This window comes from Catellatospora vulcania, assembly GCF_009720385.1.
Taxonomy (GTDB): Bacteria; Actinomycetota; Actinomycetes; order Mycobacteriales; family Micromonosporaceae; genus Catellatospora; species Catellatospora vulcania.
Genome location: NZ_ML769301.1, coordinates 511,864 through 569,534, shown reverse-complemented (window position 1 = coordinate 569,534; position 57,671 = coordinate 511,864). Strand labels below are relative to the sequence as shown.

The window sequence follows — 57,671 nt, the reverse complement described above, 5'->3', positions numbered from 1 at the left end:
CGTGTCCGTACACCTGATCAGCTGTCTCATCAGCCTCGGCCACCCGGCCGCGTTCGCCGCCACCGCCGCCGGGCTGCTCGGGGTCATGTCCGTCACCGGCCGGATCGTCACCACCGGGCTGGCCCGCCGCCACTCCACGGCCGCCGTCACCGCCGCCGTGTTCGCCATCCAGGCGGCGGCCGCCGCGGCGCTGCCCGTGCTCGGCCACACCCGCCTCGGCGCGATCTGCTGTGTCGTGCTGTTCGGCACCGGCTTCGGCGTCGGCACCATCGCCCGGCCTGCACTGCTGGCCGGGCGGTACGGCACCACCGGCTACGCCACCATCGCCTCCGCCGTGACCCTGCCGATGACGCTCGCGAAGGCCTGCACACCCCTGGCGGCTGCCGCGCTGTACCTCGCCGCCGGCACGTACACCCCGGTCCTGGCCGTGGTCAGCGCCGCCTGCGCCGTCGCCGGGGTATGCCTCGCGCTGGCCGCCGCCCCGCCGGCCGGCCCCCTCCCGTGACTCCCGCGCGCTAGCGCTTCGTCACGGCGTCGAGCTCGCCGAACAGCTCTTGGGGAACCGCGCTGGCGAATCGTTGCGCCAGGGCGACCCAGTGGTCACGGCCGCAGGCCCACGCAGCGGCGATGGCACCGTCGACAGCCTCCGGCCCGGCCCCGGTAACGGCGCAGGCGGAGCTGCTCGGCCACCTCACCGGCTGACCTTGGTCGCACCGTCACGATCCTGGCTGCCTGATTTCAGGTCGCGCATGCCGCTTCAGGCCGCTTCGACGGCGTCCGCGTCGGTGACGAGCTGCCCGCGCGCCCTGGCCACGGCCGTTCCGCGCTCCGATTCTGGGAAGCGGTCGAGGCGGGCCCGGACCTCGGCGGCGTCGACGTCGGCGCCGAAGAGTTCGGTGCCCGGTTCGAAACGTACGCCCTCGGCCAGTGGCCCGGCGAAGACCGGGTCGAAGCCGAGGGCGTCGACCAGCGCGGCGACCGCGGCCACGTCGGCGGGGTCGTCGCCGGCGATCGCGACGGCCGTGCGCCCGACCACCCCTGCGGGACGGGCCTGCTCCTCGATGTCGTGGTAGCCGACGTGGTTGAACGCCTTCACGACCCGGGCTCCGGACAGGTACGCCTGGACGGTCTCGCTGGAGGACGTACGCGGGTCGGTGAGGTCGTCGCGGACGCCGTCGATCTCCCACCAGTAGTTCATGGCGTCGACGACGAGCTTGCCGCGCAGCGTGTCCGGCGCGAGGCTGCGGTACTTGCCCAGCGGCAGCGCCAGCACGACGATGTCGGCGCGGGCCGCGGCGTCGCGGGCCGTGGTGGCTGCCGCGCCGGGGACGAGCACCTCGACGGTGAGCGCGATCTTCGCCGGGTCGCCGGAGCCGGCGATCAGCACCCGGTATCCGGCGGCCAGGGCAAGCCGGCCGAGGACGGTGCCGAGCTTGCCCGCGCCGAGGATGCCGATGGTCTGCCGGGCGGTGTCGGTCATGGCGGTTCCGTTCTGTGTAGGCGGGATCAGGCGAGCAGGTCGCGGACCATGGGGATCACCTTTGCGCCGTACAGCTCGACCGCGCGCAGGCGGGCGCTCACCGGTTGGGCTCCCGCGGTGTAGATGAGGTCGAACCGGCCGACGCCGAGCGCGCCGACCGTACGGGCGATCTTGCGGGCGACGGTCTCCGGGGAGCCGATGTAGAGGGACCCGTGCTCGACCTCGGCGTCGAACTCGGCGCGGCGGATCGGCGGCCAGCCCCGCAGGGCGCCGATCCGGTCGCGGATGACCCGGTAGTGCGGCCAGAAGACCTCCTTGGCCTGCTCGTCGGTGTCGGCGACGAAACCGGGCGAGTGCATGCCGACCGGGTGCGCGGTGGTGCCGAGCTGCTCGGCTGCCCGCCGGTAGAGGTCGAGGTAGGGCGCGAAGCGGGCCGGCTGCCCGCCGATGATCGCGAGCATGAGCGGCAGCCCGTGGCGCGCGGTGCGCACGACCGACTGCGGCGATCCGCCGACGCCGACCCAGGTGGAAAGGCGTCCCGACGCGGTCTTCGGGAACACGTCGGCGTTGCGCAGCGGGGCGCGCACGGTGCCGCTCCAGGTCACCGGCTGCTCGTCGAGCAGCTTCACGAAGAGGTCGAGCTTCTCCTCGAACAGCACGTCGTAGTCGGCCAGGTCGTAGCCGAACAGCGGGAACGACTCGGTGAACGAGCCGCGCCCGAGGATCACCTCGGCGCGGCCGTGCGACAGCGCGTCGACGGTGGCGAAGCGCTGGAACACCCGAACCGGGTCGTCGGAGCTGAGCACGGTCACCCCGGAGGCGAGCCGGATGCGCGAGGTGCGGGTCGCGATCCCGGCCAGCACGGTCTCGGGGGTCGACACCGAGTACTCCGGCCGGTGGTGCTCGCCGACGGCGAGGGCGTCGACGCCGAGGTCGTCGGCGAGCACGGCCTCGTCGACGACCTGCCGGATCGCGGCGGCGTACGAGATCGGGCGGCCCTGGTCGTCGTCGGGCACGTCGCCGAAGGTGTCGAGGCCGAACACGAGATCAGACATGGGTGGGCTCCTTCGTGAGCAGTTCCCGCACCCGCGGGGCGACCTCGCGGCCGAACAGCTCGATGCTGCGGGCGCGGGCCTGCCGGGGCAGGAACATGACGTCGTACTTGAGGTCGAACCGGCTGAGCCGCAGGTCGCGTGCCATCGTCGCGATCTTCTGCGCGACGGTCTCGGGTGAGCCGACGAACAGCGCGCCGCCGTCGATCTCGGCCTCGTAGCGTTCGCGGGTCGGCTTGTAGAAGCCGCGTTCCCGGGCCAGCTGCGCGACCACCGGCTGCCAGTACCGCCACCAGGTCTGCTGGGCCTCGGTGTCGGTGTCGGCGATCAGGCCGAGCGAGTGCTGCCCGATCGGCAGCGGGGCGTGTCCGAATTGGTCGAGCGCACGCTGGTAGAGCTGCACGTTGCCGGCGAACCGCTGGGGCCGGCCGCCGATGATCGCCATCATGAGCGGCAGCCCGTGGCGGGCGGCGCGCAGCACGGAGTTCGGGCTGCCGCCCACGCCGATCCAGGTCGGGATGCCGCCCTCGGGCATGCGCGGGTGCAGGCGCTGTCCGGTCAGCGGGGTGCGGACGGCGCCGGACCAGGTGACCGTGTCCTGGCGCTGGAGCCGCAGGAACAGGTCGAGCTTCTCCTCGAACAGGCGCTCGTAGTCGGCCAGGTCGTAGCCGAACAGCGGGAACGACTCGGTCGCCGAGGCCCGGCCGAGCACGAGCTGGGCGCGGCCGCCGGACACCGCGTCCAGCGTCGAGAACTCGTGGTAGAGCCGCACCGGGTCGTTGGTGCTCAGCACGGTGACCGAGGTGCCCAGGCGGATCCGCTCGGTGGCCCGCGCGATCGCCGCGAGCAGCACGGCTCCCGCGGAGTCGGTGAAGCCGTCGCGGTAGTGCTCGCCCACGCTGAACACGTCGAGCCCGACCGAGTCGGCGAGCTGGGCCTCCTCGACGATCAGCCGCAGCGTCTCGGCGTCGCTCAGCACCCGGTCGCCGTCGGTGGCCAGCTCCCCGAACGTGTTGAGGCCGAGTTCGAAGCTTTCGGTCGTCATGCTCTCCCCCTCCTCCGGCCCCTGCCGCGCGGCTGATTGACATGTCAATTAGTAGCTCGGGTATGATTGACATGTCAATCGGAGGCGGAATGACGCACGACACACCACGGCCGCGCCGGGCACGCAAGCTGCCCACGACCGAGGAACTGCGGATATGGCGCGACTTCATCGAGACCTCTGAAGGTCTGCGGTCCCAGCTGACCGCCCGGCTGCAGAGCGAGTCGTCGCTGTCGTCAGGCGACTACGCGGTGCTGCTCGCGCTCAGCGAGGCCGAGGGACACCGGATGCGCTCGTCCGACCTGGCGGCCCACATCGACTGGGAACGCAGCCGGCTCTCCCATCACCTGGGCCGGATGGAGCGGCGCGACCTGATCCGCCGCGAGGAGTGCGCCGCCGACAGCAGGGGCGCCGACATCGTGCTGACAGCCACCGGCCTGCAGTCGTTCCGGCAGGCGACGGTGCCGCATCTGAGTGCCGTGCGGGAGCTGTTCGTGGCCGCGCTCACCCCTGAGCAGCTCACCGCGGCGGGCGACATCGCGGCCGCGCTCCGGGCCCACCTCGGCAGCGCGGGCAGGCAGCGCGGGGCGGGCGCGCGGGCGAAAGGGATCTGATCGACCGCGTGGCCGGGCCCGGATGCCGGGCCCGGCCATTCACGTCGCTACCGGTGGGACCGGGCGGCGACGGCGCGGCGGATGCCGAACGCCACCGCCGCGGCCTTGCCCAGCGGCGACGCCGACGCCTCGGTCACCGAGTTCGCGACCTTGGCGATGTTCGCCGCGGCGGCCGACAGCGGTCCGGTAACCGCGTCGACCCGGACCAGCTGGAGGTTGACGCCGTCCAGCGTGGTCTGCACCTGCCCGACGGTGGTGTTCACCTCGTCGATGGTGTGGTTGACGTTGTCCAGCAGCGGGCCCGTCTTGGCGGTCACCTCACGGATCATGTCGGTGGTCGCGTCGACGGTGCGCCGCAGGCGCAGGATCGGCACCGCGAGCACGAGCACCAGCATCGCGAAGGCTCCCGAGGCGACCAGCGCCGCGATCTCCGTACCCGACATCGGCGGTTACTTCTTCGACCCGGCCGAGTTGCGGCCGAGCAGCCAGCCGACGAGGAACACCGCGGCGCCGGTGGCCCACGGCGTCGGGTTGCGGCGGATGCTGGCCAGCAGGTCCCGGCCCGCGGTCTCCCACTCGTCGGCGGTGTGCGGGATGCGCTCGTTGACCGCCGACAGGGCCTCGGCGGCCGCGTCCTTGGCCACCACGGCGGTGTGGGTGACGTTGGCCTTGAGCTCGCCGGCGCCGGCCGCCAGGGCGTGTCCGGTGTCGATCGCGGCCTGCTTGGCTTCCGCGGCCTTCTCGGCGACGGCGGCGGAGGCCGTGTTCAGCGCATCCTGTGCGCCGGTGAGGGCGTCGTCCTTGCTTGGCATTGTCATCTCCCCTTCGAGGTGTGGTGTTGGCGGGCCGATACCCGTGCGCCCGCTTCTTATGCAGTGCCGGTCATTCGGTCGAGGTGGCGTGCGCCGCCTTCTCCTGCGGTGGGGGTGCGGTGTCCGGACTCCTGGTCGAGGCGGCGTCCGCCGCCTCCTCCGCCGGTGCGGCGTCCGGACCACCGGGCGAGGTGGCATCCGCCGCCTCGCCCGCCGCACGCGGTGCAGCGTGCGGGCTCCTGGTCGAGGCGGCGTCGGCCGCCTCCTTCTCCTCCTCCGCCTCCTCCTCGGCCGACGGCACGTCGTCCGGACGGCGGAGCGCGTCGGCCCGGCCGAACAGCCGGCGTCCCGGCCATTCGCTGGCCGAGCCCAGGACGGTCAGCAGCGCCGGGGCGAGGATCGACCGCACGATGAACGCGTCGATGAGGATGCCGACCGACAGTGCGAACGCGAGTTCCCGGAACGGTCGCAGCGGCACCATGGCCAGCAGCCCGAAGCTGACGGCGAGGGTGAATGCGGCGATGCGGATCGCACGCGCCGACTGCGGCAGCGTGATGGCGAGCGCCTCGCGCAGCGGCCGTCCCCGGGCCTCCTTCCAGGCCGGGCCGACGCCGAAGATGTTGTAGTCCGACCCGAGCGCGACCAGCAGCACCGCGGCGGCGAAGGGCACGTAGAAGGTGAGCCCGTCGGCCCCCAGCACGTCCTGGAAAAGCCAGGTGGTCAATCCGAGCGTCGCGCCGATGGCGAGCACGCTGCACGCGAGCAGGCCGATCGGAGCCACCAGCGCGCGCAGGAACAGCATGAGGAACAGCAGGTTCGCGGCCAGCGCCGCGAGCGCGATCCGGCCGAGGTCCTGCATGGTCTGGTCGACGATGAGCTGCGCGATGGCGGTGTCGCCGCCGATGCTGGTCCGCACGTCGGTCAGCCCCGCGGATCGCACCAGGCCGGGCATGTCCTGCTGGAGCCGGGACAGGGTCTGCACGGCGCTAGCGCCCAGCGGCTCGTCGGACAGGATCAGCAGGTAGCGCGCCGCGGTGCCGTCGGGGGCGCGGAACAGGTGCAGTTCCTCCGGGATCGCGTCGTCACCCGGGCCGACCACGCCGGCCACCCCGGGTGTCTTGCGCAGCGCCTGCTGCAGTTTGGCCAGCTCCGCCTCGTGCGTGGCCACCCCCGGGCCCTCCAGGAGCAGTTCGGTGGGTGACAGGATGCCCTCGGCGAAGCCGGTCTGGGCCTGGACGGCGGCCTGGCGGGTCGGGTGGTCGGCGGGCAGCGCCTCGACGAACGACACCCCCAGCGCGAGGTCGCGGACGGGCAGCGCGGCCACCACGAGACCGGCTGCGCACAGCAGGAGCACAGGCGCCGCGACCCAGGGCCGGGTCAGCAGGCGCGACCAGCGCCCGCTGCCCACCTCCGGCTCCGCGGTGCTCGGCTCGGCCGACCGCCAGCGGCGGGGCGACCACAGCACCGCGCGCCCCAGGATGGCCAGCAGTGCGGGCACCAGAGTGACCGAAACGACCATGCCGATGAGCACCGCCAGCGCCATGCCCGGCCCGAACGCCCGGAACGCAGCCGATCCGGCGACTATCAGCGCACCGGTGCCGGCCGCGGCGGTGGCCCCGGCGGTGGCGATGATCGGCGTGAACCGGGCGGTCGCGTGCTCCGCCGCCTCCAGCCTGCCCGCGCCCGCGGCGAGCTGGGTGCGCACCGCGGCCAGGTAGAACACGACGTAGTCGGTGACCACGCCGAGCAGCAGCGCCACCAGCAGCGGCTGGGTCTCCTGCGGCACGGGCACGCCCAGCCGTTCGGCCAGCGCGCCGCCGACGTGCAGGGTCAGCAGGATCGCGACCCCGGCCACGCCCAGGGCCAGCAGCGGCGCGATCAGCGAACGGAACGCGATCGCGACGATCAGGAACACCGCCGCGACGGTCACCGCCTCCAGCCAGGGCAGCGTCGACAGGACGAGGTCGCCCTGCTCGACCCGGGCCGGGACCGAGCCGGTCACCCCGACCACGGCGTCGTCGGCGTCGTAGTGCGCGGCCGCGAACTTCTCCGCCGCGGCCAGCTGGGCCGCGAAGCTGACTTCCGGCGGGGTGAACAGCATCGTGATGATGGTCGTGCCGTTCTCCTGCGAGCCCGGCATCAGCTGCAGCGTGTTGGTGACCGGCACGGCCGCGACGATGGGCGCGGCGTCGGGGAACTCGCCCTGGGTGAGGGCGCGGGCGCGCTGCACGGCTTCGGCCTGCACCGACAGCGGCAGGCCGTCCGGTTTGCGCTGCACCACCGAGACCCGGCTCAGCAGCGGGACGCCGAACTTCTCGTACGAGCGGATCTCGCTCTGCACGGCGGCATTGTCGGTGGACACGAGCTGGCCCAGGTCGCTGCCGCCGTGGCCGATGGGCGGCAGGTACACCAGCGACGCCGCCACGGCCGCGATCCAGCCGGCCACGACGACCCAGCGCAGCCAGACCACCGAGATCGCGTAGTACTCCAGCAGCCTGCTCGGGCGCCAGCGGCTGCGCGCCGGCATGTCCTCACCGGACGGTGGGGCCGCGGCGCTCACGGCTGCACCCGCACGGCGGAGACGGGGGCGGGCTGCCTCATACGCATGGTGTTCCTCCTGTGGCGGCGTCTGCCGACCCGCTCCGCGCAGCCACGAGTGGCCGTTCGCGCGGGGCGGTTCGGCAGACGATGGGATTTCGCCAGTCGGGTACCCGGCCGCCCGCCCGGCAAACGGCGGGTTAGCGGCAGCCCGGCCGCGGTATGGCAGGGGCATGACCTCCGACCCCGTGCCGAAGAGCAAAGTGCCCGCTCCCCCACCCGATGCGGGGCCCCGCAGTCCCACCCAGCTCAGCCTGCGGGCCTGGGGCAAGGTGCTGATCCGCACCGCCAAGGAGTTCGACACCGACAGCCTGCAGGTATGGGCGGCCGCCCTGACCTACTACGGCGTGCTGTCGCTTTTCCCCGGCATCCTGGTGCTGGCCGCGGCCGTCGGCCTGTTCGACGACCGGCTCGTCGACGACGTCCTCAACGACGTCACCCCCGTCATGCCGACCGCGGTGCGGGAGGTGTTCACGGCCGCGCTCGACAACGTGCAGGCCAACGACAGCAAGGCGGGCATCGCCGCGATCATCGGGCTGGCCGTCGCCATGTGGTCGGCGTCGGGCTACGTCGACGCGTTCATGCAGGCGTCCAACGCGATCTACGACGTGCCCGAGGGACGGCCGCTGTGGAAGCGGTTGCCGATCAGGCTCGCGGTGACCCTGGCCAGCGGCGCGCTGCTGGTCGCGAGCGTCCTCATCGTCGTGATCAGCGGGCGGCTGGCCGAGGCGCTCGGCGGGGTGCTCGGGCTGTCCGGGCCGGTGGTCACGGCCTGGCAGATCGGCAAGTGGCCGGTGCTGATCGTGCTGATCGCACTGCTGTTCGCGATCCTGTACTGGGCTTCGCCCAACGCGCGGCAGGGCGGCTTCCGGTGGGTCAGCCCCGGCGGGCTGGTCGCCGTGGTGCTGTGGATCGCCGCGTCGGCCGGCTTCGGCTACTACGCGGCGCACTTCGGCTCGTACGCCGAGACCTACGGCAGCCTCGGCGGCGTCATCGTGTTCCTGGTCTGGCTGTGGATCTCCAATCTGGCCATCCTGTTCGGCGCCGAACTGGACGCCGAACTCGAACGCCAGCGTGCCATCGCCGCCGGCCACCCCGCCGACAGTGAGCCCTACCTGCAGGTGCGGGACAGTTCCGCGATCGATCAAGCTGACAAGCAGCAGCTCTGATCCGCTGCGGCGCGGCTGTGCTACGGCTTCGACTTCGGCTTCTTCGGCTTGGGTTTGCCGCCCGGATGCTCCGGCGTTCCGGGCGGCCCAGGCGGCGCCGCGGGGGCGGGCTTCACCACGACCACCGGCGACGGCACCGTGCTGACCACGTTGACCTCGCTCCGGCAGGCGGCGCCGTCGAGCGTGAAGTCCGCCGGAGCTGCGCCCGACGCGCTGCCGTTGCCCGCCAGCTCGATGGTGACCGGGGTGCCCGCGGCGAGGGCTTCGTGTCCGATGACGACGGCCTGCCTGCCGTCCTGGCGGACCGTCACCGGTCCGCCGCCGCCGACATGCCAGCCGTCGTCGACGGTGAAGGCCAGCTGCCACGGCTGCGGCCGGTCACGGGTGGCGCTGACGGTGAGCGACGCGGTGTACGCGGTCCCGGCCGCGCTGACCCGGAACGCGACCTGGCAGGAATCCGTCGGACTCGGTGTCTGGCTCGCCTCGGCCACGTCCGCCCGGCCCGCGTTGACCATCAGCAGGCCCACCAGCCCGGTGGCGGTGATCGCGGCGGCGGACAGTCCCGCGCGCCGCCGTGGCGGCATGCCGCGAACCGAGGCGGCCAGCCGCTCGACCGCACCGGTGGCCGGTTGCGGGTCGCGCCTGGTGAACTCGGCGGGCATGGCCAGCAGGCGGGTGCGCTCCTCCTCTTCCTGCGCCGCCTGGGCCCTACGGGGTTCCGGGTCGCTCCAGCGGCCCAGGCGGGCGGCTATCTCGGCGGCGCTCGGGCGCTCGTCGGGGTTCTTCGACAGGCAGCTCAGGCACAGCTCCATGACCTCGGCAGGCATGCCCGGCACCGGCGGGAGCACCTCCGGCGGGCTGTACACGTGCTGGTGCAACCTGCGCGTAGGGGTGGTGCTGTCCCACGGCAGACGCCCCGCCAGGCAGCGGTACAGGATCATGCCCAGCGAGTACACGTCGCTGGCGGGCGTGACGGCGCCGCGTCCGGTCACGCGTTCCGGTGCGATGTAGTCGACGGTGCCCACCAGTTCGTCGTCCTGGCCGTCGTCGAATCCCGTGAGCACGCAGATGCCGAAGTCGAGCACCTTGACCCCGGCCGAGGTCAGCATGATGTTGGCGGGCGTGACGTCGCGGTGCACGATGCCACGCGCATGGGCGGCGGCCAGGGCGGCGGCGACCTCGGCGGTGACCGACACCGCCGACTGCCAGCCGAGCCCGGACTCGGTGTCGCGCAGCGCCTGCCGCAGCGTGACGCCCTCCACCAGCTCCATGACCAGGTAGGGCTGCTCGTGGCCGTCGACCGGCTGCTGCCCGTAGTCGTAGACGCTGGTGATGCGTGGATGGCTCAGGCCCGCCACGGCGAGCGCCTCGGTGCGCAGCAGCTGAAGGCTGTCCGGCTGGGCCGCCAGTCGCGGGGAGAGCATCTTCACGGCCACCGTCCGGTGGAGGAGCTGGTCGTAGGCGCGCCACACCACGGCCATCCCGCCGGTGCCGATGCGTTCGACCAGGCGGTAGCGCCCACCGAGTACTACGGGTTGATCTGTCACCCGTATCACCTACCCGGGCATTCGCCTGGTTAACGCCGGACGCACCGGCATCGGCCCGGCGACGCCAGAACGCCGCCGGGCCCGGGACGTGTGTCCCGGGCCCGGCTGCGATGCGGTTACTGCCGCGGTCAGACGACCGAGCGGCCGCGCACGCCGGCGATCAGCGCGACGCCCAGCGCGGCGAGGCCGATCTGGAAGACGAGCTCGATCCAGTCGATGCCGTCGGTGACCGCGACGCCGACGGCCTGCGCGATGGCGGTGCCGATGAGCGCGGCGACGATGCCGACGATGATGGTCAGCCAGATCGGCAGGTTCTGCCGGCCCGGGACGACCAGGCGGCCGAGGGCGCCGATGACGAGGCCCACGATGATGGCAGAGATGATTCCGGCGACGGTCATGACCAGATCTCCTTATAAGCGAATAAATATTGCCTTCACTGCCGGTGATGCCCACCCGATTCGGCGGGCAAACCCGGCGGGCCGGTCAGCCTGCCGACTCCCCGGCGAGGCTGGCCGCCGCCTGGATCTGGCGCGCGTTCGTCGCCGCGTCGCACGGCGCCGGTTGGCCGCAGTTGGCGCAGGACTGGTCTTCCACCGACACGGGTCGGTGGGTGCGCAGGAGCTCGTTTGCCGTGCTGACCACGATGCTGTCGGCGTCGAATAGATACACAGGACATCCCTCTGCCATGAGCCGTTGCATGACGACTGTTGCCGAGGGATAGCCGTGCCTGTCGCGTCCTAAACATGGCCGTGCCGCGCTCAGGCCGTGGCCCGGGTCCATTGCTGGTTGTTGCCGGCGCCGCAGGCGTACTGCTGGATGTCGGCGCCGTCGCCGGTGCCGGCGTCCTGGAACTCCCATCTCTGGTTGCCGCCGCCGTTCCAGGCCCACTGCTTGATCTCGGCGTTGTTGGCCGTCGACTGGCTCACCACGTCGACGACCTTGCCGCTGTTGCGGTTCGTCACCCGGTAGCAGGGCGGCGCGACTCCGGTCACCGTGCCCGCGGCCGCGTCGACGGTGATCGACGGATACCAGGTCAGGCTCATCGTGGTGGCACTCGGGAACGCGATCGGCAGCCAGACGTACTGGGAGTCGCCGACCGGCCCGCCCCACGCGCCCGCCCAGCGGTCCCCCAGGTACAGGTAGCTGGTCGTGGCCGTGCCACGGTGACAGGTGCTGCCTGGGCCGGCGCCGGCACGCCGAATGACGCCACGATCGCGGTCACGTCCGCCGCCAGCGACGCCGTGAGCCGTCCGGTCCATCTCATCGCTCGATCCCTTCGCGGAGCGGTGGCGCGGGAGGGCGGTGACACGTCGGTGACATCTTCGCAATCGAGTTCGCCTGTTTTCCCCACAGTTCGGTACCGGTCACTCACAGACGTACAGAAACGAACAGTGGCACGAACTGCAGTCGATGTTTGATGTCCGGTCTGTTACCGTCAGGTCCGCTCGACAAGCCGACGGATGCCTGCGAACAAGGCATGGGTCGGGGCCGCCTTGTCCAGCTCCGACCGGGTGACCGGGCCAGTTATCCGGCGCAGGAGGCGCGCCCATGACGACACAGCGGCTGTTCAGCGTCCAGCGGCAGGAGCTGCTCCTCGATGAGCTGCGCCGGCGCGGGGCGGTGCGGGTGAGCGATCTCGCCCGCGAACTCGCAGTCAGCGAACTCACCATCCGCCGGGACATCGACTCACTGTCGCGGCGCAACCTGGTGACGAAGGTGCACGGCGGCGCGACGCTGCCGACCCCCATCGGCCGGGCGAACCGCCCGCGGCAGGCCCGCGACCTGTTCACCATCGGCATGGTCGTGCCGTCGCTCGACTTCTACTGGCCGCTCATCGTCAGCGGTGCGCGGGCGGCCGCAGCGGCCCTCGGGGTGAACCTGCAGCTGCGCGGGTCGAGCTACGAGCCCGACGAGGACCGCCGCCAGATCAGCCGGCTGATCGAGGCCGGCCAGGTGCAGGGGCTGCTGCTCGCGCCGAGCCTGGAGGGCGAGCGGGCGGCCGAGATGGTCGACTGGATCGGCCACCTGCCCGTGCCGACGATCCTGGTCGAGCGCCAGCCGGACCGGTGGACCTCGACCCCGCGGCAGATCGAGTGCGTACGCAGCGATCACTCGCTGGGCATGGAGATGGCCGTGCACCACCTGCACCAGCACGGGCACCGGCGGATCGCGCTGCTGCTGTCCAAGGGCAGCCCCACCTCGGCGTACCTGCTGCGGGGCTGGCGGGCCGCGTGCGCCGACCTGGGCATCTCCGACGCCATCGTGGTCCGCGAGTCGGTCGCGCTGACCACCCCGGGGCACCGGAAGATAATCAGCAACGTGCTCGCCGAGTGCCACCGGTCCCAGGTCACCGCGCTGATCGTGCACAGCGACCCGGATGCGATCTCGGTCGCGCAGTATTGCGCCGAGAAGGGCGTCGGCATCCCCGACGACCTCGCCATGGTGTCCTATGACGACGAGGTGGCCCATCTCGCCGAGCCCTCGCTGTCCGCGGTCCGCCCCGCGAAGACGCACGTCGGCCGCGTCGCGGTGGAGCTGATGGTGTCGCGGCTGCTCGACGGCGAGCGCCGGCCCTCGCAGCGCGTGCTCATCGCGCCGGAGCTGTTCGTCCGGCAGTCGTCGCTGGGGCGTGGCCGGGTCCGGTGACCGGCGAGGGAGCCGCACCGTTTCGCAGCATGACGGCTGGGCGCGGGAGGTGGCCGCCACCTCCCGCGCCCGGCCGCGTCAGAGGGTCGGCACGACGAGCTGGATGGTGCCGTCGGCGTTGAACCGCATCGGGTCGACGGTCACCTCGCGGTTCATGCCGTCGCCGGCCGGGATCGCGAACCGGTGGTAGGCGATGTACCAGGTGTCACCGCTCGGGGCCTTGACCACGGAGTGGTGGCCGGGGCCCTTGATGCCGAGGCTGAGGTTCTTGGACAGGATCGTGCCGCGGTGCGTCCACGGCCCGAACGGCGAGGTCGCGGTGGCGTACTCGACGTGGTAGTTCTCCGAACGGGTGTCGTCGACCGAGTAGGACAGGTAGTAGACGCCGTTGCGCTTGAACGCGAACGGGGCCTCCCGGAAGTTGGGCAGGCTGAACGTGCGCACCTGCGCGGCGTCGAAGGAGACCATGTCCGCGTTGAGGCGCACGCCGTACGCGTAGCCGTTGCCCCAGTACAGGTAGGCCTCGCCGTCGTCGTCGGTGAAGACGTGCGGGTCGATCATCTGGCCGCTGCGGAACCCGGCGGCCACCAGCGGCCGCCCGAGCGGGTCGGTGAACGGGCCGGTCGGGCTGGTCGACGTCGCGACGCCGATGTTGGTGTCGGCGCAGAAGTAGAAGTAGTAGCGGTTGTTGCGGTAGGCGATCGTCGGGGCCCAGGCCCGGCTGTCGGACCAGCTGATCTGGGGGCCGAGGTCCAGGATCGTGCCGTGGTCGGTCCAGTTGAGCAGGTCGGTGGAGGAGAACGCCTTGAACCGGGCGGAACTCCACCCGGCGTAGCCGTCGGTGGTGGGATAGACGTAGTAGCGGCCGTTGAGGTAGGCGATGTTCGGGTCGCCGTACAGGCCCTTGATGACGGGGCTGCGGCGGCCGGCCGTCCACGGTGTCGTGACCTGGAACGAGCTGTCCGCGGCGAAGGTGCCGGGGTTGGTGGTCGACGGGTCGATCCAGAGTTCCTGATTGCGGTGGCGCAGGTAGCGGCCGGGGAAGTTGGACGATTCCAGGCGCACCGAGCCGGTGGCCGAGCCGTCGCGCACGCAGAAGGTCGCGTCCGCCAGGAACGTGGTGCTGCCGCTGTTGGCCTCCAGCCGTACCCGGTAGTCCCGGTGGCGCAGCCACATGCCGTTGGCCGCCTGGAACGACACGCATCCGGTGCCGCCCGCCAGCCCGGGGGTGACGGTGAAGGTGGCGTCGCTCTTGGCCTGGGCCGAGCTGCTCGCGCTGACCGCCGCGACGCTGCCGAGGTAGTTGCTGTGCCGGATGTAGGAGCCGGGCAGGTTGACCGACTGCAGGGAGCGTGCGCCGGTCGGGATCTCCGCGGCCAGCGCCGGTTCGGCGGCGGCCGCGGTGAGCAGGGACGCGCCGAGGCAGACGACGAGCGCGCGGGAGACCGCCCTGCGGCGGCGGTGGAAGGTGGTCACGGGGCCTCGCTCTCGGGAGCGGGGTGTGCCCCGGACACGGCTGCCCGGGGCACACCCGCGAGTCAGCTGGTGATGAGGCGGAAGGTCGCGTCGGAGCGTTCGGTGGCGGTGCTGATCGGATCCAGCCGCAGCACGTAGTTGTAGTGGCGGAGGTACCGGCTGGTGTTGTTATAGGACTGGAACGACACCGCCGAGGCGTCTGCCAGCCCGGCGACCTGCCGGAACGTGGCGTCCGCGGCGAACTGCGCCGAGCCGTCGCCGCGGACCAGCGCGAAGTCGTAGTTGCTGTGCCGCAGGTAGTAGCCGGGGAAGTTCACCGACTCGAACGACACGTAGCCGGACGCCGCGTTGGCCAGGCCCGGCACGAGCCGCCACTGCGAGTCGGCGAGCGGGCTGACGTTCGGGTCGATGCGCACGTCGAAGTTGGCGTGGCGGACGTACCGGTCGGTGAAGTTGAACGACTGCAGCCGCCGGGCGCTGCCGGTCCCCCACTTGGCGCGCAGCCTGTCGTACTGCGCCTGGGTGATGCCGATGATGGAGCCGTGCCGCTTGTGGCTCGCGCCGAGCGCGTACTCCGACGCCGCGCGGACGCGGTAGGTGCTGGTGGCAGCCAGGTTGGTGGAGGTGAGCGGCAGGTAGCCGCGGCCGGTGGCGTACTGGTCGACCCACAGCCCCCACTCGTTGCGGTTGTTGTACTGGTGCAGGATCGGGCCCTCGACCTGCGCGCCGGTCATGCCGAGGTGGGAGATGTCGCCGAGCCTGGTCCAGCCGGTGAGCAGCTGGTTGCTGCCCTCGATGGAGATCTGGCCGTCGCCGGACGCCCGGATGTAGCGGTAGCCGCCGAGGCTGCCCGGGATCTCGATGATCTGGGTGTCGATGATGCCCTGGCTGCCGGGCCGGTCGATGTAGGGCTGGGCGGCGGTGAAGGTGCGGAAGTCGGTGGTGCGGGAGTACCAGATCCGGGCCTTGTCCACGCCGTTGCGCGGGGAGATGGTCGCCCAGTAGACGAGGTAGTTGCCCGCGGCCGGGTCCCAGATCGCCTCGGGCGCCCAGGCGCAGCCGGCTCCGGCGATGCCGCCGGCGACGTTCACCATCCGCGGCGCGGACCAGGTGACCAGGTCGGTGGACTCCCAGACGACCAGCGAGGTGCTGCCCGCGTGCTGGGCGGCGTCCCAGCCCTTGCCGCTGGCGATGCGCAGGTCGGTCGCGAGCAGGTAGAACCGGTCGCCGGCCGGCGAGCGCACGATACTGGGGTCGCGCACGCCGAGTTCGCCGACGTTGGAGCGCAGCACCGGCTGGGAGTAGTTGAGGTCGGTCCAGTGCAGGCCGTCGGTGCTGGCGGAGAAGTAGATCTGTTCACCGCTGGCGCTCTCGCCGGTGAAGTGGGCCATGAGGTACGCCGCATAGGTCTCGGCGGCGGCCGCGGGCTGCGGCAGCGCGACGAGGCCGAGGGACAGCAGCAGGGTGGCGACGAGTCCGCCGATCCCGAGCCGCCGCGGTCGGTGGGTCATTCGTTCCTCCTCGGAACGTGGGTACGGGCCTGATCCGGACCGCGGCGCACGACGGCATGGCGGCAGACGGCTGTTAACGTTCACACCCGCGCCACAGGCAGCCCTCGCGTCCGACGTGGATCCGGGTTCGATCCTGTTCGAATGCTGGTGCGGGCGCGGTGTTTCCCGTACCTCACGGGGAGGTTAGCTCCGTGTTAAGAGAATGTTAGCGATAACATTCGGAGTGTCAAGACCGTCGATCGTCCCGCCCGAAAGAATTTCGGGCCGCACAGCTACGAGCGCGGGCGCTCGATGCCGGTCTCGTAGCAGATGCGCCAGCCGTCGCTCTCGTCGTACAGGATGTAGTGCCACAGCTGGGTCCGGCCGTCGGCGTAACGCACGTCGGCGTTGACGTAGTAGCTCGTGGGAGCTTCCGTCAGCTCCTCGATCTCCACGTCGGTGATCGCGTAGCTCGCGATGTCGAGATCGACGTGGTAGCGGGTCCACTGGTCGAGCGGGTACTTCTTCTGCTCGCTCGCGCAGACCCAGCGGTAGGCGGCGGGATAGTCGCCGTCGCGGAGCGCGTCGAGATGGGCGGTGGCGGCCTCGCTCATGCCGGCCTTCGTCCGTGGGTCCGCCCACTGCCGGTAGAGCACCCAGGCCGGCGTGCCCACGCACATCAGCAGCACGACGATCACCAGGCCGGTGAACAGCCCGCGTTCCTTCGGCTCCGCGGAGTCGGCCATGGCACCCCTTCGATCGACCTTCGGCTATCGAAGAGTACGGCGGCGCCGCCACCCCGCGGTCAGCGGTCGATCGGGGTGCGCTCCGACCCGGCGGAGGGCCGCACGCGCAGGTCCCGTTCCAGGTCGTCCAGGAGCGCGCGCAGGTCCTCCAGCCGCCGGGTGATCACAATCGGGTCGACGTCGTTGGGCACGGCATCGGGTTCCGGCGCGCTTTCCTGGGGCTGCTCCAGCCGCCGCGCCTCCTCCATCGAGTTGATGATCACGCCGACGAGGATGTTGACCAGCAGGTTCGCGGTGATGAGCACGTAGCTGACGTAGTAGACGAGTGTCCACGGCGACAAGGCCAGGCCCTGCTCGATGAGATCGGGCAGGTTCTCCAGCGACAGCAGCACGAACAGCGTGAGCACCGCCCGGCCGATCGTGCCGTACTGCTCGGGCTGGTGCTCGGCGAAGATCAGCCAACCGCCCATGCCGTAGACGTAGAGCGTGACGACCGCCAGGGCGAGGAAGCCGCCCACGCCTGGCAGGCTGCGCAGCAGCGCGGTGACGATCGTGCGCAGGCCGGGCATGAAGCGCATCAGCCGCACCACCCGCGCGATCCGGACGACCCGCAGGATGGCCGAGTCGCCGTGCAGGCCCGGGACGAAGGCCGCGGCGACCACCACGAGGTCGAAGACGTTCCAGCCGTGCCGGAAGAAGTCCAGCGGACGCCTGCCGTAGCTGAGCAGGCGGACCGCGATCTCGCCGACGAACACCGCCCGGAACAGCCACTCCAGCGCGTTCAGCAAGCCGGACGACCGCAGGCCAGGATAGGTCTCCAGGCCGAGCAGGACGGCATTGGCCGCGATGGCGGCCACGATCGTGATCTCGAACCCGCGGGATGCGGCGACCCTGGCGCACCAGGCCGTGATCCCCGGGGCCGAGGGCAGTGGCGGTTCAGTGGCGGCAGCTGTTTGCGGGCTGCGTACGAGGAGCTGACTCATGCCCCGATCCGGGTCGTCGACCGGCGGGCACACGTCCTACCCGGACCAACGGCCCGGTTGAGCGGCGATGACATGGGCAATACCTTACGGGTCGCCGCTGACCGGCCGCACCTGACACGCCCGCTAGCCGGCGGCCGGCGTGCGGGGTTCCAGGGCGGCCGCGCTGACCGCTATCTCGACCCTTGAGCGCAGGCCGAGCTTGGCCAGGATGCTGGACACGTGTGACTGGACGGTGCGCGGCGACAGGAACATCTGGGCCGCGATGTCGGGGTTGGACCTGCCCTCGGCGACGGCGAGGGCGACCTTGTGCTCGGTGTCGCTCAGGGCGGCCCAGCCGTGCCGAGGACGCCCGCGCGGGCCGCGTACGCCCTGCCGGATCCCGGCCTGGCGGCCGCGGGCGCGGGCCCGGTCGATGTCGCGCGCGGCCTCCAGGCCGGTGTAGAGCGCCACCGCGCCCGCCAGTTCGTCCCGGGCCGGCTGCAGGCGGCCGTTGCCGGCCAGGACGACGGCCGCGTGCTCCCGGGCGTAACCCTCGTGCAGCGGCCAGCCGGCCTGCGCGAACGACGCCGCTGCGGCCAGCAGCCGCACCGGGTCGTCGTGCTGCAGCCCGCGGCACAGCCCGACCGTGCCGTCGAGACTCGCGCTTGGTTGCCCTGCCAGCAGGTCGGCGGTGGTGTCGGCGAGGTGCTGCAGGCGTCCGGCGTCACCGGCCGCGTAGGCGAGCCGGGCCAGGTCCGCGCACATCCGGTAGCCGATACAGCGCGGACTGAACGTCGGCGGCTGCTCCCACAGCGGATACAGGATGTCCAGAGCCGCGCCGGGACCGGCGTCGCCCTCCTCCGCCATGGCATAGGCCCAGCGCAGCGGGGCCGTGAACCGCGTACCCAACGGGGTGGAGATGGCCTGATCGGCCAACTCGGCATCGATGGTGCGGGTCTGCCCGCGGTGCAGGGCGACCATCGAGGCGAGTCCGCGCAGCGCCGGCGCCTGGCGCAGCGGGTCGGGGCTGTCCAGGCCGGTGCGGATCTCGGCCAGCGCGTCGTCCCAGCGGCCGCGCAGGAACAGCACGTTGGCGCGCAGCAGTTGCGTGGTGGTGAGATAGACCCCGCCCGTGTCGCGGTGGCGTCGTGCGGCGGCGTCCAGGGCGCGGTCCAATTCGGCCGGACGGTCCAGCGCGAACAGGCACATCGCCCGCATGACCAGCGGATCCAGGATCAGCGCCCCAACGGCATGGTCGAGCACGCCCATCGCCTCGACGTTGAGGTCCAGCGCCTCCTGCACCCGGTTCTGGGTGAAGCGCAGCGCGGCGAGCGTGTTCTTGCCGTACGCCTGCGCGATGACGTCGCCGGTAGCCAGGCCTGCCCGCAGTGCCTCACCGGCCAGGCGGTCGCCGGCCTCGAACTCGCCGATCAGGAGCCGGCACACGCCGGCGAAGCCCAGCAGACGGCCCGGATGCGCCGGCGCCAGCCGCGCCGCGTCCTCGGCCGCCGCCGCGGCCTGCTGCAGCCGCCCCTGGCGGAAGTAGCCGTCCATACGCAGTTCGAGCAGTTGGGTGCGGGTGGTCGACGACTGGTATGCGGCGAGCTGCTCGTGCAGCAGCCGCTCGGCTTCGTCGGCCTGGCCGGCCCACAGCAGGGCCCGGATCAGCGCGATGTTCAGCCTGGTCGCCGTCGTGTCGTCGGCTCCGCCGGCCACGGCGGCGCGCAGCAGGGTCACGGCCAGGTCCGGAGCGCGCACAGTCAGCTGCGGTGCCGCGTCCAGGAGCCACTGCACGTGCTCGACGTGGTCGGCCTGGGCGAGGTGTTCGGCGATCTGCTCGACGTCGCCGCCGCGGTCCATCAGCACCTGGGCTGCCCGCAGGTGCAGCACCCCGCGCACCGACGACGGGGTCTGCCCGGCGAGCCCCTGCCGGATCAGCTCGTGGCGGAACTGCAGCCCCGCCGCGGACTCGACGAGCAGCCCCGCACCGGTCGCCGCGGCGAACACCTCGGCCAGCTCCAGCACGGGCACGTCGAGCACGGCGGCCAGCAGGGGCAGGTCGACGGAGCCGCCGAGCGCCGCGGCCCGGTGCAGGACGGCCTGCGTCGGCGGCGGCAGCGGTCCGAGCCGCGACATGATCATCGTTTGCAGTGACTCCGCCGGCGGCGTGTCGTGGTCGGTCTCGGCCCGGCCCTGCTCGATCCGCAGCGCCCCGTCGCGTGCCAGCCCGGCCACCAGTTCCGTCAGGTAGAGCGGATGGCCCTCGGCGGCAGCGGCCAGCTGCGCCAGCTGCGGTCCGGCGGGCGCGCCGACCGCGGCCTCGACCAGCTGGGCCGCGCCCTGCGGGTCCAGCGGCGGCAGGGTCATCCGCTGCGCGCCCTTGGCGGTCATGCTGCGCACCAGCGCGCTCATCGCCTCACCGCGCGGTTCCGGGGTGGCGGCGAGCACGACCAGCAGCGGGTACTGCGCGATGCCGCGGCAGAGCCGGTGCATGACCACAATGCTCTGCGGGTCGGCCCACTGCACGTCGTCGACGATCACCGCGACCGGCCCGGCGGCGCACCACTCGTCGACCAGATCCAGCATCGCCTCGGTGACGACGAAGTCATGCCCGGCGGCACCGGGCTGCCGGTCCGCGCCCTCGCCCCGCAGCAGCGCCGCCACCCGGGCCCGGTTCGGCTCGCCGCCGGTGGTCAGCACGTCCAGGCAGGCGCCCGCCACCGCGAACGGCAGGTCCTGTTCCAGCTGCTCGCCCGCCGCCCGCAGCACCCGCACGCCGAGCCGGCCGCAGTACTCCACGACCGCGTCCAGCAGCGCGGACTTGCCGATGCCCGCCTCGCCCTCGAGCAGGATCGCCGAGCCCCGGCCGGCCGCGGCCTCGTCCGCGGCCGCCCGCAGCGACTGCACCTGCGGCTCACGGCCGAACAGCGTCATCGGCATACCCCACTTCACCATGCGAGCACGGCCCGTGGGCGGGCGACCGGACAAGGTAAGTGACCCGCCGGTAACCAGCCTACGGCGGGCGGCTAACCTGCGCCGGTGTCCATCACCGATGACCCGTCGTACGGCTCGGCCACGCCGCCGGTGCCGCACCCCGAGGCGCCCGCCCCCGGCACGGTGCTCCCGTCGCACTTCCTTCGGTGCTACGGCTGCGGGCCCGAGCACCCGGCCGGACTGCACATGGCCGTGACCGTCGGCGACGGGGCGTCGGTGCACGCCCGGCTCCAGGTGACCGAGCAGCACCAGGGCGCCGCGGGCATCGCGCACGGCGGGCTGCTGTCGTGCGCGCTCGACGAGGCGCTCGGCAGCGCTGCGCTGCTGCTGGGCAGGCCCGCGGTCACGGCGCGGCTGGAGACCGACTTCTGCGCGCCGGTCACCGTCGGGTCGGAGCTGCACATCCACGCCCGGTGCACCGGCGTCGCGGGCCGCAAGGTCTACCTGGCCGCCGAGGCGCGCGTCGGCGGGGCCGAGGGGCCGGTCGCGGTACGGGCGACGGCGCTGTTCCTCACCGTCGACCTGACGCATTTCGCCGTGCACGGCGACACCACGCAGCACCGGAGCGACCCCGGCTTCGCGGCGGTGCGCCGCACCTTCGGCGTCGCCTGACCGGTCACCGGCCCGGTGCCCGCTCCTTGACCTCCTGCATCAGCCAGCCGTTGCCGTCCGGGTCGCTGAACGTGGCGAACGTGGCATAGCTGCGACCGTCGGGTGCGGGGCCGTCCACCCGTTCCTGGAAACCGTTGTCGTAGCTGTTGTGGAAGACCTCGCTCACCTCGACGCCCCTGCTGATCAGGTCGGCGCGGGCCTGTTCGAGGTCGGACACGACGAGGTAGGTGCCCTGGGTCGTGCCCGGCGCGGCCGGGGTGAGCCCGCGGCCGATATGCACCGAGCAGGTCGAACCGGGCGGGGTGAACTGAACGATCCGGAACCTCGGGCCGGCCTCGTAGTCGGCGTCGAGCCGCCACCCCAGGCCGCGGTAGAAGCGCAGGGCACGGTCCACGTCCGCCACCGGGATGACGACGACCTCGACCTTCATGTCCATGGTCGGCGGCCGGACGTCGTCCTGGCCCGCCTGCGAGGTGTTCATGTGGGACCTCCCGTGATCAGCCGAAGGTGAACGCGTACGCCTCGACGCCGCGCTCCCGGAACGTGATCTCCAGAGTCCGCTCGCGGACTTCGCCACGTTCGCGCAGGAGCTGGTAGAGCCGGCCTTCCTGGAGCAGGCCGTCGCCGTTGTCGTCGACGTCCAGGCCGTGCGAGCGGCCCGGCGCCGCGCCGTCGACGAGCACGCGGAACGGCACGGGTTCGGGGTTTGCCGTCGACATGACCAGGTGCGCGTCGCGGGCGTGGAACCGGCAGGCGATGCTGCCGTCGCCCTGGTCGAGCACGACGTTCTCGCGTCCCGCCGACCACCGCCCGGCGAGCGCCCAGTGGTTGAGGCGCAGGTCCTCGGGCATCTCGTAGACGCGGGATCGGTCGAAGGCGACGCCGCCCGGCGAGGCGAGGTTCTCGCCGCGCGCGTACCCGAGATAGGTCTCGGGCGTGCGCAGGTGCGGCCAGTCCGCCTCCGCCTCCACCCCGCGGCCCTCGACGGAGGTGGACACCAGCTCCCGCTCCACCCCGAGCAGCCGCTGGATCACCTGCTCCGACCGTTCGTACCGGCCCTCGCCGAAGTGCTGGTCACGCACGACGCCGTCGGCGTCCACGAAGTAGAGGGCCGGCCAGTAGTGGTTGTCGAACGCCTGCCAGACCGCGTAGTCGTTGTCGATCGCGACCGGGTAGTCGATCTCCCGCGCCGCCACCGCCTGCCGCACCCGGTCGCTGTCGCGTTCGAACCCGAACTCCGGCGTGTGCACGCCGACGACGACCAGACCGTCGTCCCGGTAAGCCTGCGACCAGGCACGGACGTACGGCTGCGCGCGCAGCCAGTTGATGCACGTCAGCGTCCAGAAATCCACCAGGACGGCACGAGCTCGCAGCTCCGGCCGGCCGGGCGGCTCGGCGCCGAGCCACTCGGCCGCCCCGTCGAACGCGGACAGGTCCACCCGCTCGAACGCGACAGACATGTGCTGTACGACCTTGTACTAGTCAGGCATCATTTGATCTACTTCGACAATCTTAGAGGCGATTCGGCATCCGGGGACCCGGTCCGCGCCACCGGCTCATCGCCGCCTCCCGGACGGCACGGCCCGCACGGGCCGGTAGCCGGCGAACGCCGACTCCAGCACGCCCTCGCCGCCGGACGCCTCCGGCAGCACCCGGTGCAGCTCCTGCGCGTCCGCAGCGGTCAGCGTCGCGACCACGGTCATCTCGTCGCCGCGCGCGACCTGGTCCGCCACCACCGACTCGAGTTTGCTGAGCACGCTCAGGACCGGGCCGAGCGCCCACGCCGGGAGGTCCAGCGTCACCCTGGCCAGCGGCTCGCACACGATGGTGCCGGACGCGGCCAGCGCCTGCGTCATGACCATCGGGGTCAGCTTGCGGAAGTCCGCCGCCGTGCTGTCCGCCCCGCGCAGCGACGGCGGCCCGTCCGCGACGCTGTACCGCGACTCGGTCATCGTCACGACGCAGTCGGTCACCGGCCAGCCCCGCGGACCCGCGCGCAGCGCGTCGCGGATGTACTCGTCCATGCCCTCCTTGAACAGGTCGAGGGTGCGGTACACGTACAGCGGCGCGTACCGGTAGTCCACCGGCACCCGCACCTGGATGCCCGAGCCCGGCGGCGCGGGTTCGACGCGCAGGCCGATGGTGGCCCGGTACGGGTTCGACGGCGTGTTGAGCCGCTCGACGGCCTCGCCGACCCCGGCGGGCCGCTCGACGCACAGCGTCGTCGTCTCCCGGAACCGGGTCTCGAGCCCGAACTCGGTGGCCAGCGTGGCCTGGATGACCTCCTTCTGCACCTCGCCGTACAGGGACACGGCCGTGCCCAGGCGCTCGTCGGCCCGTACGTTGATCAGCGGGTCCTGCTCGGCGAGCTGGGCCAGCGCCGAGCGCAGGCGGGCTCCGTCGGCCGGGTCGGCCGGCACGAGCAGCGCTTCGAGCATGGGCGGCGCGAAGTGGTGCGCGGTCAGGCCGGGCGCCGAGCCGATGGCGTCGCCGACCTGGATGGTCGCGAGGCCGCGCAGTGCGGCGATCCCGCCCGCCGTGACGCTGTCGTGCGGGGTCCAGTCGCCGTGCTCCAGCATGTGCAGCCCCGTGATCCGGTCCCGGCCGCCGGTCGGGTGGTCCCGCACGTGCAGGGTGCCGTCGAACAGGCGCACGTAGGCGACCTTCTCCCCCGCAGGACCGCGTTCGATCTTGAAGATCCGCCCGCTGGGAGGTGCGGCGGGGTCCCCGGCCGAGGCGGGCAGCAGGTCCGTCAGGCCCGCCATCAGCGCGTCCACCCCCGCGCCGGTCACCGCCGAACCGGCGAACACCGGATGCACCGCGCACCGTGCCGTCTGCGCGGCCAGCTCGGCGCGCAGCCGCCGGGGCGTCAGGCAGGACTCGTCCGCGACGTACGCGGCGAGCAACGCATCGTCCTCGCCGGTCAGCACGTCGGCGAGGCTTGCGGGGTCCGGCTCGGCCGTGGCCCCGCGTTCGCCGGGCCGCACGACCCGGGTCATCGGCGCGGCTTTCACCCCGAGTCGGCGGGTCAGCTCGGCGAGGGTGCGGCCGGCGTCGGCGCCGCCCCGGTCGATCTTGTTGACGAAGATCAGCGTGGGTACGGCCAGCCGCCGCAGCGCGCGCATGAGCAGCCGGGTCTGCGGCTGCACCCCCTCGACGGCCGACACGACGAGCACCGCCCCGTCGAGCACGCCCAGGACGCGGTCCACCTCGGCGATGAAGTCCGGGTGACCCGGGGTGTCGATGATGTTGACCACGGTGTCCGCGATGCGCAGCGACGCCACCGCCGAGCGGATCGTGATGCCCCGCCGGCGTTCCAGCGCCAGCGAGTCGGTCTGCGTCGTGCCGGAGTCGACACTGCCGATCGTGTCGATGACCCCGGCCGCGTAGAGCAGCCGTTCGGTCAGGGACGTCTTACCGGCGTCGACATGGGCCAAGATCCCGAGATTGAGCGTACGGAGCGACAAACGTCAGATCCTTCGAACGAGCGGGCAGGAGAGCTTCGAAGAACTCGAACGTCGCTCGCATGTCTTGCTCCTCGCTCGGACCACGTCTGTCACCGACCACGTAACCACCCCCACCACCGGCCACGCGACCCAATTTCCGCCCGCCCGCCCTTCCTTTGTCTTTCAGCTGTCGAGCAGGGACTTCATGCGGTCGGCGATCAGGGCGGTGGCCCGCTGCGGGATCAGCCGGGCGAGGCGGTCGAGCAGGCGGGCGTCGCCGCCGATGCGTACCCGGAAGCTGCCCTTCTCCACCGCCTGGATGATCTGCTTGGCGGCGTCGGCGGGGCTGGTCAGCTTCGACCCGGTGCCCGCCGAATCCATGTCGCGGCCCGCCATGCCGACCCCGGAGTTGCCGAGGATGTTGGTGGCGACGCCGCCGGGGAAGACGACCGTCACCGCGACCGAGGTGCCGCGCAGCTCGGCGTACAGGCCCTCGGTCAGCAGCTTGACCGCGGCCTTGCTCGCGCCGTACGCGCTCTGGCCCGGCACCGGCAGCAGCGCGCCCATGCTGGACACGTTCACCAGGCTGGCGGCGGGCCGGGCGAGCAGTTCGGGCAGGAACGCCTTGCTCATGTTCACCACGCCCCAGAAGTTGACCGCCATGACCCGCTCGATCTCGTCGAAGCCCAGGTCCTGGACGCGGGCGAAGCGCTGCACGATCCCGGCGACGTTGATCAGGCCGTCGATCTGTCCGTGCTCGGCGATCACGTCACCGGGCAGCTTCTCGACCGCGGTGCGGTCGGCGATGCTCAGGACGTGGCTGCTCAGCCGGTCCCCGGCGGCGGCGAGCCGAGCGGTCTCGGTCAGGCCGGTCTCGCTGAGGTCGACGGCGGCGACCCGGGCGCCGCGGGCGAGCAGCCCGAGGACCACCTCGCGGCCGATGCCGTTGCCGCCGCCGGTGACGACGAAGACCCGCTGTGCGATCTGCATGGTGTGCTGCCTTTGCTGTGGACCAGAAGGATGAACGACGGGTCAGCCGGTGACGGCGCGGCCGGCGGCGTGGCGTCCGGCCAGGAAGCCGAAGACGGTCGCCGGGCCGATCGTCGAGCCGGGTCCGGGGTATGTGCGGCCCATGACCGAGGCGGTGCTGTTGCCCGCGCCGTACAGCCCGGCGATCGGCACGCCGTCGCCGTCGAGCACCCGGGCGTGCTCGTCGGTCAGCAGGCCGCCCTTGGTGCCGAGGTCGCCCGGCACCAGCTGGATCGCGGTGAACGGGCCCTTCTCCAGCGGGCCGAGGTTCGGGTTCGGCTTGACGCGCGGGTCGCCGTAGTAGTTGTCGTACGCCGTGCGGCCACGCCCGAAGTCCTCGTCGACGCCGGTGCGGGCGAAGCCGTTGAACCGGTCGACGGTGGCCCGCAGGGTGGCCGGGTCCATGCCCAGCTCGGCGGCCAGGGCCTCGACGGTGTCGGCGGAGCGGACCGTGCCGGCCTCGCGCAGCTTCCCGGTGCCCTGCGCCAGCGCGCTGAACAGGTAGCGGCGGCGGTGGCGGGCGTCGACGATCATCCAGCTCGGGATGGCGGGCACGGTCTTGTCGCGCGCCAGCATCGCATGGCCGAAGTCGATGTAGCTGGCCGACTCGTTGGTGTAGCGCCTGCCGCCGGCGTCCACCACGATGCTGAACGGCATCGAGCGCTCGGAGACCACGAACTGGGTCGACCCGTCGGGCATCGGCACCGACGGCCCCCACCAGGCGTCGTCCATGAGGGCGAGCTGCGCGCCGACGGACTCGGCGATGCGGATCGGGTCGCCGAGGTCGCCGTCGGCGGCGGAGGTGTAGCCGGGGATGCCGTGGTACTTCTGCCGCCATTGCGTGTTGCGGGCGAAACCGCCGGCCGCCACGACGACCCCGCCGAGGGCCCGAATGCGCCTGCTCGCGCCGTCAGCGCCGGTCACCACGGCCCCGGTGACCGAGCCGTTCTCGACGACGTGTTCGGTGAGCGGTGTCTTGAGCAGCACCTCGGTGCCCTGCCGGGTGACGATCGCCATCAGGTGGGCGGACAGGCCCGCACCGATGCCGTGCAGGCGCTTGCCACGGGCGAAGCCCCACAGCGTCCGGAACACGAACTGCGCGCCACGCACGAAGCCGGAGAACGTCGACCAGGCGCGCACCAGCAGCCAGACGTCGTCGGTCTTGAGCGGCACGGGCGGCGTCGCGCCGCGGAAGCGGGCGGTCTCCAGCCAGGGCCCGAGGCGGCGTACGTCGAACGGCTCGGACTCGATGCCCCGGCCGATCATGCCGCCGGGCCGGTCCGGGTAGTAGTCGGGGTACTCCGGCGCGTCGGCCCAGGTCACGCCGAGCCGCTCCAGGGCGTGGTAGACCTCGGGCACCGTCTCGACGAAAGCGCGCCGCCGCGCGTCGGAGCTGGCCGGACCGGCCTCGCCGACGGCCGCCTGCAGGTAGGTCAGCGCCTTGTCCACCGAGTCCTCGCGGCCCTTGGCGAGCATGAGCGGGTTGGCCGGCATCCACAGCCCGCCGCCACTGAGCGAGGTGGTGCCGCCCCAGGTGGCGGTGCTTTCCACGACTGCCACCCGGCGGCCGGCGTCGGCGGCGGCGATGGCGGCGGTCAGCCCGGCCGCGCCCGTGCCGACGACGAGCACGTCGACTTCCCTGTCCCAAACGATGCCCATGACGCCTCCGTCTGACGGCCCTGGCCGAACTGGATAGCCGATCGGCTAGGCGGCAAAGCTAGCCGATCGGCTATGCACGCGCAAGATGCCGATAGGATCACCGCGCGGGCTGATCGAAGGACGGAGGCGCCGATGGCGGAGCGAGGCACACGGTCCGATCGACCGGCCCGGGAACGGGTGCTGGAGGCGGCGCTCGATCTGTTCGCCGAGCACGGCGTCAGCGGCACCTCGCTGCAGATGATCGCCGACCGGATGGGCGTGACGAAGGCGGCCGTCTACCACCAGTTCCACACCAAGGAAGACATCGTGTTCGCCGTCGTCGGCCCCGCCCTCGACCGGCTGGTGGAGATCGCCGACGCGATCGGCGGGGAGCCGGACCAGGAGCGGCGGTTCACGGCCACGCTCGCCGGCATCATCGACCTGATCATCACGCACCGCCGCCTGGCCGCGATCGTGCAGTTCGACCCGATGGTCGCCCGGCTGGTCCGCGGGCACCCCGCGCACGCGTCGTTCGAGCGCATCCGAGCCCTGTTCACCGGGCCGGACCCGGACGGCTCCGCGCTGGTCGCCGCCGCCATGGTCAGCGGCGGGCTGATCGTGGCCGGAGTCGACCCGGCCCTGGCCCGGCTCAGCGACGACGAGCTGCGCAAGCACCTGTTCGACACGGCCGCCCGCCTGCTGCGGCCACTGCCCGGCGTGCCGCCTGCCACCGCCTGACCACGCCCACCGTGCCGGCTCCTGCCGTGCCCTGAGCCGGAGCAGCGCCGGCTCCTGCCGTGCCCTGAGCCGGAGCAGCCCGGACGCCTATCGGCGTGCCGTGCGCCAGGGGGCCGGGCGGCCGTGCAGCCACCACTCCAGCGCCTTGGTGATCCGCGGCAGCATCACATAGGTCATCAGCGGGGTCAGGCACAACGTGATGACCAGAGTGCGAACCACCAGCGGGGACCCGGCCAGATAGCGCACCGCCACGGCGTTGGCCAGCAGGCTGAGCGGGAAGAACACGAGCCAGATGGTGACCGCCTGCTTCCAGCGCGGCGGCGCTGGCGTCCGCGCCTCCTCGACGCTGTGCTCCTGCGGCGGGTCGAACCAGCCCTCGATGCCCGTACGCCGTTCGGTGCGGTGGTGCTCGACGATGCCCTGGGCAGACGACAGCCACCACTGCCGCTGCGACGACTCCTCCCAGGTCCGCAGCGCGTCGGCGTCGGCGAACCGGTAGAGCATGTGCCAGTCGGTGGAGCCTGGACCCGGCCGCACCCACCCCGCCCCCAGGAATCCGGGGAACTCCTCGGCGAGGGTGGTGCCCGCCCGCATCCACGCGATCATCTCCCGGGCGTGGCTGGGGTCGGCGCGGCGCGTGATGGCGATGGTCACCGGTACGGCGCCGTTGCTGCTGGTCATGCCTCCATCTTGCGCGGGAGGCCGGGCGCGGCGATGTTACCGGGATCGCGATCGGGGGGCGTTCTTCGTCACGCCCGTCCGGCCCGGACGGTCCGTCCCGGTCAGCGGGCGCACAGCCGGGGCCGGCACGAGCGCCGACGGCCCGCGAGGTCGCTCCCAGCCGGGAGCACCGGCTGCGCCGCCTGCGAGGCTGGGCGGCCAGGGGACGTGCGTTCGCCCGCCCGTCCCCTGGCCGCCTGCCGCGTCAGGGACTGGTGCAGGACACGGTGGAAGGAACCGTGGTGTCGCCGCCGGGCCGGGAAGCCTGGAATCCCCAGGTGGTGCCCGCGCCCGCGCCGAGGGTGGCGTTCTGACCGGCGATCCCCCGTGCCGTGACGGTCTGGCCGCTCACGGTCACAGTGGCGTTCCAGGACCCGGTGACGGTGTGTCCGGCCGGCAGGGTGAAGGTGACCGTCCATCCGCTGATGGCGGCTGCGCCGGTGTTGGTGACCGTGTTGGGCTGCATGACGTAGCCGCCACCCCACCCGGTCTGCAGGGTCAGGGTCGCCGAGCAGCCCGCGGTGCCGCCCGCGGTCTGGACCGTGGCCGCGGCGGAGAACGTCGAGGCGTTGCCGGCCGCGTCCCGCGCGCGCACCTGGTACCGGTACGTGGTCGCCGCGCTCAGTCCGGAATCGGTGAAACTGCTCGTGGGCGAGGTGCCCACCAACGCGAAGCTGCCGCCGCTCCCGGGCGCCCGATAGACGTCGTACCCGGTGACGCGCACGTTGTCGGTGGACGCCGTCCACGCCAGGGTGGCCGATGTGGCGGTCGTCGCCGACGCGGTCGGCGTGCCGGGCGTGGTGGGCGGCTGCGTGTCCTGGGGCGGGCACGGCGGTGGCACCACGCTCACGGGCGCGGTGAAGCCGGAAGTGTTGCCGGCCGCGTCGCGGGCTCGGACCTGGTACTGGTACATGCCGCTGAGCGTGTCGGAGAACGACGTTGCGGTGGCCGTGCCGATCGAGATGAACGCCGCGCCGTTGGCCGAGCGGAAGACGTCGTAGCCGGTGACCGCGGCGTTGTCGGTCGAGGCCGTCCAGCGCAGCGTGACCCTGAGACTGCAGTCGACGGTGGCGGTGAACCCGGTCGGGGTGGTCGGCGGGGTGGTGTCACCGGGCGTGCTCCCGCCGAGCAGCGGGATCAGCGCCGGATACCAGCGGTCCGACATCTTCTGGAAGCCCGAGTCGTCCGGGTGCACCCCGTCGCTGGTGTCGACGGAGGTGTCGAAGCCGGTGTACTGGTCCACGACCGTGATCGGCGATCGCGCCGTCGTCCTGCTCGCGGCCCAGCCGGGGATGGCGCTGTTCAGCGCGGTGACACCCGACGGGCACCACGAGCATCCGCTGGGTGTCATGGGAATGATCTGCGCAACCAGGATCTTCGTGTCCGGGTTGCTCGCGCGCATCTGGTCGACGAGCGTGCCGTACGCGGCCAGGATCGTCGCCGTGGGGGTGTTGCTCCAGATGTCGTTGGTGCCCAGGTGCATGAGCACGACGTCAGGGTGGGTGGCGGCCAGCCATCCCGGCAGCTGGTTCTGGTCGGCGATGCCGGTAGCCCGGTATCCGCCGTGGCCTTCGTTGTCACCGTCCCAGCTCGCGAGGTTGCAGCCGCCACCGGCCTGGGTGCCGACGAAGTCGACGTCGCTGAAGCCGTTGCGCTGCAGGCGGTCCCAGAGCACCGCGCGCCAGCAGCCTGGCCCGCCGGTGATGGAGTCGCCCAGCGGCATGATCCGGACCGGGGCGGCGGCCTGTGCAGGGGTGGAGATCGCCATCGTGACGGACATGATCACAAGCGCCGACAGGGCGGCCAGGGCGGCGATGGTTCTCGTTCGGGCGGAGCGCGTCGTGTGTGGAGTGGGCGGGGTTGCGTGGTGGGCGACCCGTTGCAGGGCAGGGCGGGGTCGAGACATGGGCGTGCCTCCGGGAGAGGGTTTCGGCTTCATCGATGGAAGCGCTCCCACCTTCCGCCCGCGGCGGAACGAAGTCAAGCCCTGCGCGGTCAGGCCTTGTCGCCGTGCCAGGAGCGCCACAGCGCCGCGTACGCCCCGTCCCCGCGCACCAGGTCGTCGTGGCTGCCCAGCTCGGTGACCCGGCCGTCGGCCAGCACGGCGACCCGGTCGGCGTCGTGCGCGGTGTACAGCCGGTGCGCGATGGCGATCACCGTCCGTCCGTGCAGGACGGCGCCGAGCGATCGTTCGGTGCGACGTGCGGTCGTCGGGTCGAGCGCCGCCGTCGCCTCGTCGAGGATCAGCGTGTGCGGATCGGCCAGCACCAGCCGCGCCAGCGCCACCTGCTGCGCGTCGGCCGGGTTCAGCGCCCGCGCGCCGTCGCCGAGTTCGGTGTCGAGGCCGTCGGGCAGCTCGGCGTACCAGTCGGCGCCCACGGCGACCAGCGCGGACAGCATGTCCCCGTCGGTCGCGCCGGGCGCGGCGAAGGCGAGGTTGTCGCGCAGCGTTCCGATGAAGACGTGGTGCTCCTGGGTGACCAGCGCGATACGGCGGCGGCGCTCGGCGGGGTCGAGGTCGGTCACCGGGACGCCGCCCAGGCTGACGACGCCCTCACGGGGCGCGTCGATCCCGGCCAGCAGGCGGGCCAGCGTCGACTTGCCCGCGCCGGACGGCCCGACGACGGCGAGCCGCTCGCCGGGGCGCACCTCCAGGTCGATGCCGTGCAGCACGTCGTGGCCGCCGGCGTAGCAGAACCGCACGCCGCGGACGACGAGCCGCTGGCCGGGTGGGGCCGAGGCGACCCCGCGGGGCTCGGGCGCGACCAGTCCGATGCCCAGGACCCGGGCCAGCGACGCGACGCCCCGCTGGGCCTGCTCCAGGAAGATCATGATGTGGTCGACCGGTTCGATCGACTGCTGGGCGTAGAGCGTGGCCGCCACCACCGCACCGAGGGTGACCCAGCCTTCGGACAGGAAGTACCCGCCCGCGAGCAGCATCGCCGCGGCGGGCAGCGCGTAGCCGGCCTCCACCACGGGGAAGAAGACACTGCGCAGCGCCAGCGTCGCGCGACGGGTCTGCCACTGCCGAGCGACGCGTGCGGTGCCCTCGCGGATCCGCTCCTCGGTCAGCCGCAGCGCCTCCACGGTCCGCGCGCCCTCGGCGGTCGCGGTCAGCGACTCCGTCAGCTCCGAGGCGGCCTCGCCCTCGGCCAGGTACGCCTGCGGGGCCCGGCGCAGGTACCAGCGGGCGACGGCCAGGGTCGTCGGAGCGCCGGCGAGGATGAGCATGCCGAGCAGCGGATGCAGCAGGAACGCGGCCACGACGACCAGCAGCAGCCGGATGACCGAGATCAGCACCGTCGGCACGACCTGGCGGACGGCGTTGCCGACGGTGGCGACGTCGACGGAGCTGCGGGTGGCCAGGTCGCCGGTGCCCGCCCGCTCGACCACGGCGATCGGCAGGCGCAGCGTACGCGCGACGAAGTCCTCCCGCAGCCGGGCGTTGGCGCGCTCGCCGAACCGGTTGCCGACGTTCTGGGCGGTGCGGGACAGCAGGATCTGCGCCAGCACGCACCCTGCGATGGCCAGCGCGAAGGTGTCCACGTCGGCGGCCGCGGCCCCGGCGGTGACCCGGTCGACGATCCGGCCCACCAGCCAGGGCGAGGCGAGCCCGGCGATCGCGGCGGCTACGTGCAGCACGAGCGCGAGGATCAGCGACCGCTTCTCGGCCCGGGCCAGCTCGGCCACCGAACGGCGGACGGTCCCCCGGTCGGCGACGGGCAGCGCCTTCATCGCCGGGCCGCCCGTGGGGTGCCGGGCTCGACGGTGGCGGTCTCGATCATCGCAGTGCTCCCACTCGCGCGGCGTCGCTCTCGGGCTCGGCGGCGTCGCGGGCGACCAGCGCCCGGTAGCCGGGTTCGGTCTCCAGCAGCTCGTCGTGCCTGCCGGCGGCGGCGACCTGCCCGTCACGGAGGAAGGCCACCAGGTCCGTGCGGTCCAGCAGCAGCGGAGACGTGGCGATCACGACGGTGGTCCGGCCGGTGCGGTGCTCGTGCAGCCGGTCGGCGATGCGGGCCTCGGTGTGCGAGTCGACGGCCGAGGTCGGGTCGACGAGGATCAGCACGTCGGGCTCGGCGAGCAGGTGCTGGGCCAGGCGTACGCGCTGGCGCTGGCCGCCGGACAGGTTGCTGCCGCGGGCCTCGATCTGCCCGTCGAGCCCGCCGGGCAGCGACTCGACGATGTCGTCGGCGGACGCGGTGTGCACGGCGGCGGCCAGCTGGGCGTCGGTGACGTCGTGGCGGGTCCGCAGCACCTCGCGCAGCGTGCCCGGGAACAGGTAGGAGTCGTGGTCGGCGACGAGGATGCGGGCCCGGATCTCGGCCGGATCGACACCGGCGATCGGCAGCCCGCCCCAGCTCACCTCACTGGAGACGTAGCGGGCGAGCCGGTCGGCGAGCGCGATCGCCGCCGCGGGGTCCTCCGCCGCGACGCCGATCATGCGTCCCACAGGGACGGTCAGCCCCGACTGCGGGTCGTGCAGGTCGGCGGGGCCGTGGGGGGCGGGGCCGGCCGCGCCGGCGTCGGGCTGGACGCGCAGCACCGCGATGATCCGCCGCGCGGCGACGAGGCCCCGCACGGTCATGAAACCGCCTTCGAGCAGGAACCACACCGGCACCGACAGGATCGCGGCGTATCCGTACACGGCGACCATCTCGCCGACGGTGATCTGCCCCTCGGCGGCCATGCGCGCGGACAGCCAGACGATCGCGGCCAGGAACAGGGCGGGGATGCCCACGGTCAGCGCCTGCACCCAGCTCATGATCGAGCCGACCCGGTAGCCCTGCTGGAGCAGGCTCTGCGACCGGGCGGCGTAGCGCCGGGCGAACAGGTCGCGGCCACCCACCCCGGCCAGCACCCGCAGCCCGGCCACGATGTCACCGGCCCGGCTGGTCAGGATCCCCAGCTCGTGCCGGTAGCCGGTGTCGACGCCCTGCAACCGGTTGAGCAACGGTCCCACCACGAGCACGACCACGGGCACACCCAGCAGCACGAACAGGGCCAGCATCGGGTCCACCGACCACAGCACGACCGACGCGGTCGCGTACGCCAGCACCGCGCCCACGCCCGGCCCTGTCATCGTCAGCGCCCACGAGGCCTGCGACACGTCGGTGCCGCACACGGTCGCGATCTCGCCTGCCGGGACCCTGCGCGGCAGCACCGCGCCCAGCCGCGCGATGTGGTGCAGCACCACCTGCGACGAGCGGGCCGTGGCGTCCTCGCGCAGGAAGGTCATCGTCCGGTGCCGCATGATCCCGAGCCAGGCGACGACCACGCCGGCAACGATGATCGCGCCGACCCAGGTCAGCAGCGCCCGGGTGTCACCGGCGCGCAGCCCGTCGTCGATCGCCCGCGCGATCAGCCACGGCCGCACCGCCAGCCCGATCATCCACGCGGTGCCGACCACGCTGCCGCGCAGTGCCCGCGGCCACTGGGATCGGACCAGCCACCACAGGTACCGCACGGGGCCCCTCGTGTCCGGAACGCCGGGATCGGGATGTGGCAGGCGTGGGGGCATGGCGACAGGCTACCGACGGCCCCGAAGCTCTGGCTTGTGGTTTTTGTCCCGGTCCCACTCGCGCGTCACCGTCGCATCGACACCGGCGATTAGCTGATGCGAGCCCTGGCGCTACGCGCCCGAGTCGGTCGCCGCGTACTCGTCGAGCAGCCGCTGCTCCTGCGCCTTGCGGGGGAAGAACACGTACACGATGGCCGCGCCGATCAGGACCGCGACGATCCCGGCCAGGTAGGCCCACTGGTCACCCTGCAGGAACGCCGCCTTCGCCCCGGCGGTGATCTGCGCGGAGTACTGCGGATACTGCTCGGCGGTGGTGGCGGCGCTGGAGAACGACTTCGTGAGCTGGGTCTGCACGCTCGCGGTGATGGCCGGGTTGGGCGGGGCTGCGGTGACGGCGGCCGCGGCGGCGCTGGCGTACCCGGCAGTGAGCAGCGCCCCGAAAATTGACTGCATGACCGCGCCGCCCAGGTCGCGCTGCAGGTCGGCCGTACCGGAGGCCATGCCCGCCCGGGTCACCGGAACGGAGCCGGTCAGCGAGTGGGAGGCGGGCGTGCCGGCGAAGCCGACGCCCGCGCCGATCAGCGCGTAGCCGAGCCCGACCTGCCAGTAACCGATGCCCTCCCGCCATAGCAGCAGCATGGTCAGGAACCCGAGCAGCACGAACACGTATCCGGTGAGCAGGGTGAACCTGGCCCCGTGCGACTCCACCAGCTTTGCCGAGCGCGGCGCGATGAGGACCATCAGGATCGCCGCGGGCAGGATCGCCGCACCGGCCTGCACCGTCGAATAACCGAGCACGTTCTGCAGGAACTGCTGGCCGATGAACATCGCGCCCATCAGCGACCCGAACACGATGATGCCCGCGCAGGCCGCGACCCAGAACACCCGCCGGGAGGCGATGCCCAGGTCGTAGAGCGGGTTCGCGGCCCGGCGCTCGCGCAGCACGAACGCGACGACCGCGGCCAGCGCGAGCACGGTCAGGCCCGCGACAAGCGCGCCGGCGTTCGGCACGGGCGCGAAGTTGATGGCGAGGATCGCCGCGCCGACCAGGACTATCGACAGGACGCCGCCGAGGTTGTCGACCGGCTCGGTGGTCTCGTTCACGTGCGCGGGCACCAGCATCACGGCCATGACCAGCGCGATCGCCGCCAGCGGCAGGGTGATCAGGAAGACCGAGCCCCACCAGAAGCGCTCCAGCGCGAAACCCGCCGCCAGCGGGCCCAGTGAGGCGATGGCCCCGCCGGTCGCCGACCAGAGCGCGATGGAGCGGGTGCGGGCCGGGCCCGACCACAGCGCGGCAATGAGGGCCAGCGTGGTCGGGTAGGCCATGCCCGCGGACAGGCCGCCGACGAGGCGGGCGAGGATCAGGACGGTGTCCGTCGGCGCGTACGCGGCGAGCAGGCAGGCGGGCACCGACAGCAGGATGCCTGCCACCAGCATGAGCTTGCGCCCGTACCGGTCGCCGAGCGCGCCGAGGTAGATCACCGAGCAGGCCAGGCCCAGCGAGTACGCGACCGCGATGAGGTTGAGCGCCGTCTGCGAGGAGTCGAACGCGCGCCCGATGTCGGGCAGCGCCACGTTGGCGACGGCCAGGTTGAGGTTGGCCACCGCCGCCACCATGATCAGCGCCGCGAGCACGAGCCCTTGGCGTGCCGGCGCCGACGACCGCCGATCCGGCGATGAGGTCATGAATCCGGTCCCCCGTCCGCTCGTCTGGTCGGCGAGGCGTTTCGACCAGGTTATCGGGCGTCTCGTCCATCGAGAGCGATTTGCCGGACTACCCGCCGACCGGCTTCCCTGCGCGGTGCACGTGTCGCTCAGGGTTCTTGCGCGATGCGCACCGTGCCGCCGTGGGAGAGCCGAACGGTCGCCACGCCCGGTGCGGATATCGTCGGAGTCGGACACGAACCGGCAGGGGTCAGATGATCAGCCGCACAGGTGGCAACGCATGAATCGACCGGGCGGGACCAGCCGCCCGCGGGAAACCCCACGTGACGGGGTGGCTGCGGCGGCCGCCCAGGATGAGCCGCAGCCCGCCGGCTTCGCTTTCCTGCTGCCCGGCGACGCCCGCGGGTCAGACAGCTTCCTCACCGTGTTCGTGGCGCTCGGGGCGAACCTGCTGATCGCGATCGCCAAGACCGCCGCCGCGCTGCTCACCAGGTCGGCGTCGCTGACCGCGGAGGCCGCGCACTCCTGGGCGGACACCGGCAACGAGGTGTTCCTGGTCGTGGCCAACCGCCGCGCGGCCCGCCCGGCCGACCGGGGACATCCACTCGGGCACGGTCGCGAGGCCTACGTGTGGTCGCTGTTCGCCGCGGTCGGCCTGTTCGTGGCCGGTGGCGCGTTCTCGGTCACGCACGGCATCGGCCAGCTGCGCGACCCGACCCCGGCCGACGACTTCCTCGTGGGGTACGCCGTGCTGGCCGCCTCGTTCCTGCTGGAAGGGGTGTCGTTCCTGCAGTCCGTGCGCCAGGCCCGCGCCGACGCCAAGGTGATGCAGCGTGACCTCATCGAGCACGTGCTGGCCACGTCCGATCCGGCGCTGCGGGCCGTGTTCGCCGAGGACGCCGCCGCGCTGATCGGCCTGGTGCTGGCGACCGCCGGGCTGGCCGCGCACCAGTTGACGGGCTCGGCGGTGCCCGACGCCATGGGGTCGATCCTGGTCGGGGTGCTGCTGGTGGTGGTCGCGGGGGTGCTCATCAACCGCAACCGCCGGTTCCTCGTCGGGGAGGAGGCCGACCCGCGGGTGCGCACCGCCGTGCTGCGGGCAATGCTGGACATGCCCGAGGTCGCCCGGGTGACGTACCTGCGACTGGAGGTGGTGGGGCCGCGGATGATCTCGGTGGTGGGCGACGTCGATCTCGCCGGGGACGACGTCGAGTCGCACGTGGCCGTGCGGCTGCGCGCGCTGGAAGCGAAGATCGCCGCCAGCGCCGCGGTGGCGGGCGCGGTGTTCAGCCTGTCCGCCCCGGACGAGCCGTCGCTGACCCCGGACAGCATATGATCTTGTCATAGAATTCGCCGATTTATCCAATTGAGCGCCATCTGCCTTTGGTGGTTCTCCACAAAATTCGCTGTCGTCCCCTGACGATTACAACGGTTTGCTACCGCTCAGTAGATGCAAAGGTTGTTGACGGGGACCCCACCCCACGGGGTTCTTCGTTCGGGTTCTTTGGAAGGCTTACTCGGTGTTCAATCGCATCGCCATCGTCAACCGGGGTGAGGCCGCCATGCGGCTGATCCACGCCGTCCGCGAGCTCAACGCGGAGTCCGACGCCCCACCGATCGAGACCATCGCGCTCTACACCGAAGCGGAACGCACCGCCACCTTCGTGCGCGAGGCCGACGACAGCTACTGCCTCGGCCCCGCCTCGGCGCGCCCCTACCTGGACCACGCGGTGCTCGAGCGCGCCCTGGTCGAGATGCAGGTCGACGCAGCATGGGTGGGCTGGGGCTTCGTCGCCGAGGACCCGGCGTTCGCGGAGCTGTGCGAGAAGATCGGTGTCACCTTCATCGGCCCGAGCGCCGAGGCGATGCGCAAGCTCGGCGACAAGATCGGCTCGAAGCTGATCGCCGAGGAGGTCGGCGTCCCGGTCGCGCCGTGGAGCCGGGGTGCGGTGGAGAGCCTGGAGGCGGCCACCCGCTCGGCGGCCGAGATCGGCTACCCGCTGATGCTCAAGGCCACCGCCGGCGGCGGCGGTCGCGGCATCCGGGTGGTGCGCAGCGACGAGGAGCTGGCCGACGCGTACGAGCGCACCAGCCTGGAGGCCAAGCGCGCCTTCGGCAGCGGCATCGTGTTCCTGGAGCGCCTGGTCACCGGCGCCCGGCACGTCGAGGTCCAGGTGATCGCCGACGGCCAGGGCACCGCCTGGGCGCTGGGTGTGCGCGACTGCTCCGTGCAGCGGCGCAACCAGAAGGTCATCGAGGAGTCCGCCTCGCCCGTGCTCGCCCCCGAGCAGGTGCGCGAGCTGAAGACGGCGGCCGAGCGGCTGGCGCTGGCGGTGAACTACCGCGGTGCGGGCACCGTCGAGTTCCTCTACCACCCGGGCGAGAAGCTGTTCGCCTTCCTGGAGGTCAACACCCGGCTCCAGGTCGAGCACCCGATCACCGAGGCGACCACCGACTTCGACCTGGTCAAGGCGCAACTCCACGTCGCCTCGGGCGGCCGCCTGGGCGACCTGATCCCGGTCGAGGTGGGCCACGCGGTGGAGGCCCGGCTCAACGCCGAGGACCCCGACCGCGACTTCGCCCCGTCGCCCGGCCGGATCGAGCGGCTGACCCTGCCCGCGGGCCCCGGCGTCCGGGTGGACACCGGCGTCAGCGAGGGCGACGTGATCCCCGCCGACTTCGACTCGATGATCGCGAAGATCATCGCGTTCGGGCGTACCCGCGAGGAGGCGCTCGGCCGGCTGCGCCGCGCGGTCGCCGACACCACCGTGATCATCGAGGGCGGCGCGACCAACAAGAGCTTCCTGCTCGACCTGCTCGACCAGCCCGAGGTCATCGACGGCAGCGCCGACACCGGCTGGATCGACCGGGTCCGCGCGCAGGGCCGCCTGGTCTCCACCAAGCACTCCGGCATCGCGCTGGCCGCGGCCGCCATCGAGGCGTACGAGGACGAGGCGCAGATCGAGCGGCAGCGGCTGCTGTCCACGGCACACGGCGGCCGCCCGCAGGTCCAGCACAAGAGCGGCCGGCCGATCGACCTCAAGCTGCGCGGCGCCGCCTACCGGGTGTCGGTCGCGCAGATCGGGCCGCACCGCTTCCGGGTCGGCATCGGCGAAGCCCCGACCATGGACGTCGAGCTGGAGCGCTTCGACGAGCACACCGGCCGGGTCCTGGTCAACGGCCGCCGCTTCCGGCTGGTGACCGACACGCACGGCCCGATCCACCTGGTCGAGGTGGACGGCGTCACGCACCGCGTCAGCCGCGACGAGGGCGGCGTGCTGCGCTCCCCCGCCCCCGCGCTGGTCGTGGCGACCCCGTGCCAGGTCGGCGACGAGGTCGAGGCGGGCGCGCCGGTGCTCGTGCTGGAGAGCATGAAGATGGAGACGGTGCTGCGCGCACCGGTCAAGTCCAAGCTGCGCGAGATCAACGTCTCCGTCGGCAGCCAGGTCGAGTCCGGCGCGCCGCTGATGCGCCTGGAGCCGATCGGCGACGAGTCCGAGGCGGCGGCCGAGACCGAGGCCGTGGACCTGGAACTGCCGCCCGAGCCGGGCGGCCTGTCCGCCGAGGCCCGGGTCGTACGCGGCCAGGCCGACCTGCGCAGCCTGCTGCTCGGCTACGACCTCGACCCGCGCGACGAGCGCCGGGCGCTGTCGGCGTACCTGGCAGCCCGGGCCGAGCTGGGCCGCGCCCCGATCGAGGGCGAGGTCGGGCTGCTGCAGGTGTTCGCCGACCTGTCCGAACTGAGCCGCAACCGGCCGGCCGGCGAGGAGACCAAGGCCGACACCCGGGTGCACAGCCCGCGCGAGTTCTTCCACGCCTACCTGCAGAGCCTCGACGTCGACCGAGCCGGGCTGCCGGACGCGTTCCGGCAGCGACTGGCCCGGGTGCTCGCGCACTACGGCATCGACGGCTTCGACCGCACGCCCGAACTGGAAGAGGCCGTCTTCCGGATCTTCCTGGCGCAGCAGCGCTCCTCCGCCGACGTCGCGGTGATCGTGTCGCTGCTGCAGCGGTGGCTGACCGAGCCGGTGCCCGGCGAGGGCGTGCGCGAGGCGGTCAGCCAGGCGCTGGAGCACCTGATCTGGGCGACCCAGGTCCGGTTCCCGGTCGTCGGCGACCTCGCCCGCAGCATCGTGTTCCGCTGGGCGGCCCAGCCGATGCTGCGCCGCAAGCGCGCCGAGGTCTACAACGAGGTCCGCGAGCACCTGCGCCACCTCGACCGCGACCCCGGCGCGGCCGACCGCGACGAGCGCATCGCGAAGATGGTCGCCTCGCCCGAACCGCTGGTGCGGCTGCTCGGGCAGCGCATCGGCCGGCCGGCCGTCGACCACGGGCCGATGCTCGAGGTCCTCAGCCGCCGCTACTACGGCAACCGCGGCATCAGCGACACCCGCTGCGTCGAGGTGGCCGGACACACGTTCTTCACCGCGGCGTACGACCGCGACGGCGAGCGCTTCCGGCTGATCGCGACGGCGACCGACTTCACCGAACTGCCCGACGCCCTGGCGAAGATCGCCGAGCTGGCCGACGAGGCCTCGGTCGCCGACGTGTATCTGACCTGGGCCGATCAGCCCGACCCGGACACCATGGCCGCGAGCCTGCGGGCCGTCCTCGAACGTGCCGGGCTGCTCGACGTGCTCCAGCGGGTGACCATGTCGGTCGCCGGGCCGACCGGCGCGGCGATGCACCACCACTTCACGTTCCGTCCGGGCCACGGCGAGGACCGGGTCATCCGCGGGCTCCACCCGCAGATCGCCGAGCGGCTGCAGCTGCCGCGACTGCGCAACTTCGACCTGACCCGCCTGCCGTCGATCGACGAGGAGGTCTACCTCTTCCGCTGCGTCGCCCCGGACAACCCGGCCGACGAGCGGCTGGCGGCGATGGCGCAGGTCCGCGACCTGACCCCGCTGCGCGACGCCGAGGGCCGGGTGCTCGCCCTGCCCGCCCTGGAGGGCATGCTGGACGGCTGCCTGGACGCGATCCGCAAGGTCCAGGCGCGGCGCCCGGCCAAGAAGCGCCTCGACACCAACCGCATCACGCTGTACGTGTGGCCGTCGAGCGAGCTGACGGTGGAAGAGCTGAACGCCGTCATCCAGCGCGTGCTGCCGCGTACCGCCGGGGCGGGTCTGGAGCAGGTGCTGGTGCTGGGCCGCCAGCGCGACGAGGTCACCGGGGAGATGGCCGACGTCGCGGTCGAGGTCTCGTTCGACGCGGGCATGCGCATGTCGGTCACCGAGCCGACCACCGAGCCGATCGAGCCGCTGGACGACTACCGGCAGAAGGTGCTGTCGGCCCGCCGCCGCGGCACGACCTACCCGTACGAGCTGACCGGCCTGCTGGCCGGCCGCAACGGCACGTTCACCGAGTACGACCTGGACGACACGGGCGAGCTGGTCCCGGTGGAGCGGCCCAAGGGGCGCAACAAGGCGGGCATCGTCGCCGGTGTGGTCAGCACGCCGACCGAGCGCTACCCCGAGGGCGTCACCCGGGTGGCGCTGCTCGGCGACCCGACCAAGGCGCTGGGGGCGCTGTCGGAGCCGGAGTGCGCGCGGATCATCGCGGCGCTGAACCTGGCCGAGCGGATGCAGGCCCCGGTGGACTGGTTCGCGCTGTCGGCGGGCGCCCGGATCTCCATGGACTCGGGCACCGAGAACATGGACTGGGTGGCCGCGGCGCTCAAGCGGATCGTGGAGTTCACCCAGGACGGCGGCGAGATCAACATCGTGGTCGCCGGCATCACGGTCGGCGCGCAGCCGTACTGGAACGCCGAGGCCACCATGCTCATGCACACCAAGGGCATCCTGGTGATGACCCCGGACTCGGCGATGGTGCTGACCGGCAAGCAGTCGCTGGACTTCTCCGGCGGCGTGTCGGCCGAGGACAACTTCGGCATCGGCGGCTACGACCGGGTGATGGGCCCCAACGGCCAGGCCCAGTACTGGGCCCCGGACCTGCGGGCCGCCCAGGGCGTACTGATGGCGCACCACGAGCACACCTACATCGCGCCCGGGGAGGCCGGCCCGCGCCGGGCGGCCACCACCGACCCGGCCGACCGCGACATCTCGCCGTTCCCGCACTCGGTGCCGGACAGCGACTTCACCACCGTCGGGCAGATCTTCTCCAAGGAGCACAACCCCGACCGCAAGAAGCCGTTCGACATCCGCACGCTGATGCGCGCGCTGGCCGACCAGGACCACACGATCCTGGAGCGCTGGGCGGGCATGGCCGACGCCGAGACGACGGTCGTGCAGGACGTGCACCTGGGTGGCATCCCGGTGTGCCTGCTGGGCATCGAGTCCCGGTCGGTGCCGCGGCGCGGGTTCCCGCCCACCGACGGCCCGGACACGTACACCGCGGGCACGCTGTTCCCGCAGTCGTCGAAGAAGGCCGCGCGGGCCATCAACGCGGCGAGCGGCAACCGGCCGCTGGTCGTGCTGGCGAACCTGTCCGGGTTCGACGGGTCGCCGGAGTCGATGCGCAAGCTGCAGCTGGAGTACGGCGCGGAGATCGGCCGGGCGATCGTGAACTTCCGCGGCCCGATCGTGTTCTGCGTGATCTCCCGCTATCACGGCGGCGCGTTCGTGGTGTTCTCCAAGGCGCTCAACCCGAACATGACGGTGCTGGCCCTGGAGGGCTCGTTCGCGTCGGTGCTCGGCGGCGCGCCGGCCGCGGCCGTGGTGTTCGCCGGTGACGTCAACGCGCGTACCGCCAAGGACCCGCGGGTCGTCGACCTGGAGTCGCGGATCACCACCGCGACCGGCGGCGAGAAGGCGGCCCTGGTCGGTCAGCTGCTCGACGTACGGGCCTCGGTCCGGGCCGAGAAGCTGAGCGAGGTAGCCGCCGAGTTCGACGGCGTACACAGCATCCAGCGCGCCGTCCAGGTCGGCTCGGTGGACGCGATCATCCGCCCCGACGAGCTGCGCCCGCAGATCATCGCCGCCATCGAACGCGGCCTCCCCGCCGCCTGACCCACCGGGTCGGCGACGCCCCCGGGCCTCGCCGACCCGCCTCTCCCTGCGACAACTCTCAAAGACTCGCGCCCTCGTCCACCCGGCGAGGGCGCAAGTCTTTAAGAGTTGTGCCAGGGTTTCGGCCTTGGCGGGGATTTCAGGTCAGTTTGCGGAGGATGGTGCTTAGTTGGGTGCGGTCGTGTGGGTCGAGGGCGCTGAAGAAGCGGTCGGCTTCGGTTCGGCGGGCGGCCTCGATCGCTCGGGCGGTGTCGCGGCCCGGGCCGGTGAGCGCCACCAGCGTCGCGCGGCGGTCGGCGGGGTCGGGGCGGCGTTCGACGAGGCCGCGGGCCTGGAGGTCGTCGACGACCTCGGTGGCCGAGCGCGGGGCGATACGCAGCTGCTCCGCCAGCTCGTTGAGGCGCAGGGCCTCCTGGCGGCCGAGCACGTTCAGCGCACGTGACTGCGACGGGGTGATCTGCCACGGGGCCAGGGCGTCCTTGGTGAGGTGCCGCAGGCGGCGGGCGACCGCCCAGAAGGCCTCGGAAAGGCCTGCTTCCTCGTGTTCGTCCACGGGAATACGGTACCAGCTATTGCGGTTGTAACCTCATGTTGAGGTAACCTCAGCATCCCTCGCTGAAAGGAACAACCCCTTGGACAGCCCACCTGCGGAACGAGGAGGCCGCCGCGGCGGCCCGCACACCGTCACCGCCGAGGAGAAGGCGCAGGCCCATGCGGTCTCGCTGCGCCGTATCGGCCGCCTGTTCACCGCCCACCGCTGGCAGCTCGCCGTGGTCAGCGCGATCATCGTGGCGTCGTCCGTGATCGCCATGGCCACGCCGTTCCTGCTGCGCGAGGTCATCGACGTCGCCCTGCCCAAGGCCGACCTGACCCTGCTGATCTGGCTGGTGCTCGGCATGGTCGCCGTCGCCGGGCTGACCTCGGCGCTCGGCGTCGTGCAGACCTGGATCTCCACCACCGTCGGGCAGCAGATCATGCACCGGCTGCGCACCGAGGTCTTCACCCACCTGCACCGCCAGTCGATCGCCTTCTTCACCCGCACCCGCACCGGCGAGGTGCAGTCACGCATCACCAACGACATCGGCGGTATGCAGGCCGTGGTCACCTCGACCGCCACCTCCGTCGCGTCGAACCTCACCACCACCGTCGCCACCGCCGTGGCCATGGCGGCCCTGTCCTGGCGGCTGTCGCTGGTCTCGCTCGTCGTGGTGCCCCCGGCCGTGTACCTGACCCGCCGGGTCGCCCGCATGCGCCGCACGATCACCGCGCAGCGCCAGCGCGAGCTGGCCGACCTGAACGTCACCATCGACGAGGGCCTGTCGATCAGCGGCGTGCAGCTGAGCAAGACCACCGGCACCGGACCCGCGCTCGTCGAGCGCTTCGCGGCCTCGTCGGCCCGCCTCATCGACCTGGAGCTGCGCTCCGAGCTGGCCGGACGCTGGCGGATGGCCTCGATGAGCATCATCTTCGCCGCCATCCCCGCGGTCATCTACCTCAGCGCCGGCCTGCCCGCGACCGCCGGCACGCTGAGCATCGGCACCCTGGTCGCCTTCACCGCGCTGCAGGCCAACCTGTTCCGGCCGCTGATGGGCCTGCTCAACGTCGGCGTCTCGCTGACCAGCTCACTGGCCCTGTTCGCGCGCATCTTCGAGTACCTGGACCTGCCGGTCGACGTCGACGACCCGAAGCACCCGGTCGCGATCGACCACGAACGGGTCGCCGGGCACCTGCGCCTGGAGGATGTCACCTTCGCCTACCCGGGCAGCGAGACCGCCGCCGTGGCGGGCGTCAGCCTCGACGTGCCCGCGGGCACCTCGCTGGCCCTGGTCGGCGAGACCGGCTCGGGCAAGAGCACCATCGCGTCGCTGGTCTCGCGCCTGTACGACCCGTCCGCCGGGCGGATCACCGTGGACGGCGTCGACCTGCGCGACCTGCGGCTGGCCGACCTGGCCCGCATCGTCGGCGTGGTCAGCCAGGAGACCTACCTGCTGCACACGACGATCAGGGAGAACCTGCGCTACGTGAAGCCGGACGCGACCGATGCCGAGATCGAGCAGGCCGCCCGCGCGGCGCAGATCCACGACCTGATCACCGCCCTGCCCGACGGGTACGACACGGTCGTCGGCTCGCGCGGGCACCGCTTCTCCGGCGGCGAGAAGCAGCGCATCGCCATCGCCCGCACCCTGCTGCGCGATCCGCGCATCCTGGTGCTGGACGAGGCCACCAGCGCCCTGGACACGCAGACCGAGCGGGCCGTGCAGCGCGCCCTGGACGAGCTGGCCCGCGGGCGTACCACGATCACCATCGCGCACCGGATGTCGACCGTGCGCGACGCCGACCAGATCGCGGTGCTCGACCACGGCCGGATCCTCGAATCCGGCGCGCACCGCGACCTCGTCGAGGTCGGCGGCCGCTACGCGGCACTCGCCGCGTAGCGGCCTCCGGGCCGTACCGTCAGGGGCTGACCAGGCTGTACGTCCGCACGTAGTCGAACGTCGCCGTGGCCCCGGTCTTGTTCATGGACACGAGACCGATGCGCAGCGCGCCGACCCGCGGGAACGACCACGTCCCGCCCCAGGTCCACGTGACGCCGTCCTTGCTGGACGCCATCCGCACGTCGTGCTCGTTGTTGGCCGCGTCGTATCGGTAGAGCAGCCGCAGCCACACCGTCCCCGGGGCGGGCCCGCCGAACATGGGCCGGTGGAACACCGCGATCGGCGGGGTGGTGGTGGGCCGCTCGGCCTCCTTGCCGAACTCGGTCACGTGCAGCACCGCTCCCCCGCCCTGGTTGAGCGGCAGCACCGAGTGGGTGAGCTTGAAGTAGCGGTTGTCGTTCTCGTAGAGCACCAGGCCCGCCTGCTGGTTGCCGGTGTTGCCGTTGAACGCCAGCTTCGTCTCCACCACGTAGTCCCCGGCCGGGGCGTTGCGCAGCAGTACCGACGCGGTGTTGGTGTTCTCGTTCAGCTCGCCGGCCTGGGTCGGCCACACGAGCGCGCCACCGGACTTGTTCGCCGTCACGCCGGTGCCGCGTACCCAGCTCCAGGCCGGGTCGCCGGACTGCGGGGTGCCGGAGCCGTTGAACTCGTCGCTGTAGCCGCTCTGCAGCCCGCCGAGCACCGGCGCGGGCACCAGGGCGGCGACCGGCTGGTACAGCGGGGCCGCGCCGAGGTTGTCGGCGGCGCTCGCACCACCGCTGGACACCGCGCCGATGCGTCCCGGTCCGGTCGCACCCGCGGGCAGCGTGATGGTCACCGTGGACACCGCGGTGCGCAGCCGGTCCGGGGTCACCCAGGCGACCAGGGTGCTCCCCCGCCGCTCGACGGCGAGGTTGTGCCACGAGTCGTGGTCGAAGCCGCCGGGCAGGTTGCTCGACAGCTCGGTGACGACCCCGGCGACCCGGACCTGCACGATGAGCTTCTGCTGGGCGCGGTTGATCCAGGCGACGACGTTGTTGTTCGCGTCGGTGTAGCTCACCACCAGGCCGACGGCCCCCGCGGTGTTGCCCGCCCCGAGCCGCAGGTCGGCCTCGATCCGCAGGTCGCCGCTGACCGAGGCGTCGCTGAGCTGGTACGCCTGCCCGCTGCTCGAGTAGGACAGGTGGCCGTGCGAGTCCGGGTCGTCGGCCAGCGTCCACGCGCCGCTCCAGCCCGACAGCGAGCCGGAGTTGAAGCCGCTGCCGACGGTCCAGGTGGTGACGGGTGCGGGCTGCGCGCCGATGGACGGCCCGGCCCCGGCGCGGACCACGGGCCAGCCGCCGATCCAGTCGAGCCGGTCGATGAGCAGCGGGCGGCGGCTCAGGTTGTTCATGGTGCCGCCCCACGGGCTGGTGACCGGCGGGAAGTCCGGGTTCGCGGAGCGGATCGCGTGGTACACCAGCCAGTCCTGACCGGACAGGTCGGTGGCGATGGCGTTGTGGCCCGGCCCGATCATCCCGTTGCCGTTGGCGGCGACCACGATGCCGTCCTTGCTGCCCAGGTCCATCAGGTTCGCCCCGCCCGGGGTGGTGAACGGCCCCAGCGGGCTGGTGGCCCGGCCGACCTTCACGGCGTACCCGCTGAACGCGCCGTCGCAGCAGCCCGCGTCGGAGTAGAACAGGTAGTAGAGGCCGTCGCGGCGCACCACGAAGCCGCCCTCCATGCGCCGTCCCCGGGCGACCTGGGTGACCGCCCCGGTCAGCGCGGTGGCGGTGGCGTTGAGGCGGGACACGCAGATGGTGTCGTAGCTGCCCCAGTAGAGGTAGTGGTCGCCGTTGATGTCGGTGTACATCGCCTGGTCGATCGCGCCGCTCGGGCAGCCCCCGCCGCCGGCGGGCACGAGCAGGCCCCGGTCGGTCCACGGCCCGGTCGGAGTCGGCGCGGTGGCCAGCGCGACGCCGCCGGTCGACAGCGAGTAGGTCAGGTGGTACGCGCCGTCGACGTAGCGGATGTCGGGCGCCCACGGCCGGGTGCCGTTGGGCCACCAGCCGGGCCGGGCGGCGAAGGTGAACACGTCGCCGAGGTAGGTCCAGGTCACCATGTCGGTCGAGCGGAGCACCGGCAGGATGTGCTCGACCGAGTCGCCGGCCAGCAGGCGTACCGGGTTGGTGGTGCCGTAGGCGTACCAGAGCCCGTCCTTGGCGCGGATCATCGCCGGGTCGGGCAGGCTGTCGACGACCCCGGCGCTGACCGGGTTGGTGTACGTGACCGCCGCCGCCGCGACCTGCTGCGCGTGCCCGGCCGAGGGCACCGCGACCGAGGCCGCGAGCAGCACGGTCACGCCGAGGATCGCGCGCGCCACCGGAAACCGTCGTGGGTGGAGTCTGCTCACCGCTGTCTCCTTCTGTCATCGCGTCGCGCACGCAGCGCGCCGCACCTGGCGGTGACAGTAGGTTTCCGACATTTTGCCCGCGAGTGGCCGTCGGAATTCCGCCGTCGCCGAGGTTCGCGGGCCGCCGGGCGGCAGGCGGGGACCTGCCGCGAACCACTGTGGCGGCGTCCATCTGATGCGCCGCGGCGGGGGCGCGGAAGGGTCTTCTTGCCAGGTTGTGAAGACTATGAACAGGAACCGTCGAAATGGGAGCGCCTTTCTGCCGGAGCGTTGACGGAAAAATTCGACCGGCCTAGCTTTTCGTCCATGCCGACCGCCAGCGGAGCCCACGCGCTCGTCCGCCGCTCCCATGAGGAGCGGGTGCTGCGCATCCTGCAGCAGTCGGGCGCGCTGAGCCGGGGTGAGATCGCCGAGCGGGTCGGCCTGTCCCGCACCACCGTCTCGGAGATCACCGGCGACCTGCTGGAGCGTGGCGCGATCACCGTCGTCGACACCGACGCGGCCGGGCGGACCGGCAGCGGGCGGCCAGCCGAGCGGCTGGCGCTGGACCCCGGTTCCGGGCAGTTCATGGGCGTCGACTTCGGCCACCGGCGGGTGCACGTCGCGGTCGCCGACGCCGCGCACGAGGTGGTCGCCACCGGCACCGCCCGCTACCCGGAGTCGGCCCGGTGGCCGCAGCGCCTGACCGCCGCGTTCGAACTGATCGAGCGGCTCAGCGCCGAGACCGGGGTGCACTACGGCGCGCTGCAGGCGATCGCCGTCGGCGTGCCCGGCTGGGGCAACCGGCTGCCGGCCGACGGCGTCGCCGACACCTTCGCGATGCGGTTCGGCGCTCCGGTGACCGTTGACAACCACGTGCGGTACGCGGGGCTCGCCGAGGCGGCGCACTCGGCGGCCGACAGCGCGCAGAACCTCATCTACCTGCGGCTGTCCGACGGCGTCGGCGGCAGCCTCGTCGTCGGCGGAAGACTGGTCCGGGGTGCGGGCGGGCACGCGGGCGAGTTCGGGCACGTCACCGTCGCCGGTGAGGACGGCGCGCTGTGCCGCTGCGGCAAGCGCGGCTGTGTCGAGACCATCGCCTCGGTCCCGGCCGTGCTGGCCCGCTGCCGGGCACTCGGCGTACCCCTGGACAGCCTCGACGACCTGCGCGCCGCCGTCGCCATCGCGCAGCCCACGGTGGACCGGGTGCTGCGCGAGGCGGGCACCGCCGTCGGCCGGGTGCTCGGCGCGGCGGCGATGACGCTCAACCCCAGCGAGATCGTGCTCGGCGGGGAGATCGTCCAGATCGCCCCCACGCTGCTGCACCAGGTCGCCTCGACCATCACCTACGAGCTGTCCTGGCTGCCCGACGCCGCGCCCGTGGTGCGGGCCGCGTCGTTGGCCGACTCCGGTGGCGCGCTCGGCGCGATCACCGCGCTGTTCCACGACTCCCCGCTGCTGGCCAGCTACCCGGCCGCACCCGATCCGTCCCGTCCCGCCGTCAAGGAGCGCCACGTGCACCCGATCCCCGCGCCTGCCAGGGGTACGCGATGGCCGTCCTGACCGACGCACCGGCCCGGCCGGGGGCGCAGGCGCCCGTCCGGCACACCGGCCGGCCGGACCGCCGGCGCACACTGCTGCTGCTCAACCTGGTGTCGATCGCCGCCGGGATCGGGCTGTGGTGGGGGCTGGCACGGGCCGGGCTGCAGTTCCCGACACCCGCCGAGGTTGCCGCTCAGGCGTGGACCATGGCCGGTGACGGCACGCTGCTCGACGACGCGACCGCCAGCCTCGGCCGGGTGCTGGCCGGATTCCTGCTGGGCTCCGCAGCCGCGGTCGTGGTCGGCTTCCTGATGGGCTGGTACACCGTCGCCCGGGGGCTGTTCGAGCCGTGGATCCAGTTCTTCCGCACCATCCCGCCGCTGGCGATGCTGCCGCTGGTGCTGGTACTGCTCGGCATCGACGAAACCCCGAAGATCTTCGTCATCTTCCTGGCCGCGTTCCTGGCCTGCGTCATCTCCACCTACCAGGGCGTGGTGAGCGTGGAGCGCACGCTGATCGCCGCGGCGCAGGTGCTCGGCGCGAAGGACGGCACGATCTTCGCCCGGGTGGTGGTGCCCGCCTCGACGCCGTTCATCCTCGTCGGCATGCGGGTCGGCCTCGGTTCGGCCTGGGCCACCCTGGTCGCCGCCGAGCTGCTCGCCGCGCAGGAAGGGCTGGGCCACCGGATGCAGTCGGCGCAGCTGTACTACGACCTGCCGACCATCTTCGTCGGCATCATCTCGATCGGCGTGCTCGGCCTGCTCATGGACCGGCTGCTGCAGCTGGCCGGCAGCCGCGTCACCCGCTGGCAGGAGCAGCGATGACCACCAAGATCTCGGTACGCGAGGTGAGCCGCGTCTTCCCCGTCGGCCGCCAGGACTTCACCGCCCTGGACCGGGTGTCGCTCGACATCGCCGACAACGAGTTCGTGACGCTGGTCGGCCCGTCCGGCTGCGGCAAGAGCACCCTGCTCAACATCCTGGCCGGGCTCGACCACCCGACCGCCGGGACGGCCCTGGTCGACGGGCGGCCGGTCAGCGGGCCCGGCCCCGAGCGCGGCGTCATCTTTCAGCAGTACGCGCTGTTCCCATGGCTGACCGTGCGTCAGAACGTCGAGTTCGGGCTGCGCACTGCCGGGGTCGGCCGCCGCGAGCGGCGCGAGACCGCCGAGCACTTCATCCGGCTGGTCGGGTTGGAACAGTTCGCCGACGCGCTGCCCAAGACCCTGTCCGGCGGCATGAAGCAGCGCTGCGCGATCGCGCGGGCGTACGCCGTGGACCCGTCGATCCTGCTGATGGACGAGCCGTTCGGCGCGCTCGACGCGCTCACCCGGGTCCGTTTGCAGGAGCAGCTGCTGGCGACGTGGAACGCCGACCGGCGCACCGTCGTGTTCGTCACCCATGACGTCGACGAAGCCGTCTACCTGGCCAACCGGGTCATCGTGATGGCCGCGCGGCCCGGCCGCGTGTTCGAGGTCGTCGACGTGGACCTGCCCTACCCCCGTACCGAAAAGATCCGGCTCAGCCCGGAGTTCGCCGCCCTGCGCAACCGCGTCTGGCAGGCCGTCTACCACCAGTAGCCGCACCCGGTTCCTGGCTCCAGCACGCCTCTCGTCACCCTAAGGACGTTCACCATGCCCATGAACAGACGCGCCTTCGGCCTCGCCGCGGTCGCCTTCACCCTCGCCCTGACCGGCACCGCCTGCTCCGGCGACGACGCCGGCACCGAGACGCTGACCCAGGTCAAGCTCGGCTACATCGGCGACTGGAATGGCGCGAGCCTGCTCGCGATCGCCAACGAGAAGAAGCTGTGGCAGGCGCACGGCCTGGAGGTCAAGGCCAGCGTGTTCACCAACGGCCCGCTGCAGATCCAGGCGCTGGGCACCGGCGACCTGGAGTTCGGTTACATCGGGCCGGGCGCGATGTGGCTGCCCGCCTCCGGCAAGGCCAAGGTCATCGCGATCAACACGCTGGGCAACGCCGACCGGGTCATCGCCCAGCCGGGCATCACCACCCTGGAGGGGCTGCGCGGCAAGACCGTCGGCGTGCCTGAGGGCACCTCCGGCGACATGATCCTCACCCTGGCGCTGAAGAAGGCCGGGCTCACCAAGAGCGACGTGAAGATCGTCCCGATGGACGCGGCGACCATCGTCTCCGCCTTCGCCAGCAAGAAGATCGATGCGGCGGGCTTCTGGTACCCGGCCACCGCGACGATCAAGAAGCAGGTCCCCGACCTGGTTGAACTGGCCAAGAACACCGACTTCGCCGACCAGGTCTCGTTCCCGACCTCGTTCGTCGCCGGCAACGACGTCGTCGCCAAGGACAAGGACAAGGTCAGCAAGGTGCTGGCGGTGTTCCGGGAGGCGATCACGTTCCGCGCCGAGCACCCCGACGAGGCGGCCGAGTACACCGCGAAGCTGCTCAACGTGAAGGTGGAGCAGGTCAAGGCCGACGCCGCGAACTCCAGCGCGATCCCGCTGGCCGACCTGGACAAGTTCACCCAGGACGGCACCATCGTCAAGTGGCTGACCGGCATGAACGACTACTTCGTCAGCGCGGGCAAGCTCACCGGCGCGGTCGACCCGGCGACCTACTACACCGGTGACCTGTTCACGGCGGCGGGCAAGTGACGCAGCGCCGCAACATCCTGTTCCTGATGACCGACCAGCATCGGGCGGACACGCTCGGCGCGTACGGGAACCAGCTCTTGAGCACCCCGGTGCTCGACGAGCTGGCCCGTACGGGCACCCGCTTCGACCGCTGGTACACGCCCACCGCCATCTGCACCCCGGCACGGGCGAGCCTGCTCACCGGGCAGGCCCCGTTCCGGCACCGGCTGCTGGCCAACCACGAGCGCAACGTCGGCTACCTGGAGGACCTGCCCGCCGACCAGTTCTCCTTCTCGCAGGCGCTGCGTGAGCACGGCTACCAGCTAGGGCTGATCGGCAAGTGGCACGTGGGACACCACCGCCGGGCCGCCGACTTCGGTTTCGACGGCCCCGACCTGCCCGGCTGGCACAACCCTGTAGAGCACGAGGACTACCTGGCGTTCCTGCGCGAGGGCGGGCATCCACCGTACGCGATCAGCGACCGCATCCGCGGCACGCTGCCCAACGGCGGCCCCGGCAACCTGCTGGCCGCGCGGCTGCACCAGCCGGTCGAGGCGACGTTCGAGCACTACCTGGCCACCCGGGCCATCGAGCTGCTGGAGCGCTATGCGGCCGCGAACCGGGCCGACGGGACCCCGTTCTTCCTGCAGGTCAACTTCTTCGGCCCGCACCTGCCCTACATCGTGCCGGACGAGTACTTCGACCTGGTCGACCCGGCCCGGGTGGAGCTGCCGCGCTCGATCGCGGAGACGTTCGCGGGCAAGCCCCCGGTGCAGCGCAACTACAGCGCGCACTGGACCTTCGACACGATGCCGATCGAGGTGACCCGCAAGCTGATCGCGGTCTACCACGGGTATGTGGCGATGATCGACGCCGAGATCGGGCGGATCGTGGACGCGATGCAGCGGCTCGGGCTGGCCGACGACACCGCGGTCTTCTTCACCTGCGACCACGGCGAGTTCACCGGCGCGCACCGGCTGCACGACAAGGGCCCCGCGATGTACGAGGACATCTACCGCACCCCAGGGCTGCTGCGGGTGCCGGGGCAGCCGGCGGGCGTGGTCCGCGACGAGTTCGTCAGCCTGCTCGACTGCACCGCGACGATCTTGGAACTAGCCGGACTCGACCCGTCCCCCGCGGTCGACTCCCGCAGCCTGCTGCCGCTGACCAGTGGCGAGCCGGTGGACTGGGCACCGGACATCGTCTGCGAGTTCCACGGCCACCATTTCCCGTACCCGCAGCGCATGCTGCGCACCGAACGCCACAAACTGGTGATAAACCCCGACTCCGTCAACGAGCTGTACGACCTGCACACCGACCCCGACGAGCTGCTCAACCTCTACTCGCTGCCGGAGCTGGAACCCGTCCGGACCCGGCTCACCCAGCGGCTCTACCAGCTGCTACGGGACCGGGGCGACAACTTCTACCACTGGATGACCTCGATGTACGACGTCGGCGAGGTCACCCACGACCCCACCCTCAGCGGGCTGGACGAGTCGAGCTACGGCACCGCGCCGCCGACGGCTCCGAGCAGGTCTGATCTGATGGTCGACGAGGGCGGGAGGACGGACACATGACGAACAGCGCACGCCGCGTGCCGTGACCCGGCACCGCTTCCACGGTGACGAGACGCGGTTCGACGTGCTCGCCGAGTTCGTCACGGCCAGGTTCCCGCAGGCCAGGTACGTCGCCGACGTGGCGGGCGGGCAGGGCATGCTGACCCGGCTGCTGCGCAAACGGTTCGGTCTGGAGGCCGAGGTCGTCGACCCGCGCGGCTGGACGCTCAAGGGCGTCCCGGCCCGCGCCGAGCCCTACCTGGCGACCCTGGCCGACTACTACGACCTGATCGTGGGCCTGCACCCGGACGAGGCGCTGCGCGAGGTGGTGGACTCGGCCCGGGTGCGCCCGGTGCTGGTCGTGCCCTGCTGCAACTTCTGGGACCGCGACCGCAAACTGGGCCGCGACGAGCTGCTGGCCGCGATCACGGCGCACCAGCGCGGCCTCGGCGGCCAGGTCGAACACGTCGAGCTCGGCTTCCGCGGGCCGAAGAACCACGCGCTGATCCTGCTGCCGCCGTCCCCCGGCTGACGTCGCCCGTCAGGCGGATCGGGCGGCTCTGCGCCGCCGGGACAGGTACAGGTACAGCCAGGTCACGCCGGTCATCAGGAGCGCGCCGCCGACCGCGAAGACGATGATGACGATGCCGGACAGTGCCGCCATGCCCTCCAGCTCGCCCGCCAGGAAGGCGAACAGCATGAGCACGGTCGCCACGACCGCCAGCAGCCAGGCGAGGCCGGACAGTCCGATCAGGACCTTTCCCAGCGGCCCGGTCCGCCGCGCTGATTCCGACATGGGAGGCAGCGTAACGCCTCGCGCCGAAGAGTCGTGGCGGCCGGGCCACGACCCTTCGGCGGCGCGGGTCAGTCCGTGGCGATCACGATCACGCTGTCGCCGGCATCGAGGCGGACCTGGGCGGACCGGCGCGGGTTGAGCACCACCCCGTAGAACGGTGGCTGGTCGGCGTCGTCGCGGCGGCGGTAGCCGATCGCCGACTCGCCGCGCCGCCGGGCCGACTCCACCACGGTCGCGAAGTTGACCTCGGCACCGGGCTGCACGTAGTCGGCGGCGGGCTTGAGGTGGATCTCCGCACCGGACGCCTCGAACAGGTCGGCGAACACGTCGTACAGGTGCCGGTTCTCGGCCAGCTGGGTCATCAGCAGGCTGATCAGCCGGGCCGAGACCACGAAGTCGTCGGCCTTGGTGACCTGGGCGACCTCGCGGTTGCCGTCGTCGTTCATCTCGGTGACGATCGAGTACGGCTCGCCGAGGTTGACCTCGATGTCGCGCAGGTGCAGCAGGGTCACCAGGGTGCGGTCGTCGGCGTGGTCGGGCTCGGCGGTGTCGTCGGACAGCACGATGATGTTCTGGTAGCCGCCCAGCTCCATGGCCTCCAGGTCGCGCCGGCTGGTCGGCTGGCAGCGTTTGAAGGCCACGGCCAGGTTCTCCCGCTGCACGGCCAGGGCCTCCTCCGGCGCGAGCGGGGCGGCGACGTCCAGCGCGGAGCCCGGCTCGGCGAAGCGGTCCAGCAGGTCGAGCACCCGGTCGGCCCGGGAGTTCCAGCCGACCATCAGGGTCCGGTCCGGCGCCCGCTTGCTGTCGGGCACCAGCACGAGCGCGTCGGCGTGCACGCGGGCCGGGGTCGCGGCCAGCTCGATCAGCAGGTCGTCCTCGGCGATGAGGATGACCTCGTCGCCGTCGGCGAGCACGGCGTCCATCGCCGGGTTGACCGCGATGGCGCCGTCGGCGCGGCGCAGCCCGATCGGCGCGCCCGCCTCGAACGCGCCGAGCACGTCACCGTACGTCCGGCCGGCCAAGGTCGGCTCGACCCGGATGTAGATCTCGTTGCCGGCGAAGTCGAGCAGGTCGGTGCAGACCGTCGACAGGCCCGACTGGCGGTGCGACTGCACGACCATGCGTACCGCGATGTCGTCGGCGTCGACGATCAGCGCGTGCCTGCCGCCGGCCAGCCTCGCCGCGGCGACGTTGGCCGACTCCTGCACCGCGGCGACGACGTGCGGGCGCGCCGCGGGCCAGGGCCGGTTGTTGAGCAGCAGCAGCACCTTGATGACGTCGATGTCGGGGTCGTCGCCGGCCGGCGACAGCACCATCACCGCGCGGGCCGTGTCGAGGCTGACCAGGTCGAGGTCGGTGCGCTTGAGCGGGCTGCCGGACCGGCACACCACCCGGGTACGGCCGGTATCGCCGACCCGGGCGCGGATCTGGTCCTCCATCTCGACCTTGTCCCGGTCGGCGAGCACGACCACGCTGGTACGCCGCGAGCCGCGGTTGGCCGCGGCCAGTTCCCCGACCACGGTGAACACCTGGTCTGACCAGCCCAGCACCACGATGTGGCCCTGGGAGATCACCGGTGAGCGGCCCTTGCGCAGGTTGGTGATGGCGTCGTTGAGACCGGTGGTGAGCACGCCGATCAGCGAGCTGACGAGGAAGATGCCGCCGATGGTGACGACGAGCATCAGGGCCAGGTAGACGGGGCTGCCGAGGTCGCCGCCCATGGTGCCCGGGTCCAGGGTGCGCAGCACACTGCGCCACAGCACCGCAGCCCAGCCGCCGTCGCGGCTGGTCTCCTCGCGTGCGAGCAGCGCGACAAGTCCGGTCACGACAGTGATCAGGGTCAGCGACGCCAGACCCAGCCAGCCGATGAGGGCGGGGGTGCCTCGGTCCATCGTGCCGTCGAACCAGACGCGCAAACGTCGCCGAACTCCCTGCCGCACCACTGAGGTTCTCCCCACCGCGACCGCTGCCGGCCGCCGAATGTCCAATAGGCAGAGACATCCTAAGGAGCGTCGACCGCCTCGCTCGCAAGCCGTCCGGCTCGTTCTCCGAGACGCGTGGCGTGCCAGGCCTGCCGCATGGCAGCGGGCCGGGGCCGCCCGGTGGCAGGCGGTCCCGGCCCGGCAGGGCGGCGCGAGCGTCACCGGTTGGCGGTGGCCTCCTCGCGGCGGTGTCCGGCGTGCAGGTGGGGCAGGTGCAGCTCGGGGGGCTCGGGCGGGAGGTCCTCGACGCCGGTGGCCACGGCCTGCTCGTGGCGGCGGTGCGCCGAGGGCAGGGCGAGGGTGGCGACGACGGCCAGCACGGCTACGCCCGCGCAGACCCAGAATCCGGTGCTGAACGCCGCATCGGTGGGCAGGCCCAGCGGGGTGCTGTTGGACGTGATGACGGCGGCGACGACGGCCGAGCCGACGCTGCTGCCAATGGTCCGGGCGATGGTGTTGACGCTGGTGGCCTCACCGGTCTGGGTGGCGGGCACGCTCTCGATGATGGCGTTGGACATGGCCGCGAACGCCAGGCCGATGCCTGCGCCGACGAGCAGCCCGGAGACGACGACCTGCCACTCCACGTTGTGCACGACGGCAGGCAGGGCGAACCCGGCGACGACGGCGATCGCGCCGAGGAACATCGGCAGCTTCGGCCCGAACTTGCGCACCAGCAAGCCGGCCAGCGGGCCGAACAGCACCATCGACAAGACCGTGGGCAGCAGGAACAGGCCCGCCTCGGACACCGACTTGCCGTAGCCGTAGCCGGTGGCGGCGGGCAGTTGCAGCAGGGTCGGCACGAGCAGGAACGAGCCGAACATGGCGAAGCCGAGGATCAGGGCGACCAGGTCGGTGGCCCATACGCCGCGGATCTTCATGAGGCGCATGTCGACGAGCGGCTCGGCCACGCGCAGCTCGACCACGACGAAAAGGATCATGGTGACCACACCGACGGCGAGCAGGCCGATGGTGTTCGCCGAGGCCCAGCCCCAGGACTGGCCCTTGCTGATGGCCAGCAGCAGCGACACCAGCGAGACCGACAGGATGGCCGTGCCGAGCAGGTCGAGCCTGCCGGGCTTGCGCACCGGCGACTCCTGCATGCCGAAGATGGCGCCGAGCAGCGCGATGACGACGAGCACCAGGGGCAGCCAGAACAGCCAGTGCCAGGACAGGTGCTCGACGATCGGGCCGGCGGCCACGATGCCGACGCCCGCGCCGACACCGAAGATCGCCGACAGCAGGCCGACGGTGGCGCTGACCTTCTCGCGGGCCAGCTCGTCGCGGACCATGCCGATCGACAGCGGCATGATCGCGCCGGCAGCCCCCTGCAGCGCGCGCGCGACGACGAGCACGGCCAGGTTCGGGGCCAGCGCGGCCAGCAGGGTGCCCGCCGCCAGGACGGCCAGCACGGCGATGAGGACGCGGCGCTTGCCGACC

The 57,671-nt window shown here is 72.1% G+C and carries 45 protein-coding genes (2 of these 45 only partly in view); 15 read left to right on the top strand and 30 right to left on the bottom strand.

The window, feature by feature from the left end:
• Window positions 1-505, top strand: the final stretch of a protein-coding gene (locus F6W97_RS02490) for an MFS transporter (RefSeq protein WP_155368439.1). 743 nt of this gene lie to the left of the window's left edge; 505 of the gene's 1,248 nt are visible here — the last part of the coding sequence; its start codon lies beyond the left edge, outside the window; the stop codon is at window positions 503-505.
• Window positions 506-757: 252 nt separating this feature from the next.
• Here F6W97_RS02490 and F6W97_RS02485 read toward each other — a convergent pair whose 3' ends face one another.
• From F6W97_RS02485 to F6W97_RS02475, 3 genes are read right to left on the bottom strand one after another with little or no spacing between them, the layout of a single operon-like run.
• Window positions 758-1,480, bottom strand: coding sequence for an NADPH-dependent F420 reductase (locus F6W97_RS02485; RefSeq protein ID WP_155368438.1), 723 nt, complete (start codon window positions 1,478-1,480; stop codon window positions 758-760).
• A gap of 26 nt (window positions 1,481-1,506) precedes the next feature.
• Entirely contained in the window at window positions 1,507-2,535 is a 1,029-nt protein-coding gene (locus F6W97_RS02480; RefSeq protein WP_155368437.1) for an LLM class flavin-dependent oxidoreductase, read from the bottom strand.
• Entirely contained in the window at window positions 2,528-3,577 is a 1,050-nt protein-coding gene (locus tag F6W97_RS02475) for an LLM class flavin-dependent oxidoreductase (protein WP_155368436.1), read from the bottom strand. Before F6W97_RS02475 ends, F6W97_RS02480 begins: the two co-directional genes overlap by 8 nt.
• An 89-nt stretch (window positions 3,578-3,666) precedes the next feature.
• Here F6W97_RS02475 and F6W97_RS02470 point away from each other — a divergent pair, with 89 nt between their 5' ends.
• A complete protein-coding gene (locus F6W97_RS02470; protein ID WP_155368435.1) occupies window positions 3,667-4,188 on the top strand; it encodes a MarR family winged helix-turn-helix transcriptional regulator in 522 nt (173 codons plus the stop codon).
• A 47-nt stretch (window positions 4,189-4,235) separates the two neighbouring features.
• Here F6W97_RS02470 and F6W97_RS02465 read toward each other — a convergent pair whose 3' ends face one another.
• The 3 genes from F6W97_RS02465 to F6W97_RS02455 form a co-directional block, all read right to left on the bottom strand.
• On the bottom strand, window positions 4,236-4,631 hold the full coding sequence (locus tag F6W97_RS02465; protein ID WP_155368434.1) for a DUF948 domain-containing protein: 396 nt from the start codon (window positions 4,629-4,631) through the stop codon (window positions 4,236-4,238).
• Between the two features lie 6 nt (window positions 4,632-4,637).
• Window positions 4,638-5,000: a hypothetical protein gene (locus F6W97_RS02460; protein WP_155368433.1), complete on the bottom strand. Its 363-nt coding sequence runs from the start codon at window positions 4,998-5,000 to the stop codon at window positions 4,638-4,640.
• Window positions 5,001-5,070: 70 nt separating this feature from the next.
• Window positions 5,071-7,560: an MMPL family transporter gene (locus tag F6W97_RS02455; RefSeq protein WP_196278942.1), complete on the bottom strand. Its 2,490-nt coding sequence runs from the start codon at window positions 7,558-7,560 to the stop codon at window positions 5,071-5,073.
• 211 nt (window positions 7,561-7,771) lie between these two features.
• On the opposite strand from F6W97_RS02455, the gene F6W97_RS02450 reads away from it, so the two are divergent.
• Window positions 7,772-8,767 (top strand): YihY/virulence factor BrkB family protein, encoded by a 996-nt coding sequence (locus F6W97_RS02450; protein ID WP_155368431.1) that lies wholly within the window; start codon window positions 7,772-7,774, stop codon window positions 8,765-8,767.
• Between the two features lie 20 nt (window positions 8,768-8,787).
• Here F6W97_RS02450 and F6W97_RS02445 read toward each other — a convergent pair whose 3' ends face one another.
• The 4 genes from F6W97_RS02445 to F6W97_RS02430 form a co-directional block, all read right to left on the bottom strand.
• On the bottom strand, window positions 8,788-10,314 hold the full coding sequence (locus F6W97_RS02445; protein WP_155368430.1) for a serine/threonine-protein kinase: 1,527 nt from the start codon (window positions 10,312-10,314) through the stop codon (window positions 8,788-8,790).
• Window positions 10,315-10,442: 128 nt separating this feature from the next.
• Entirely contained in the window at window positions 10,443-10,712 is a 270-nt protein-coding gene (locus tag F6W97_RS02440; protein ID WP_155368429.1) for a GlsB/YeaQ/YmgE family stress response membrane protein, read from the bottom strand.
• Between the two features lie 85 nt (window positions 10,713-10,797).
• Complete coding sequence (locus F6W97_RS02435; RefSeq protein WP_155368428.1) at window positions 10,798-10,983, bottom strand: hypothetical protein; 186 nt, start codon at window positions 10,981-10,983, stop codon at window positions 10,798-10,800.
• 89 nt (window positions 10,984-11,072) lie between these two features.
• Window positions 11,073-11,573 (bottom strand): RICIN domain-containing protein, encoded by a 501-nt coding sequence (locus F6W97_RS02430; RefSeq protein WP_155368427.1) that lies wholly within the window; start codon window positions 11,571-11,573, stop codon window positions 11,073-11,075.
• A gap of 289 nt (window positions 11,574-11,862) precedes the next feature.
• On the opposite strand from F6W97_RS02430, the gene F6W97_RS02425 reads away from it, so the two are divergent.
• Entirely contained in the window at window positions 11,863-12,960 is a 1,098-nt protein-coding gene (locus F6W97_RS02425) for a LacI family DNA-binding transcriptional regulator (RefSeq protein ID WP_155368426.1), read from the top strand.
• A gap of 78 nt (window positions 12,961-13,038) precedes the next feature.
• On the opposite strand, the gene F6W97_RS02420 is transcribed toward F6W97_RS02425, so the two are convergent.
• From F6W97_RS02420 to F6W97_RS02400, 5 genes are all read right to left on the bottom strand, one after another.
• A complete protein-coding gene (locus tag F6W97_RS02420) occupies window positions 13,039-14,436 on the bottom strand; it encodes a family 43 glycosylhydrolase (protein WP_230686344.1) in 1,398 nt (465 codons plus the stop codon).
• Between the two features lie 62 nt (window positions 14,437-14,498).
• Window positions 14,499-15,947 carry a glycoside hydrolase family 43 protein gene (locus F6W97_RS02415; protein WP_155368424.1) on the bottom strand — a complete coding sequence of 483 codons (1,449 nt, stop codon included), beginning with the start codon at window positions 15,945-15,947 and terminating at the stop codon, window positions 14,499-14,501.
• A 272-nt stretch (window positions 15,948-16,219) separates the two neighbouring features.
• On the bottom strand, window positions 16,220-16,672 hold the full coding sequence (locus tag F6W97_RS02410; protein WP_155368423.1) for an Rv0361 family membrane protein: 453 nt from the start codon (window positions 16,670-16,672) through the stop codon (window positions 16,220-16,222).
• Between the two features lie 59 nt (window positions 16,673-16,731).
• Window positions 16,732-17,655 (bottom strand): ion transporter, encoded by a 924-nt coding sequence (locus F6W97_RS02405; RefSeq protein ID WP_155368422.1) that lies wholly within the window; start codon window positions 17,653-17,655, stop codon window positions 16,732-16,734.
• Between the two features lie 123 nt (window positions 17,656-17,778).
• Window positions 17,779-20,568, bottom strand: coding sequence for a helix-turn-helix transcriptional regulator (locus F6W97_RS02400; RefSeq protein WP_196278941.1), 2,790 nt, complete (start codon window positions 20,566-20,568; stop codon window positions 17,779-17,781).
• A gap of 105 nt (window positions 20,569-20,673) precedes the next feature.
• On the opposite strand from F6W97_RS02400, the gene F6W97_RS02395 reads away from it, so the two are divergent.
• Window positions 20,674-21,240 (top strand): PaaI family thioesterase, encoded by a 567-nt coding sequence (locus tag F6W97_RS02395; RefSeq protein ID WP_155368420.1) that lies wholly within the window; start codon window positions 20,674-20,676, stop codon window positions 21,238-21,240.
• A 4-nt stretch (window positions 21,241-21,244) separates the two neighbouring features.
• On the opposite strand, the gene F6W97_RS02390 is transcribed toward F6W97_RS02395, so the two are convergent.
• The 5 genes from F6W97_RS02390 to F6W97_RS02370 all read right to left on the bottom strand — a co-directional run bounded on the left by F6W97_RS02390 (window position 21,245) and on the right by F6W97_RS02370 (window position 27,374).
• Window positions 21,245-21,721: a VOC family protein gene (locus tag F6W97_RS02390; RefSeq protein WP_155368419.1), complete on the bottom strand. Its 477-nt coding sequence runs from the start codon at window positions 21,719-21,721 to the stop codon at window positions 21,245-21,247.
• Between the two features lie 16 nt (window positions 21,722-21,737).
• Window positions 21,738-22,700 carry a redoxin family protein gene (locus tag F6W97_RS02385; protein WP_155368418.1) on the bottom strand — a complete coding sequence of 321 codons (963 nt, stop codon included), beginning with the start codon at window positions 22,698-22,700 and terminating at the stop codon, window positions 21,738-21,740.
• A gap of 96 nt (window positions 22,701-22,796) precedes the next feature.
• Window positions 22,797-24,707 (bottom strand): elongation factor G, encoded by a 1,911-nt coding sequence (locus F6W97_RS02380; protein WP_155368417.1) that lies wholly within the window; start codon window positions 24,705-24,707, stop codon window positions 22,797-22,799.
• 162 nt (window positions 24,708-24,869) lie between these two features.
• Complete coding sequence (locus F6W97_RS02375) at window positions 24,870-25,676, bottom strand: SDR family NAD(P)-dependent oxidoreductase (protein WP_155368416.1); 807 nt, start codon at window positions 25,674-25,676, stop codon at window positions 24,870-24,872.
• A gap of 42 nt (window positions 25,677-25,718) precedes the next feature.
• Entirely contained in the window at window positions 25,719-27,374 is a 1,656-nt protein-coding gene (locus F6W97_RS02370) for an FAD-dependent oxidoreductase (protein ID WP_155368415.1), read from the bottom strand.
• A 132-nt stretch (window positions 27,375-27,506) separates the two neighbouring features.
• Between F6W97_RS02370 and F6W97_RS02365 the strand changes: the two genes are divergently transcribed.
• A complete protein-coding gene (locus F6W97_RS02365) occupies window positions 27,507-28,091 on the top strand; it encodes a TetR/AcrR family transcriptional regulator (protein WP_155368414.1) in 585 nt (194 codons plus the stop codon).
• Window positions 28,092-28,178: 87 nt separating this feature from the next.
• Here the strand turns inward: F6W97_RS02365 and F6W97_RS02360 are convergent, their stop codons facing one another.
• The 5 genes from F6W97_RS02360 to F6W97_RS02335 form a co-directional block, all read right to left on the bottom strand.
• Window positions 28,179-28,772 carry an antibiotic biosynthesis monooxygenase gene (locus F6W97_RS02360; protein WP_155368413.1) on the bottom strand — a complete coding sequence of 198 codons (594 nt, stop codon included), beginning with the start codon at window positions 28,770-28,772 and terminating at the stop codon, window positions 28,179-28,181.
• Window positions 28,773-29,016: 244 nt separating this feature from the next.
• Window positions 29,017-30,591, bottom strand: a complete 1,575-nt coding sequence (locus F6W97_RS40425) for a GDSL-type esterase/lipase family protein (protein WP_230686343.1) — start codon at window positions 30,589-30,591, stop codon at window positions 29,017-29,019.
• Between the two features lie 215 nt (window positions 30,592-30,806).
• Window positions 30,807-32,546: an ABC transporter ATP-binding protein gene (locus F6W97_RS02345; RefSeq protein ID WP_155368412.1), complete on the bottom strand. Its 1,740-nt coding sequence runs from the start codon at window positions 32,544-32,546 to the stop codon at window positions 30,807-30,809.
• 46 nt (window positions 32,547-32,592) lie between these two features.
• Window positions 32,593-34,200, bottom strand: coding sequence for an ABC transporter transmembrane domain-containing protein (locus F6W97_RS02340; protein WP_230686399.1), 1,608 nt, complete (start codon window positions 34,198-34,200; stop codon window positions 32,593-32,595).
• A 240-nt stretch (window positions 34,201-34,440) separates the two neighbouring features.
• Entirely contained in the window at window positions 34,441-36,018 is a 1,578-nt protein-coding gene (locus tag F6W97_RS02335; RefSeq protein WP_155368410.1) for an MFS transporter, read from the bottom strand.
• Between the two features lie 259 nt (window positions 36,019-36,277).
• Between F6W97_RS02335 and F6W97_RS02330 the strand changes: the two genes are divergently transcribed.
• Window positions 36,278-37,333 carry a cation diffusion facilitator family transporter gene (locus F6W97_RS02330; RefSeq protein ID WP_155368409.1) on the top strand — a complete coding sequence of 352 codons (1,056 nt, stop codon included), beginning with the start codon at window positions 36,278-36,280 and terminating at the stop codon, window positions 37,331-37,333.
• 184 nt (window positions 37,334-37,517) lie between these two features.
• Complete coding sequence (locus F6W97_RS02325) at window positions 37,518-42,965, top strand: ATP-binding protein (RefSeq protein ID WP_155368408.1); 5,448 nt, start codon at window positions 37,518-37,520, stop codon at window positions 42,963-42,965.
• A gap of 139 nt (window positions 42,966-43,104) precedes the next feature.
• On the opposite strand, the gene F6W97_RS02320 is transcribed toward F6W97_RS02325, so the two are convergent.
• Window positions 43,105-43,518, bottom strand: a complete 414-nt coding sequence (locus F6W97_RS02320) for a MarR family winged helix-turn-helix transcriptional regulator (RefSeq protein ID WP_155368407.1) — start codon at window positions 43,516-43,518, stop codon at window positions 43,105-43,107.
• A 79-nt stretch (window positions 43,519-43,597) separates the two neighbouring features.
• On the opposite strand from F6W97_RS02320, the gene F6W97_RS02315 reads away from it, so the two are divergent.
• Window positions 43,598-45,400, top strand: a complete 1,803-nt coding sequence (locus F6W97_RS02315; RefSeq protein WP_155368406.1) for an ABC transporter ATP-binding protein — start codon at window positions 43,598-43,600, stop codon at window positions 45,398-45,400.
• 19 nt (window positions 45,401-45,419) lie between these two features.
• On the opposite strand, the gene F6W97_RS02310 is transcribed toward F6W97_RS02315, so the two are convergent.
• Window positions 45,420-47,771, bottom strand: a complete 2,352-nt coding sequence (locus F6W97_RS02310; protein ID WP_155368405.1) for a family 43 glycosylhydrolase — start codon at window positions 47,769-47,771, stop codon at window positions 45,420-45,422.
• A gap of 306 nt (window positions 47,772-48,077) precedes the next feature.
• On the opposite strand from F6W97_RS02310, the gene F6W97_RS02305 reads away from it, so the two are divergent.
• From F6W97_RS02305 to F6W97_RS02280, 6 genes are read left to right on the top strand one after another with little or no spacing between them, the layout of a single operon-like run.
• Complete coding sequence (locus tag F6W97_RS02305) at window positions 48,078-49,313, top strand: ROK family transcriptional regulator (RefSeq protein WP_155368404.1); 1,236 nt, start codon at window positions 48,078-48,080, stop codon at window positions 49,311-49,313.
• Window positions 49,301-50,116 carry an ABC transporter permease gene (locus F6W97_RS02300; protein ID WP_155368403.1) on the top strand — a complete coding sequence of 272 codons (816 nt, stop codon included), beginning with the start codon at window positions 49,301-49,303 and terminating at the stop codon, window positions 50,114-50,116. Before F6W97_RS02305 ends, F6W97_RS02300 begins: the two co-directional genes overlap by 13 nt.
• On the top strand, window positions 50,113-50,871 hold the full coding sequence (locus F6W97_RS02295) for an ABC transporter ATP-binding protein (RefSeq protein WP_155368402.1): 759 nt from the start codon (window positions 50,113-50,115) through the stop codon (window positions 50,869-50,871). Before F6W97_RS02300 ends, F6W97_RS02295 begins: the two co-directional genes overlap by 4 nt.
• A gap of 54 nt (window positions 50,872-50,925) precedes the next feature.
• Window positions 50,926-51,921, top strand: coding sequence for an aliphatic sulfonate ABC transporter substrate-binding protein (locus tag F6W97_RS02290; protein WP_196278939.1), 996 nt, complete (start codon window positions 50,926-50,928; stop codon window positions 51,919-51,921).
• Window positions 51,918-53,477: a sulfatase-like hydrolase/transferase gene (locus F6W97_RS02285; protein WP_269059660.1), complete on the top strand. Its 1,560-nt coding sequence runs from the start codon at window positions 51,918-51,920 to the stop codon at window positions 53,475-53,477. Before F6W97_RS02290 ends, F6W97_RS02285 begins: the two co-directional genes overlap by 4 nt.
• 22 nt (window positions 53,478-53,499) lie before the next feature.
• Window positions 53,500-53,988 (top strand): class I SAM-dependent methyltransferase, encoded by a 489-nt coding sequence (locus F6W97_RS02280; RefSeq protein WP_155368400.1) that lies wholly within the window; start codon window positions 53,500-53,502, stop codon window positions 53,986-53,988.
• A 9-nt stretch (window positions 53,989-53,997) separates the two neighbouring features.
• Here the strand turns inward: F6W97_RS02280 and F6W97_RS02275 are convergent, their stop codons facing one another.
• The 3 genes from F6W97_RS02275 to F6W97_RS02265 form a co-directional block, all read right to left on the bottom strand.
• Window positions 53,998-54,252: a hypothetical protein gene (locus tag F6W97_RS02275; protein ID WP_155368399.1), complete on the bottom strand. Its 255-nt coding sequence runs from the start codon at window positions 54,250-54,252 to the stop codon at window positions 53,998-54,000.
• Window positions 54,253-54,320: 68 nt separating this feature from the next.
• Window positions 54,321-56,168: a CASTOR/POLLUX-related putative ion channel gene (locus F6W97_RS02270; protein ID WP_230686342.1), complete on the bottom strand. Its 1,848-nt coding sequence runs from the start codon at window positions 56,166-56,168 to the stop codon at window positions 54,321-54,323.
• Window positions 56,169-56,392: 224 nt separating this feature from the next.
• Window positions 56,393-57,671, bottom strand: the 3' portion of a protein-coding gene (locus F6W97_RS02265; RefSeq protein WP_155368398.1) for an MFS transporter. It continues 266 nt past the right edge of the window; only the last 1,279 of its 1,545 coding nucleotides appear in the window; the start codon falls outside the window, past its right edge — the gene reads right to left on this strand; the stop codon is at window positions 56,393-56,395.

What these genes read in the sequence shown, in the direction of transcription:
- F6W97_RS02275 (WP_155368399.1), bottom strand. Translation starts at nt 54,252, where the DNA reads ATGTCGGAATCAGCGCGGCGGACCGGGCCGCTGGGAAAGGTCCTGATC.
- F6W97_RS02290 (WP_196278939.1), top strand. Translation starts at nt 50,926, where the DNA reads ATGCCCATGAACAGACGCGCCTTCGGCCTCGCCGCGGTCGCCTTCACC.
- F6W97_RS02425 (WP_155368426.1), top strand. Translation starts at nt 11,863, where the DNA reads ATGACGACACAGCGGCTGTTCAGCGTCCAGCGGCAGGAGCTGCTCCTC.
- F6W97_RS02470 (WP_155368435.1), top strand. Translation starts at nt 3,667, where the DNA reads ATGACGCACGACACACCACGGCCGCGCCGGGCACGCAAGCTGCCCACG.
- F6W97_RS02400 (WP_196278941.1), bottom strand. Translation starts at nt 20,568, where the DNA reads ATGACGCTGTTCGGCCGTGAGCCGCAGGTGCAGTCGCTGCGGGCGGCC.
- F6W97_RS02450 (WP_155368431.1), top strand. Translation starts at nt 7,772, where the DNA reads ATGACCTCCGACCCCGTGCCGAAGAGCAAAGTGCCCGCTCCCCCACCC.
- F6W97_RS02475 (WP_155368436.1), bottom strand. Translation starts at nt 3,577, where the DNA reads ATGACGACCGAAAGCTTCGAACTCGGCCTCAACACGTTCGGGGAGCTG.
- F6W97_RS02485 (WP_155368438.1), bottom strand. Translation starts at nt 1,480, where the DNA reads ATGACCGACACCGCCCGGCAGACCATCGGCATCCTCGGCGCGGGCAAG.
- F6W97_RS02385 (WP_155368418.1), bottom strand. Translation starts at nt 22,700, where the DNA reads ATGTCTGTCGCGTTCGAGCGGGTGGACCTGTCCGCGTTCGACGGGGCG.
- F6W97_RS02345 (WP_155368412.1), bottom strand. Translation starts at nt 32,546, where the DNA reads ATGAAGGCGCTGCCCGTCGCCGACCGGGGGACCGTCCGCCGTTCGGTG.
- F6W97_RS02410 (WP_155368423.1), bottom strand. Translation starts at nt 16,672, where the DNA reads ATGGCCGACTCCGCGGAGCCGAAGGAACGCGGGCTGTTCACCGGCCTG.
- F6W97_RS40425 (WP_230686343.1), bottom strand. Translation starts at nt 30,591, where the DNA reads ATGTCCGTCACGATGGCGATCTCCACCCCTGCACAGGCCGCCGCCCCG.
- F6W97_RS02340 (WP_230686399.1), bottom strand. Translation starts at nt 34,200, where the DNA reads ATGATCGGGCTGGCGGTGCGGCCGTGGCTGATCGCGCGGGCGATCGAC.
- F6W97_RS02370 (WP_155368415.1), bottom strand. Translation starts at nt 27,374, where the DNA reads ATGGGCATCGTTTGGGACAGGGAAGTCGACGTGCTCGTCGTCGGCACG.
- F6W97_RS02300 (WP_155368403.1), top strand. Translation starts at nt 49,301, where the DNA reads ATGGCCGTCCTGACCGACGCACCGGCCCGGCCGGGGGCGCAGGCGCCC.
- F6W97_RS02430 (WP_155368427.1), bottom strand. Translation starts at nt 11,573, where the DNA reads ATGGACCGGACGGCTCACGGCGTCGCTGGCGGCGGACGTGACCGCGAT.
- F6W97_RS02365 (WP_155368414.1), top strand. Translation starts at nt 27,507, where the DNA reads ATGGCGGAGCGAGGCACACGGTCCGATCGACCGGCCCGGGAACGGGTG.
- F6W97_RS02335 (WP_155368410.1), bottom strand. Translation starts at nt 36,018, where the DNA reads ATGACCTCATCGCCGGATCGGCGGTCGTCGGCGCCGGCACGCCAAGGG.
- F6W97_RS02375 (WP_155368416.1), bottom strand. Translation starts at nt 25,676, where the DNA reads ATGCAGATCGCACAGCGGGTCTTCGTCGTCACCGGCGGCGGCAACGGC.
- F6W97_RS02305 (WP_155368404.1), top strand. Translation starts at nt 48,078, where the DNA reads ATGCCGACCGCCAGCGGAGCCCACGCGCTCGTCCGCCGCTCCCATGAG.
- F6W97_RS02465 (WP_155368434.1), bottom strand. Translation starts at nt 4,631, where the DNA reads ATGTCGGGTACGGAGATCGCGGCGCTGGTCGCCTCGGGAGCCTTCGCG.
- F6W97_RS02330 (WP_155368409.1), top strand. Translation starts at nt 36,278, where the DNA reads ATGAATCGACCGGGCGGGACCAGCCGCCCGCGGGAAACCCCACGTGAC.
- F6W97_RS02440 (WP_155368429.1), bottom strand. Translation starts at nt 10,712, where the DNA reads ATGACCGTCGCCGGAATCATCTCTGCCATCATCGTGGGCCTCGTCATC.
- F6W97_RS02415 (WP_155368424.1), bottom strand. Translation starts at nt 15,947, where the DNA reads ATGACCCACCGACCGCGGCGGCTCGGGATCGGCGGACTCGTCGCCACC.
- F6W97_RS02460 (WP_155368433.1), bottom strand. Translation starts at nt 5,000, where the DNA reads ATGCCAAGCAAGGACGACGCCCTCACCGGCGCACAGGATGCGCTGAAC.
- F6W97_RS02480 (WP_155368437.1), bottom strand. Translation starts at nt 2,535, where the DNA reads ATGTCTGATCTCGTGTTCGGCCTCGACACCTTCGGCGACGTGCCCGAC.
- F6W97_RS02390 (WP_155368419.1), bottom strand. Translation starts at nt 21,721, where the DNA reads ATGAACACCTCGCAGGCGGGCCAGGACGACGTCCGGCCGCCGACCATG.
- F6W97_RS02295 (WP_155368402.1), top strand. Translation starts at nt 50,113, where the DNA reads ATGACCACCAAGATCTCGGTACGCGAGGTGAGCCGCGTCTTCCCCGTC.
- F6W97_RS02360 (WP_155368413.1), bottom strand. Translation starts at nt 28,772, where the DNA reads ATGACCAGCAGCAACGGCGCCGTACCGGTGACCATCGCCATCACGCGC.
- F6W97_RS02405 (WP_155368422.1), bottom strand. Translation starts at nt 17,655, where the DNA reads ATGAGTCAGCTCCTCGTACGCAGCCCGCAAACAGCTGCCGCCACTGAA.